The 57,230-nt window shown below is 58.2% G+C and carries 53 protein-coding genes (1 of these 53 only partly in view); 29 read left to right on the top strand and 24 right to left on the bottom strand.

The genetic code is table 11. From position 1 onward, the window contains the following. The 5 genes in view from ACKF11_RS12390 to adk are tightly spaced (at most 41 nt apart) and all read left to right on the top strand, a layout consistent with a single transcriptional unit that may run on beyond the window. Positions 1-796 carry the 3' portion of an LPS-assembly protein LptD gene (locus tag ACKF11_RS12390; protein WP_407997286.1) on the top strand. Its footprint begins 1,616 nt before the window's first position, so only the last 796 of its 2,412 coding nucleotides appear in the window; its start codon lies off the left edge, out of view; its stop codon occupies positions 794-796. Positions 797-803: 7 nt separating this feature from the next. Beyond that, complete coding sequence (locus ACKF11_RS12385) at positions 804-2,117, top strand: peptidylprolyl isomerase (protein WP_407992993.1); 1,314 nt, start codon at positions 804-806, stop codon at positions 2,115-2,117. A 6-nt stretch (positions 2,118-2,123) separates the two neighbouring features. After that, a complete protein-coding gene (gene pdxA, locus ACKF11_RS12380) occupies positions 2,124-3,125 on the top strand; it encodes a 4-hydroxythreonine-4-phosphate dehydrogenase PdxA (protein WP_407997328.1) in 1,002 nt (333 codons plus the stop codon). Further along, positions 3,122-3,889, top strand: a complete 768-nt coding sequence (gene rsmA / locus ACKF11_RS12375; RefSeq protein ID WP_407997285.1) for a 16S rRNA (adenine(1518)-N(6)/adenine(1519)-N(6))-dimethyltransferase RsmA — start codon at positions 3,122-3,124, stop codon at positions 3,887-3,889. Before pdxA ends, rsmA begins: the two co-directional genes overlap by 4 nt. A 41-nt stretch (positions 3,890-3,930) precedes the next feature. Then, complete coding sequence (adk, locus tag ACKF11_RS12370) at positions 3,931-4,587, top strand: adenylate kinase (RefSeq protein WP_407997284.1); 657 nt, start codon at positions 3,931-3,933, stop codon at positions 4,585-4,587. A gap of 90 nt (positions 4,588-4,677) precedes the next feature. Here the strand turns inward: adk and ACKF11_RS12365 are convergent, their stop codons facing one another. Continuing rightward, complete coding sequence (locus tag ACKF11_RS12365; RefSeq protein ID WP_407997283.1) at positions 4,678-6,390, bottom strand: methyl-accepting chemotaxis protein; 1,713 nt, start codon at positions 6,388-6,390, stop codon at positions 4,678-4,680. Between the two features lie 117 nt (positions 6,391-6,507). After that, a complete protein-coding gene (locus ACKF11_RS12360) occupies positions 6,508-6,660 on the bottom strand; it encodes a hypothetical protein (RefSeq protein WP_407997282.1) in 153 nt (50 codons plus the stop codon). Positions 6,661-6,741: 81 nt separating this feature from the next. Between ACKF11_RS12360 and leuS the strand changes: the two genes are divergently transcribed. Genes leuS through nadD form a run of 5 tightly spaced genes read left to right on the top strand, consistent with a single transcriptional unit; the run spans position 6,742 to position 12,723 of the window. Beyond that, positions 6,742-9,195, top strand: coding sequence for a leucine--tRNA ligase (gene leuS, locus ACKF11_RS12355; protein ID WP_407997281.1), 2,454 nt, complete (start codon positions 6,742-6,744; stop codon positions 9,193-9,195). A gap of 3 nt (positions 9,196-9,198) precedes the next feature. Further along, positions 9,199-9,738 (top strand): LPS-assembly lipoprotein LptE, encoded by a 540-nt coding sequence (locus ACKF11_RS12350; RefSeq protein WP_309566337.1) that lies wholly within the window; start codon positions 9,199-9,201, stop codon positions 9,736-9,738. Continuing rightward, complete coding sequence (gene holA / locus ACKF11_RS12345) at positions 9,735-10,751, top strand: DNA polymerase III subunit delta (RefSeq protein WP_407997280.1); 1,017 nt, start codon at positions 9,735-9,737, stop codon at positions 10,749-10,751. The genes ACKF11_RS12350 and holA overlap by 4 nt, the downstream gene beginning before the upstream one ends. A gap of 8 nt (positions 10,752-10,759) precedes the next feature. Then, positions 10,760-12,019 (top strand): glutamate-5-semialdehyde dehydrogenase, encoded by a 1,260-nt coding sequence (locus ACKF11_RS12340; protein ID WP_407997279.1) that lies wholly within the window; start codon positions 10,760-10,762, stop codon positions 12,017-12,019. Beyond that, entirely contained in the window at positions 12,019-12,723 is a 705-nt protein-coding gene (gene nadD / locus ACKF11_RS12335) for a nicotinate-nucleotide adenylyltransferase (protein WP_407997278.1), read from the top strand. Before ACKF11_RS12340 ends, nadD begins: the two co-directional genes overlap by 1 nt. A 69-nt stretch (positions 12,724-12,792) precedes the next feature. Here the strand turns inward: nadD and bioD are convergent, their stop codons facing one another. From bioD to ACKF11_RS12305, 6 genes are read right to left on the bottom strand one after another with little or no spacing between them, the layout of a single operon-like run. Then, positions 12,793-13,476, bottom strand: coding sequence for a dethiobiotin synthase (gene bioD / locus ACKF11_RS12330; RefSeq protein ID WP_407997277.1), 684 nt, complete (start codon positions 13,474-13,476; stop codon positions 12,793-12,795). Next, positions 13,473-14,339, bottom strand: coding sequence for a malonyl-ACP O-methyltransferase BioC (gene bioC, locus ACKF11_RS12325; protein ID WP_407997327.1), 867 nt, complete (start codon positions 14,337-14,339; stop codon positions 13,473-13,475). Before bioC ends, bioD begins: the two co-directional genes overlap by 4 nt. After that, on the bottom strand, positions 14,339-15,136 hold the full coding sequence (bioH, locus tag ACKF11_RS12320) for a pimeloyl-ACP methyl ester esterase BioH (RefSeq protein ID WP_407997276.1): 798 nt from the start codon (positions 15,134-15,136) through the stop codon (positions 14,339-14,341). Before bioH ends, bioC begins: the two co-directional genes overlap by 1 nt. Then, a complete protein-coding gene (gene bioF, locus ACKF11_RS12315) occupies positions 15,133-16,332 on the bottom strand; it encodes an 8-amino-7-oxononanoate synthase (protein WP_407997275.1) in 1,200 nt (399 codons plus the stop codon). The genes bioH and bioF overlap by 4 nt, the downstream gene beginning before the upstream one ends. A 7-nt stretch (positions 16,333-16,339) precedes the next feature. Then, on the bottom strand, positions 16,340-17,347 hold the full coding sequence (bioB, locus tag ACKF11_RS12310; protein ID WP_309566330.1) for a biotin synthase BioB: 1,008 nt from the start codon (positions 17,345-17,347) through the stop codon (positions 16,340-16,342). Between the two features lie 10 nt (positions 17,348-17,357). Next, complete coding sequence (locus ACKF11_RS12305) at positions 17,358-17,747, bottom strand: hypothetical protein (protein WP_309566329.1); 390 nt, start codon at positions 17,745-17,747, stop codon at positions 17,358-17,360. Between the two features lie 333 nt (positions 17,748-18,080). On the opposite strand from ACKF11_RS12305, the gene ACKF11_RS12300 reads away from it, so the two are divergent. Beyond that, on the top strand, positions 18,081-18,476 hold the full coding sequence (locus ACKF11_RS12300) for a hypothetical protein (RefSeq protein WP_309566328.1): 396 nt from the start codon (positions 18,081-18,083) through the stop codon (positions 18,474-18,476). 152 nt (positions 18,477-18,628) lie between these two features. Next, positions 18,629-19,519, top strand: a complete 891-nt coding sequence (locus tag ACKF11_RS12295) for an aldo/keto reductase (protein ID WP_407997326.1) — start codon at positions 18,629-18,631, stop codon at positions 19,517-19,519. Positions 19,520-19,548: 29 nt separating this feature from the next. Here ACKF11_RS12295 and ACKF11_RS12290 read toward each other — a convergent pair whose 3' ends face one another. Beyond that, on the bottom strand, positions 19,549-20,583 hold the full coding sequence (locus ACKF11_RS12290; protein ID WP_309566326.1) for a helix-turn-helix transcriptional regulator: 1,035 nt from the start codon (positions 20,581-20,583) through the stop codon (positions 19,549-19,551). 111 nt (positions 20,584-20,694) lie between these two features. On the opposite strand from ACKF11_RS12290, the gene ACKF11_RS12285 reads away from it, so the two are divergent. From ACKF11_RS12285 to ACKF11_RS12275, 3 genes are read left to right on the top strand one after another with little or no spacing between them, the layout of a single operon-like run. Then, positions 20,695-20,892 carry a hypothetical protein gene (locus tag ACKF11_RS12285; RefSeq protein ID WP_309566325.1) on the top strand — a complete coding sequence of 66 codons (198 nt, stop codon included), beginning with the start codon at positions 20,695-20,697 and terminating at the stop codon, positions 20,890-20,892. Further along, entirely contained in the window at positions 20,889-22,394 is a 1,506-nt protein-coding gene (locus ACKF11_RS12280; protein ID WP_407997274.1) for a sodium:solute symporter family protein, read from the top strand. The genes ACKF11_RS12285 and ACKF11_RS12280 overlap by 4 nt, the downstream gene beginning before the upstream one ends. Then, positions 22,378-23,451, top strand: coding sequence for a phenylacetaldoxime dehydratase family protein (locus ACKF11_RS12275; protein ID WP_407997273.1), 1,074 nt, complete (start codon positions 22,378-22,380; stop codon positions 23,449-23,451). Before ACKF11_RS12280 ends, ACKF11_RS12275 begins: the two co-directional genes overlap by 17 nt. Positions 23,452-23,600: 149 nt before the next feature. Here the strand turns inward: ACKF11_RS12275 and ACKF11_RS12270 are convergent, their stop codons facing one another. Beyond that, positions 23,601-23,894 carry a hypothetical protein gene (locus ACKF11_RS12270; RefSeq protein ID WP_407997272.1) on the bottom strand — a complete coding sequence of 98 codons (294 nt, stop codon included), beginning with the start codon at positions 23,892-23,894 and terminating at the stop codon, positions 23,601-23,603. Between the two features lie 105 nt (positions 23,895-23,999). Here ACKF11_RS12270 and ACKF11_RS12265 point away from each other — a divergent pair, with 105 nt between their 5' ends. From ACKF11_RS12265 to trmL, 3 genes are all read left to right on the top strand, one after another. Then, a complete protein-coding gene (locus tag ACKF11_RS12265) occupies positions 24,000-24,278 on the top strand; it encodes a hypothetical protein (protein WP_407997271.1) in 279 nt (92 codons plus the stop codon). A 232-nt stretch (positions 24,279-24,510) separates the two neighbouring features. Further along, on the top strand, positions 24,511-25,182 hold the full coding sequence (locus ACKF11_RS12260; RefSeq protein WP_407997270.1) for a ComFC family protein: 672 nt from the start codon (positions 24,511-24,513) through the stop codon (positions 25,180-25,182). Between the two features lie 3 nt (positions 25,183-25,185). Further along, positions 25,186-25,650: a tRNA (uridine(34)/cytosine(34)/5-carboxymethylaminomethyluridine(34)-2'-O)-methyltransferase TrmL gene (gene trmL, locus ACKF11_RS12255; protein WP_309566321.1), complete on the top strand. Its 465-nt coding sequence runs from the start codon at positions 25,186-25,188 to the stop codon at positions 25,648-25,650. Between the two features lie 136 nt (positions 25,651-25,786). Here trmL and ACKF11_RS12250 read toward each other — a convergent pair whose 3' ends face one another. From ACKF11_RS12250 to ACKF11_RS12230, 5 genes are all read right to left on the bottom strand, one after another. Continuing rightward, positions 25,787-26,776 carry an NAD(P)H-dependent glycerol-3-phosphate dehydrogenase gene (locus ACKF11_RS12250; protein ID WP_309566320.1) on the bottom strand — a complete coding sequence of 330 codons (990 nt, stop codon included), beginning with the start codon at positions 26,774-26,776 and terminating at the stop codon, positions 25,787-25,789. A 34-nt stretch (positions 26,777-26,810) separates the two neighbouring features. Next, positions 26,811-27,203 carry an SH3 domain-containing protein gene (locus ACKF11_RS12245; protein ID WP_407997269.1) on the bottom strand — a complete coding sequence of 131 codons (393 nt, stop codon included), beginning with the start codon at positions 27,201-27,203 and terminating at the stop codon, positions 26,811-26,813. Positions 27,204-27,240: 37 nt separating this feature from the next. Beyond that, positions 27,241-27,714, bottom strand: coding sequence for a protein-export chaperone SecB (secB, locus tag ACKF11_RS12240; protein ID WP_309566318.1), 474 nt, complete (start codon positions 27,712-27,714; stop codon positions 27,241-27,243). Between the two features lie 135 nt (positions 27,715-27,849). Next, positions 27,850-28,107: a glutaredoxin 3 gene (gene grxC / locus ACKF11_RS12235; RefSeq protein WP_407993020.1), complete on the bottom strand. Its 258-nt coding sequence runs from the start codon at positions 28,105-28,107 to the stop codon at positions 27,850-27,852. 3 nt (positions 28,108-28,110) lie between these two features. Next, positions 28,111-28,518, bottom strand: coding sequence for a rhodanese-like domain-containing protein (locus ACKF11_RS12230; RefSeq protein ID WP_407997268.1), 408 nt, complete (start codon positions 28,516-28,518; stop codon positions 28,111-28,113). Between the two features lie 229 nt (positions 28,519-28,747). Here ACKF11_RS12230 and gpmI point away from each other — a divergent pair, with 229 nt between their 5' ends. Together gpmI and ACKF11_RS12220 are read left to right on the top strand one after the other, a co-directional pair. Next, positions 28,748-30,301, top strand: a complete 1,554-nt coding sequence (gene gpmI / locus ACKF11_RS12225; protein WP_407997267.1) for a 2,3-bisphosphoglycerate-independent phosphoglycerate mutase — start codon at positions 28,748-28,750, stop codon at positions 30,299-30,301. Between the two features lie 3 nt (positions 30,302-30,304). Continuing rightward, positions 30,305-31,585 (top strand): murein hydrolase activator EnvC family protein, encoded by a 1,281-nt coding sequence (locus ACKF11_RS12220; protein WP_407997266.1) that lies wholly within the window; start codon positions 30,305-30,307, stop codon positions 31,583-31,585. Positions 31,586-31,671: 86 nt separating this feature from the next. Here ACKF11_RS12220 and ACKF11_RS12215 read toward each other — a convergent pair whose 3' ends face one another. Further along, the gene (locus ACKF11_RS12215) at positions 31,672-32,091 is read right to left on the bottom strand and encodes a secondary thiamine-phosphate synthase enzyme YjbQ (RefSeq protein ID WP_309566312.1); all 420 of its coding nucleotides are present in this window, start codon (positions 32,089-32,091) and stop codon (positions 31,672-31,674) included. 198 nt (positions 32,092-32,289) lie between these two features. Between ACKF11_RS12215 and ACKF11_RS12210 the strand changes: the two genes are divergently transcribed. Continuing rightward, positions 32,290-33,099, top strand: coding sequence for a PEP-CTERM sorting domain-containing protein (locus tag ACKF11_RS12210; RefSeq protein ID WP_407997265.1), 810 nt, complete (start codon positions 32,290-32,292; stop codon positions 33,097-33,099). Positions 33,100-33,248: 149 nt separating this feature from the next. Next, positions 33,249-34,832: an AI-2E family transporter gene (locus ACKF11_RS12205; RefSeq protein WP_309566310.1), complete on the top strand. Its 1,584-nt coding sequence runs from the start codon at positions 33,249-33,251 to the stop codon at positions 34,830-34,832. Between the two features lie 60 nt (positions 34,833-34,892). On the opposite strand, the gene ACKF11_RS12200 is transcribed toward ACKF11_RS12205, so the two are convergent. The 3 genes from ACKF11_RS12200 to ACKF11_RS12190 all read right to left on the bottom strand — a co-directional run bounded on the left by ACKF11_RS12200 (position 34,893) and on the right by ACKF11_RS12190 (position 38,813). Then, positions 34,893-35,387 (bottom strand): hypothetical protein, encoded by a 495-nt coding sequence (locus tag ACKF11_RS12200; RefSeq protein WP_407997264.1) that lies wholly within the window; start codon positions 35,385-35,387, stop codon positions 34,893-34,895. Between the two features lie 175 nt (positions 35,388-35,562). Beyond that, positions 35,563-38,145, bottom strand: a complete 2,583-nt coding sequence (gene clpB, locus ACKF11_RS12195; RefSeq protein ID WP_407997263.1) for an ATP-dependent chaperone ClpB — start codon at positions 38,143-38,145, stop codon at positions 35,563-35,565. Between the two features lie 95 nt (positions 38,146-38,240). Next, the gene (locus tag ACKF11_RS12190) at positions 38,241-38,813 is read right to left on the bottom strand and encodes a hypothetical protein (RefSeq protein WP_407997262.1); all 573 of its coding nucleotides are present in this window, start codon (positions 38,811-38,813) and stop codon (positions 38,241-38,243) included. Positions 38,814-39,152: 339 nt separating this feature from the next. Here ACKF11_RS12190 and ACKF11_RS12185 point away from each other — a divergent pair, with 339 nt between their 5' ends. The 6 genes from ACKF11_RS12185 to ACKF11_RS12160 all read left to right on the top strand — a co-directional run bounded on the left by ACKF11_RS12185 (position 39,153) and on the right by ACKF11_RS12160 (position 47,469). Continuing rightward, positions 39,153-41,204 (top strand): TonB-dependent receptor, encoded by a 2,052-nt coding sequence (locus ACKF11_RS12185; protein WP_407997261.1) that lies wholly within the window; start codon positions 39,153-39,155, stop codon positions 41,202-41,204. Between the two features lie 280 nt (positions 41,205-41,484). Further along, positions 41,485-42,789, top strand: coding sequence for an ATP-binding protein (locus ACKF11_RS12180; RefSeq protein WP_407997260.1), 1,305 nt, complete (start codon positions 41,485-41,487; stop codon positions 42,787-42,789). Beyond that, positions 42,786-43,337: a response regulator transcription factor gene (locus ACKF11_RS12175; protein WP_407997259.1), complete on the top strand. Its 552-nt coding sequence runs from the start codon at positions 42,786-42,788 to the stop codon at positions 43,335-43,337. Before ACKF11_RS12180 ends, ACKF11_RS12175 begins: the two co-directional genes overlap by 4 nt. A gap of 289 nt (positions 43,338-43,626) precedes the next feature. After that, the gene (gene ppsA / locus ACKF11_RS12170; RefSeq protein WP_407997258.1) at positions 43,627-45,996 is read left to right on the top strand and encodes a phosphoenolpyruvate synthase; all 2,370 of its coding nucleotides are present in this window, start codon (positions 43,627-43,629) and stop codon (positions 45,994-45,996) included. A gap of 27 nt (positions 45,997-46,023) precedes the next feature. Next, positions 46,024-46,836 carry a posphoenolpyruvate synthetase regulatory kinase/phosphorylase PpsR gene (gene ppsR, locus ACKF11_RS12165; protein WP_407997257.1) on the top strand — a complete coding sequence of 271 codons (813 nt, stop codon included), beginning with the start codon at positions 46,024-46,026 and terminating at the stop codon, positions 46,834-46,836. 258 nt (positions 46,837-47,094) lie between these two features. Then, positions 47,095-47,469 carry a DoxX family protein gene (locus ACKF11_RS12160; protein WP_407997256.1) on the top strand — a complete coding sequence of 125 codons (375 nt, stop codon included), beginning with the start codon at positions 47,095-47,097 and terminating at the stop codon, positions 47,467-47,469. 111 nt (positions 47,470-47,580) lie between these two features. On the opposite strand, the gene ACKF11_RS12155 is transcribed toward ACKF11_RS12160, so the two are convergent. Continuing rightward, a complete protein-coding gene (locus ACKF11_RS12155) occupies positions 47,581-49,836 on the bottom strand; it encodes a TonB-dependent receptor (RefSeq protein ID WP_407997255.1) in 2,256 nt (751 codons plus the stop codon). A 349-nt stretch (positions 49,837-50,185) separates the two neighbouring features. Between ACKF11_RS12155 and ACKF11_RS12150 the strand changes: the two genes are divergently transcribed. Next, positions 50,186-51,244, top strand: coding sequence for an NAD(P)-dependent alcohol dehydrogenase (locus ACKF11_RS12150; RefSeq protein ID WP_407997254.1), 1,059 nt, complete (start codon positions 50,186-50,188; stop codon positions 51,242-51,244). 153 nt (positions 51,245-51,397) lie between these two features. Here ACKF11_RS12150 and lspA read toward each other — a convergent pair whose 3' ends face one another. Genes lspA through murJ form a run of 4 tightly spaced genes read right to left on the bottom strand, consistent with a single transcriptional unit; the run spans position 51,398 to position 57,189 of the window. Then, positions 51,398-51,874, bottom strand: coding sequence for a signal peptidase II (gene lspA / locus ACKF11_RS12145; protein WP_407997253.1), 477 nt, complete (start codon positions 51,872-51,874; stop codon positions 51,398-51,400). Continuing rightward, positions 51,867-54,671, bottom strand: coding sequence for an isoleucine--tRNA ligase (gene ileS / locus ACKF11_RS12140; protein WP_407997252.1), 2,805 nt, complete (start codon positions 54,669-54,671; stop codon positions 51,867-51,869). Before ileS ends, lspA begins: the two co-directional genes overlap by 8 nt. Before the next feature lie 42 nt (positions 54,672-54,713). Beyond that, a complete protein-coding gene (locus ACKF11_RS12135; protein WP_407997251.1) occupies positions 54,714-55,634 on the bottom strand; it encodes a bifunctional riboflavin kinase/FAD synthetase in 921 nt (306 codons plus the stop codon). Positions 55,635-55,647: 13 nt separating this feature from the next. Beyond that, on the bottom strand, positions 55,648-57,189 hold the full coding sequence (gene murJ, locus ACKF11_RS12130; protein ID WP_309566293.1) for a murein biosynthesis integral membrane protein MurJ: 1,542 nt from the start codon (positions 57,187-57,189) through the stop codon (positions 55,648-55,650). Positions 57,190-57,230 lie beyond the last annotated feature (41 nt).

Raw genomic sequence — 57,230 nt, 5'->3', positions numbered from 1 at the left:
TGTCAAGAACCGCTACACGCAGACCCTGGAACCGCGCCTGTACTATGTTTACGTGCCGTATCGCGACCAGTCGCTGATACCTGTTTATGATTCCAGCATCTCGGACTTGAACATGGGCTCCTTATTCCTGGAGAACCAGTTCACGGGCCAGGACCGTATCAATAATGCCAATCAGCTGACCCTGGCATTCACGAGCCGCATGATCAGCAAGAAGACCGGCGAACAGCGCTTGGCCGTGACGGTAGGCCAACGCTATTACTTTGCCGACGAAAAAGTCTATCTGCCCGGCGTCAACCCGCGCTCCGGCGACACTTCCGACATCATCGGCGAGATTACCGCCCGCCTGCTCAACAACTGGAACATCGACATCTTCGGCCAGTACAACACGGACCGCAGCGTTTACGTGCGCAACAACATCAGCGCGCGCTACAACCCGGAACCCGGCAAGACGCTCAATATCGGCTACCGCTATACCGAAGACCGTCTCGAGCAGATCAACCTTTCCGGCCAGTGGCCGCTGGGCAAGGGCTGGTACGGACTCGGGCGCTGGAATTATTCCTTGCGCGAGAACCAGCCGATCGAAGGCATTGCCGGCCTGGAATACGATGCTGGCTGCTGGCAGGCCAGGACCGTCATGCAGCGCGTGTCCACCGCGACGGCGGATGCCAACTATGCACTTTATTTCCAGCTCGAGCTGGGCGGCCTGGCGTCCATCGGCCAGAACCCGCTCAAACTTCTTAACCGCGCCATTCCCGGCTATACTAGCTCCAGCCTGATCCCGGACTCCTACCAGTAACTATCTTATGCACAATCACGTTTTCAAGACTATCGCCAGGCATGGCCTGATCGCTCTATTTTTTCTCTTCAGCATCCCCGTCATGGCGGCAGAGATCGCCAAGATGGACCGCATTGTCGCCATCGTCGACCAAGGCGTGATCACTGAAAAGGAACTGGCCGACCGCATCCAGACCGTCACCGCCCAACTGGAAAAACAAGGCACTCAGCTTCCCCCGCGGGAAGTGTTGCAAAAACAGATCCTGGAGCGCCTCATTAATGACAGGCTGCAACTGCAATATGCAGCGCAGACCGGTTTGCGCGTGGACGATGCGCAACTCGACAAGACCATAGAGCGCATTGCGGAACAGAACAAGCTCAGCACCGGTGAGTTCCGCAAGGCGCTGGAGTCCGAAGGCATTCCCTACCGCAAATTCAGGGAAGATATCCGCAACGAAATCATCCTCGCCCGCCTGCGTGAGCGCGAAGTCGACAACCGCGTAAACGTCACGGAGTCGGAAATCGACAACTTCCTGACCACCCAATCCTCGCGCACCGATATACAGGACGAGTTCGAGGTTGCTCATATCCTGGTCCGCGCGCCCGAGGAAGGCACGCCCGAAGAATTGCAGAAACTCAAGGCCAAGGCCGAAACCGCCTTGAAGGAGCTGCAGGACGGCGCGGACTTTGGCCAGGTGTCCGCAGGATACTCCGACGCGCCCAATGCGCTGGAAGGCGGGATGCTTGGCTGGAAGACCTCGTCCCAGCTGCCTTCATTGTTCGCAGACGCTTTGCAAGCCCTGCAGCCTGGCCAGCTGTCTCCTGTGCTGCGCAGCCCCAATGGCTACCACATCCTCAAGCTGCTCAACCGCCGAGGCGGCAGTTCCCCGCTCGTGGTGGACCAGACCCATGTGCGCCATATCCTCATCAAACTCAGCGAAGTGGTGTCAGAGCTAGAGGCGGAGCAGAAAATCAACTCCATCAAGGAGCGCCTGGATCATGGCGCCGACTTTGCCGAACTGGCGCGCCAGTATTCGGAAGATGCCTCCGCCAACAATGGCGGCGACCTTGGCTGGACCAACCCGGGCGACACCGTTCCTCCGTTCGAGCAAGCCATGAACGCACTGGAAATCAACCAGATCAGCGCCCCGGTGCGCACCCCGTTCGGCTGGCACATCCTGCAAGTGCTCGAGCGGCGCAAACAGGATATGACGCAGGAATCCGCACGGCTCAAGGCACGGCAGGAAATCCGCGCCCGCAAGGCCGACGACGCTTTCCAGGACTGGCTCGGCGAATTGCGCGACCGCGCCTATGTGGAATACCGCCTGGAAGACAAATACTAGGCTGGAATCTTGGAGACACTGCCCCGCATTGCCGTCACCGCTGGCGAGCCCGCCGGGATCGGGATTGACTTGTGCGTCATGCTGGCAGCCCGACCCCTGCCGTGCCGCCTTGCCGTGATTGCCGACCGCGACGTGCTAGCATCGCGTGCCGGCGCATTGAATCTGCCGCTGCACCTGCATACCTATGACCCGGCCCATTGGGCGCCGCATCACGGACAATCCCAGCTCACCGTATTGCATCAGTCCTGTACAACGCCCGTTACAGCCGGGCGGCTCGATCCACGCAATGGCGCCTATGTCCTGCATACGCTGAAACGCGCGATTGACGGTTGCATGCAAGGCGAATTCGACGCCATGGTCACTGCCCCCGTGCACAAGGGCGTCATCAATGATGCGGGCATTGCCTTTACCGGCCATACGGAGTTCCTGGCCGAGCGCACCCATACGCCGCAAGTCGTCATGATGCTGGTCGGCGGCGGACTACGCGTTGCGCTAGCTACCACGCACCTGCCGCTGGCCGAAGTCAGCCGGGCCATTACGCAAGAAAGCCTGGAAACCACGATCCGCATCCTGCATCATGACCTGGTTCGCAAATTCGGCATCGCAAACCCGCGCATCCTGGTCACAGGCCTGAATCCCCATGCGGGAGAAGGCGGCCACCTGGGGACGGAGGAAATCACCACCATCGGCCCGGTGCTGGAAAAGCTGCGGCAGGAGGGCATGCAATTGAAAGGCCCCTTGCCTGCCGATACTTTATTCACCCAACACAATCTGGCGCAAGGCGACTGCGTGCTCGCGATGTACCACGACCAAGGCCTGCCCGTGCTCAAGCATGCCAGCTTCGGCGCAGGCGTCAATGTCACGCTGGGGTTGCCGATGATCCGCACCTCGGTCGACCATGGCACGGCGCTAGACCTCGCAGGCAAGGGCAATATCGAGATCAGCAGCTTGCTCAGCGCCATCCAACTCGCCATCACATTGGCTGAAAACCGTACACAACCACTATGAAGCACGTCGCAAAAAAACGCTTCGGCCAGAATTTCCTCACTGACCGCGCCATTATCAACAGCCTGATCGAAGCCATTTCCCCGCAGGCGGGAGACTGCATGGTAGAGATCGGCCCGGGTCTGGGCGCCATGACGCAGCCATTGCTGCAACGCCTGCCGCACCTGCACGTGGTGGAAATCGACCGCGACATCATCGAGTGGATGCAAGGCCATTACCCGCAGGGCAAGCTCACCATCCATGCCAGCGACGCGCTCAAGTTCGACTTCGGCAGTATCAATGACCGGCTTCGTGTCGTAGGCAACCTGCCCTACAACATTTCCACCCCAATCCTGTTCCACCTGCTCGACAATGTGCCGCACATCATCGACATGCATTTCATGTTGCAGAAAGAGGTCGTGGAGCGTATGGTGGCGGCCCCTTCCAGTGCGGCATATGGCCGGCTTTCCGTGATGCTGCAGTACCGGCTGCAGATGGAATACCTGCTCACCGTGCCGCCCGAGGCCTTCGACCCGGCGCCCAAGGTGGAGTCGGCATTCGTGCGCGCGACGCCCTATGCCGTCCTGCCTCATCCGGCCAAGGACGAAGCCCTCTTCGCCAAGGTCGTCACTGCGGCATTTTCCCAGCGCCGCAAAACGTTGCGCAACACGCTCAAGGGCCTGCTCGACGATGCCGGTTTTGCAGCGCTCGGCATTGATCCGCAATTGCGGGCGGAAAATATTTCACCAGCCGAATTCGTTGCCATCGCCAACCATCTGGCGACATGAAAGACGGCTGATATAATGCCGGATTGAAAAGAGGAGACCACATGAGAGTCATACTATTAGGCGCACCTGGTGCGGGCAAGGGCACCCAGGCCACCTTCATCAAGGAAGCATTCGACATCCCGCAAATCTCCACCGGCGACATGCTGCGCGCCGCGGTGAAGGCGGGCACCCAGCTTGGCCTGGAAGCCAAGCGTTATATGGATTCCGGCGGCCTGGTCCCCGATGACGTCATCATCGGCCTCGTCAAGGAACGCATCAAGGATGCCGACTGTCAGCAAGGCTTCCTGTTCGACGGTTTCCCCCGCACCATTCCCCAGGCCGAGGCCATGAAGCAGGCTGGGGTCGACATCGACTACGTGGTTGAAATTGACGTGCCCGATGAAGAAATCATCAAGCGCATGAGCGGGCGCCGAACCCACCTGCCATCGGGCCGGACCTACCATGTAGTCTTCAATCCGCCCAAAGTCCCCGGCAAGGACGACGTCACGGGCGAAGACCTGGTTCAACGCGACGACGACAAGGAAGAAACCGTCGCCAAGCGCCTGGAGGTTTACCACAGCCAGACTAAGCCCCTGGTGGACTACTATTCCAGCTGGGCCGCGGACGGCACGGCCAATGCCCCGAAATATGTGCGCATTTCAGGCTTGGGCGAGGTCGGCAAAATTCGTGAACAAGTCCTGCAGGCACTGGGTAAGTAACCAAACCAGGCAACCGCTTCTGATATCCTGGTTGCAGCGATAAAAAAAGCCGAACATTTATTGTTCGGCTTTTTTTATCGTTTGCGCCTGCTAGAATTCCGCCCACTCATCTGCAATACCTGCCGCCGCAGGCATCACAGGGATCAATGCCTTGGCTCTCGCAACAGGCTTGGGAGCCGTCGCTACCCTGGCTTGGGCTGCAGCCACTGGCTTGGGCTTGCTGGCACTACGCGCAGCTACCGCCCTGGCTTGCACGCCGCTCACCTTGAATACGCCAACAACTTCGGCAAGACTCGCTGCCTGGTCCTGCAATGACTGCGAAGCTGCTGCCGCCTCCTCGACCAGGGCCGCATTCTGCTGGGTGACTTCATCCATCTGGCCGATAGCCTGGTTCACCTGCTCAATCCCCGTGCTCTGCTCATGGCTGGCCGCGCTGATCTCACTGACGATATCGGTCACGCGCTGCACGCTCTGCACCACGTCCTTCATCGTCGCGCCCGCCTGCTCCACCAGCCGGCTGCCGGCATCGACGCTTTCCACCGAGTCGGTAATCAACTCCTTGATCTCCTTGGCCGCATTGGCTGAGCGTTGTGCCAGGCTGCGCACTTCGCTCGCCACCACGGCGAACCCACGTCCCTGCTCACCTGCACGCGCTGCCTCCACCGCTGCATTCAAGGCCAGGATGTTGGTCTGGAAAGCAATGCCATCGATCACGCCGATGATGTCCGCAATACGCTTGGAAGATTCGCTGATGGACTGCATGGTCGCAATCACCTGTGCTACGACATCGCCACCCTGCACGGCAATCCCCGAGGCAGAAGCCGCCAATTGGTTGGCCTGCCGTGCATTGTCCGCATTCTGCTTCACGGTGGAGGTCAACTCCTCCATGGCGGAGGCAGTCTCCTCCAATGAACTCGCCTGCTCCTCGGTACGCGATGACAAATCCAGGTTGCCCGATGCGATTTGCGAGGAAGCGGTTGCAATCGTCTCCGTTCCGCCCCGCACTTCGCCGACAATCTTGGCCAGGTTGTCGTTCATGGATTTAAGCGCATTCAACAGCTGCCCTATTTCATCCTTTGAATCGACGACTAGCGTGCTGGTCAAGTCTCCTGCCGCCACCGTTTCAGCCAGTTGCACAGCCTTGGCAAGCGGCTGGGTAATACCAAGCGATAGCCTCCAGGCAAAAAAGGCCCCCAGCACCACGGCAATCACGCCGATTACCAGCAATAATATGCTGCTGGAGTTTTTCACCTGCTGGATATCTGTACCGGCCTCATCGATTACCTGCCGCTCGAACTGAAGCAAATCATTCATACTGTCAAAATAAGCCCTGCGCGCCGGCAAGAACAGCTCCTGCACCTCCTTATCAATAAGCGATGCCTCAGATCCCTCCTTCCTCAACTGCAGCAACCGATCCCGAATCGCTCCATAGGCAGCGGCCTTATCCTTGGCATCGACGAACCTGGCCTTGCCTTCAGGCTTGACCAGCAACGCTTCAAGCTGTTGCCTTAAACCATCATTGGCCTCGGCAACTTCAGCGATCTGCTTCGAATACATTTCATACATTGCCGAATCCGGGGTTTTGATCGCAGCCAGTGTTCGCAATCCGTTCTGGGTGGCATTCGCAACCCACTCAGCCGTGAGCCTTTCCTTCTTGAGCTCTGTCTCCACCACTCGCTTGGCAGTCTCCCCGACACTTCCAAGCTGGGCCAGGCCAAAGGCCACCATGATCACCATCAACAGCAAGATCGCGGCAAACCCGGCGCCCAGGCGTGTCCCGATCCTGATATCTGAAAACTTCATATTACCGACCCCTTCATTCACTCTTCATGCGCAACCTGCTGAACGACTGTTCCGCATACTCTCTATACCCTTTACAAGGATTGATACACCTTCCTACGGCTCGGAAGGTGTAATTCTTTAAAGCATTGCCTTGACCAAGTCGTTAACTGCCTCAATAAACAAGGAATAATAAAATTTCCAATTGATACCTGATTCATTTCCCGGCATTGAAAAACAATGTCCACCATGCGTATCGGCACAAGAAGCCATCCATGCGGCAAACAGCATCATTGAATGCCTAACTTCAGGAAAAGGACGCGGCTTCAGGTATAATTTTGCTTTCCGAACTCTTAATCCAGACGCCCAGCCATCATGCAGCAGCAGTATCCATTCCGTGACATCGAGCAACAAGCACAACAGTATTGGGAATCCAACGCCACATTCACCGCCACCGAACAATCGGACAAGCCAAAGTATTACTGCCTGTCCATGTTCCCCTACCCGTCCGGCAAGCTGCATATGGGACACGTGCGCAACTACACCATCGGCGATGTGCTGAGCCGTTTCCACCGCATGCGCGGCTACAACGTCATGCAGCCGATGGGCTGGGACGCTTTCGGCCTGCCCGCCGAGAATGCCGCGATCAAGAACAACGTCGCGCCCGCGGGCTGGACCTACAGCAACATCGAACACATGAAGGGCCAGCTCAAGAGCCTGGGCCTGGCCGTGGACTGGCAACGCGAAATCGCCACCTGCAAGCCGGACTATTACCGTTGGGAACAGTGGCTGTTCACCGAGCTCTACAAAAAGGGCCTGATCTATAAAAAGACCGCCACCGTCAACTGGGATCCTGTCGACCAGACCGTGCTTGCCAACGAGCAAGTGATCGACGGGCGCGGCTGGCGCTCCGGCGCGCTGGTCGAGAAGCGCGACATCCCGCAATACTTCATGAAGATCACCGCCTATGCGGAAGAGCTGCTGGCCGACCTCGACCAGCTAGAAGGCTGGCCCGAGCAGGTCAAGACCATGCAGCGCAACTGGATCGGCAAGAGCTACGGCTGCGAAGTGGAATTTCCGCTAGCCAACGGCAACGACACGCTCAAGGTGTACACCACCCGTCCCGATACGCTCATGGGCGCCACCTATGTGGCGATTGCCGCCGAACATGCGTTGGCAACGCAAGCGGCCAAGGACAACCCGGCCCTGCAAGACTTCATCGACGAATGCAAGCGCGGCAGCGTCGCGGAAGCCGACCTTGCCACCGCCGAGAAAAAAGGCATGGATTCCGGCCTGTTCGTGCAGCACCCCATCACTGGCGAGAAATTGCCGGTCTGGGTCGCCAACTACGTATTGATCAGCTACGGCGAAGGCGCCGTCATGGCAGTGCCCGCGCACGACGAACGCGATTTCGAGTTCGCCGGCAAGTACAAGCTACCGATCAAGGCCGTCATCAAGCCTGCGCACAGCGAACTGGAACTGCCCTTGCAGGCTGCCTATACCGAGCATGGCATCCTGTTCGACTCGGGCGATTTCAACGGGCTGGATTTCAACCAGGCCAGCGACGCGATCGCCACGGCATTGGCCGCCAAGGATCTGGGCAAGAAACGCACGCAATACCGCCTGCGCGACTGGGGCATCTCGCGCCAGCGCTACTGGGGCTGCCCCATCCCCATCGTGCATTGCCCGAGTTGCGGCGAAGTGCCGGTGCCTGCCGAGCAATTGCCCGTCGTGCTGCCGGAAGACGTGGTCATGGATGGCGTGGGTTCGCCGATCAAGAAAGACCCGGCCTTTTACGAAACCACCTGCCCAAGCTGCGGCGAGAAGGCCACGCGCGAGACCGACACCATGGACACCTTCGTCGAGTCGTCCTGGTATTTCGCGCGCTACGCCAGTTTCGATGCCAACGACAGCATGGTGGACGAACGCGCCAACTATTGGCTGCCGGTAGACCAATACATCGGCGGCATCGAGCACGCCATCCTGCATCTGCTGTATGCGCGCTTCTTCAACAAGCTCATGCGCGATGTCGGCCTGATCCGGCATGACGAACCTTTCACCAAGCTGCTCACCCAGGGCATGGTGTTGAAGGACGGCAGCAAGATGTCCAAGTCCAAGGGCAATACGGTCGATCCGCAGGAGCTCATCGATAACTATGGCGCGGACACCGCCCGCCTGTTCATGATGTTCGCGGCACCGCCCGAGCAAAGCCTGGAATGGTCCGATGCGGGAGTGGAAGGCGCACACCGCTTCCTCAAGCGCGTGTGGACTGCCGTGGCCAACCATGTCGAATCCGGCATCGTGGCAGCATTTACCACTGGCGAGCTCTCGGCCGATCTCAAGGCGTTCCGCCGCCAATTGCACCAGACCATCGACAAGGTCAGCGACGACTACGGCCGCCGCCATGCGTTCAACACCGCCATAGCCGCGGTGATGGAGCTCATGAACGCCTATGCGAAGCTCGAAGGCAGTGACGCCACGACGCGCGCGATCCGCCAGGAAGCGCTGGAAAACGTCGTGCTGCTGCTCTCGCCCATCGTCCCGCACATCAGCCATGCGCTCTGGCAGGAACTGCGTCCGGGCACCCAGCTCATTGAGACCCGCTGGCCGGTTGCCAACAAGGCCGCCATGGTGCAGGATGAGATCGAGCTGATGCTGCAGGTCAACGGCAAGCTGCGCGGCAGCATGACCGTCGCCCGCACGCTGGACAAAGCCGCGATCGAGGCCCTGGCCGTGCAGCAGGAAAGCATCCAGAAATACCTGGCCGAGGGCAGCGTGCGCAAGATCATCGTCGTGCCCAACAAACTCGTCAACATCGTCGTAGGATAAACCATGTATATGCGCGCCGTCCGCTGGATTCTGCTTGCCATGCTACTGGCCCTCACGGCCTGCGGCTTCAAGATGCGCGGCGTGGCGGATCTCAAGTTCCATTCATTGTTCATCCAGGGCCCGACCATCTCCATATCCAAGCCGTTCAAGCGCTCGCTGGCGGTGAACGGCGTCAAGATCGTCAGTTCGGCAGACCAGGCCGACCTGTTGCTTGAAATCATGAGCGAAGCACAGGAACAACGCATCCTGTCCTTGAGCGGCCGCGGCCTGGTGCGTGAATTCGAACTGTTCTATACCGTGAATTTCCGCGTGCGTGACCCATCCAGCGAGACATGGGGCGAGGTGCAAACGATCCAGGGAAGACGTGAAATCACATACGATGACTCACAATTGCTGGCGAAGCAACTCGAACAGGAGCGCCTCTACAACGATATGAAGGACGACGCCGTGCGTGAACTGCTGCGCCGCCTCATGGTGGTCAGGCCAGCCAAGGACAAACCGCGCGCGCCCGACTTACGCTCCCTGGACGAAACCGTGGAATGAGGCTCAAGCCGCAGGAGCTGGAGCGGCACCTGGCCCAGGGCCTGGCGCCGCTTTATGTCCTCATGGGCGATGAGCCGCTCGCCCAGCGTGAAAGCCTGGATGCCATCCGCGCGGCAGCACGTGCCGCAGGCCACGATGAACGCACCCGGCTCACCGTGGAGCGCAATTTCAATTGGCAGCAGGTTGCGGCTTTCGGCCAATCCATCTCTCTGTTCGCCAGCCGCCGCATCCTCGAGATTGCCATTCCCTCGGGCAAACCAGGCGTAGACGGCGGCAAGGCCCTGCTTGCGCTGGCGGAACAAGCCATTCCAGATACCGTGACCATCGTCATCCTGCCCAAGCTTGAGCGCGACGCCAAGAACAGCGCCTGGTTTGCCGCATTGGAAAACCACGGCGTCTCGCTCGCCTTGCATGAAGTCGCGCCATCGGCGCTGCCGCAATGGATCGCCGCCCGCCTTGCCAGCCAAGGCCAGAATACCGACCAGGAAACACTTGAGTTTCTCGCCCACCAGGTGGAAGGCAACTTGCTCGCCGCACACCAGGAAATCCAGAAACTCGGGCTGCTGTACCCTGAAGGCACGCTGGATGGCGGCAGCGTGCGGGAAGCGGTATTGAACGTTTCGCGCTATGATGCCTTCCAACTGGGCGATGCCGTGCTGAGCGGCAATAGCGAGCATGCGGTGCGCATACTGCACGGCCTGCGAGAGGAAGGCGCGCAACCGGTTGCCATCATGAGCGCCCTGGCCTGGGTGTTGCGCGGGCTGGTCAAAGTAAAATATGCTGAAAGCCGCGGCGGCAATCTCAACAGCGCCATGCAGCAAGCCCGGATTTACGGCGACCGGCAAAACCTGGTAAAACGGGCGCTTTCCCGGATGAGCATGCGCCAGCTCGAGGCGGCGCTGCAAAAACTGGCTGAAATTGACAAGGCCGCCAAAGGCCTGTTGAACCAGGACCCATGGCTGGAAATCTCGCGCCTGTGCTTTGGCCTGGCGCGTATTGGCAGCAGGAAATAGAGGCAGGAATGGAAGACATCAAACACTACATGCGACAGCTCGGTAGCGAAGCGCGTGCCGCTTCACGCGCCATGGCGCGCGCCGACACCGAAACCAAGAACAAGGCCTTGCGCGCCATCGCCACCGCCATCCGCCGCGAGCGCGACACATTGCTCGGCGCCAACGCAGCCGACCTGGAAGCCGCGCGCCGCAACGGCCTGGAACCCGCCATGCTGGACCGCCTCGTGCTCAGCGAAAAAGGCATCGCCACCATGGCGGAAGGCCTGGAGCAGATTGCCGGCCTGCCCGACCCCATCGGCGAAATGTCGGATTTCAAGTACCGCCCTTCCGGCATCCAGATCGGCAAGATGCGCGTGCCATTGGGCGTCATCGGCATCATCTACGAAGCCCGGCCCAATGTCACCATCGATGCCGCCGGCCTCTGCATCAAGTCAGGCAATGCCGCCATCCTGCGCGGCGGCTCCGAAGCCATTCACTGCAACCGCGCCCTGGCCGCCATCGTGCACGAAGGCTTGGCCGCCGCAGGCCTGCCAGCCAGCGCCGTGCAAGTGGTGGCGACAACCGACCGCGCCGCCGTCGGCGAACTGATCACCATGAAAGACTATGTCGACGTCATCGTGCCGCGCGGCGGCAAGGGCCTGATCGAGCGCATCTCCAACGAAGCGCGCATCCCCGTCATCAAGCACCTCGACGGCAATTGCCATGTCTACGTCGACGAGAGCGCCGACCTCGACAAGGCATTGCGCATCCTGGAGAACTCAAAGACCCAGCGCCTCGGCACCTGCAATACCGCGGAATCGCTATTGGTAGCACGCAGCATTGCGCAAGCAGCGTTGCCGCCGCTGGCTGCGATGTTGACCAGCAAGGGCGTGGAAATACGCGGCTGCAACGAAACCCGCGCGCTGGTGCCGCAGGCCAAGCCTGCCACGGACGAGGACTACTACACGGAATACCTCGCCGCGATCATCTCGGTGAAAGTGGTTGCGGATGTGGACGAGGCCATCGCCCATATCAACCAATACTCCTCCCAACATACCGAGGCCATCGTCACCGAGAACTACACCCGTGCGCGCCAATTCCTGCGCGAAGTGGATTCCAGCAGCGTCATCGTCAATGCCTCCACCCGCTTTGCCGATGGCTTTGAATACGGCCTGGGCGCCGAGATCGGCATTTCCACCGACAAGCTGCACGCACGCGGCCCGGTCGGCCTCGAGGGCCTGACCAGCCTCAAGTACATCGTACTGGGCGATGGAGAAGTCAGGGCCTGATGCCCTCGCACCTGCACTTCACCAACATGACGCTGGGCGCCAAATCCCCAGCCCAGCCTGTACCGCTTATCGGCATTATGGGCGGCACCTTCGACCCCATCCACTTCGGCCACCTGCGCATGGCGCAGGAACTGGCCGAGGCCCTGGATTTGGCGGAAGTCCGCTTCATTCCCTCAGCCACCCCGCCGCACCGCGATCAACCCATGACTTCAGCCGCGCAACGCGCGGAAATGGTTGCCCTCGCGATTGCCGGCAACCCCTTATTCAGGCTGGACACGCGCGAACTGGAACGGGAAGGCTATTCCTACACCATAGACACCCTGCGATCCCTGCATGAAGAACTGCAAGGCAAGGCAAGGCTCTGCCTGCTCATGGGCATGGATGCGTTTACAGGAATCACCAGTTGGCATCGCTGGCAGGATTTGTTGGGGTTTGCACACATCATCGTGGCAACACGGCCAAGCGCAGTATTGCCCTCAGGCAACTCGGCACTGGATGGATTTGTGCAGTCCCATGTGAGGGCGAGCACGCGACAATTAGCGGCTCAACCGGAGAATGGGATATGGATGCAGGAAATTACCGCGTTGGATATTTCAGCGACTAAGATTCGAGAACGTCTTGTACATGGCGGGACACCACGCTATTTATTACCGGGCGGGGTATTGGAGTTTATTTGCCAGCATTCTTTATACAGGTTGGTATAGGATACCCACAATACAATCAAGCTGCTTATCGTCCATCGCGACCAGCGCGTATTGAAATCAACATCCTCATTACAACAATGCCCTGACAATATCAGTGCCCCCAGGCATATCGGTTTGCTCCTGCCATGGCACCAATCCCAGACATGTTGCTGGCATTCTTTGCTTCAACGTCTGTAGATTTTCCTCTAGCATCGCCATCCTTGGATCCGCCTGATTCGCCACCCAGCCAGCCAACGTCAGACCGCGTTGCCTGATCGCCTCGGCGGTCAGCAATGCATGATTGATGCATCCCAGCCGCATGCCGACTACGAGAATCACGGGCAGGCCAAGCTTGGCAGCCAGGTCTGCAATATCGTGCCGGTCATCCAACGGCACATAGAAACCGCCCGCTCCCTCGACGATCACGACATCCGCCTGGGACTGCAAGCGCTCGAACGCGGCCAAGATATGATCCAGGTCGATCTGCACTCCTGCCTGTTTGGCCGCGATATGCGGCGCAATGGCGGGCTCGAAGGCATAAGGGTTGATGTCGGACAATGATAGCTCGACATTGCTGGCGGCCAATAGCTGCGTGACGTCTTCGGAAATCAATTGCTCATTCTGGCGTTCGCAGCCGGAAGCGACGGGCTTCATGCCTACGCTGCGCAGGCCACGCGCTGCAAACTGGCGCACCAGCATGCTGCTGACCATGGTCTTGCCGACGCCGGTATCGGTACCTGTCACGAACCAAGCCTGTTGACGCTCACTGCTCAACGCGGCCTCCTCGGGTGCACAGTCACCGTGGCAAGCCCCGCCTGTTTGGGCTGGGGTTTCCAGGCGTGGCCGTAGACCACTTCATAGGTCGCGGGCAGTTTGCCTTCATGGCGGAATTGTTCGTACGCTTCCGTCAAGTGGTTGAGGAAGCCGCGTCCCAGCAAACCGCGGGCGCGGCCTGCCGCGGCATTGTGCGCCCCGATGGCCTTGAGGTCGCGCATGACGGATAGCACGTCGTCATAGGTGAGAACGAAACGCTCCACGTCGAGCACGGGGTCGGAAAACCCGGCGCGCACCAGGGCGTCGCCGATATCGTGCATGTCGATGAAGCGGCTGACATGGACATGGTCGCCCCCTGACGCTGCGCGCAGTTCCTTCAAGGTATCCGGCCCGAAGGTGCTGAACATGAGCAGGCCTTCGGGGCGCAACACGCGCGCCATGCCGGCGAAAGCGCTATCGAGGTCGTTGCACCACTGGATCGCCACATTGGACCAGATCAGGTCCAAGCTGGCGTCCTTGAGCGGGAGCTGTTCGATATCAGCGCACAGCGCACTAGGACGTTTTTGCCCTAATAGGCGCTTGGTCCAGGGATAATGCGCCAGGGTCTGCTGCAACATGCCCATGGCGATATCCAGCGAGATCACTTGGCTATCGCGATACCGCTTGCCCAATGCCACGCTGGCGTGACCAGTGCCGCAGCCCGCATCCAGGATGACGCCGGGCGTGATTTTCACCAGCTCCAGGCGTTGCAACATGCGCTCGCGCACTTCGCGCTGCAGGATCGCGGCAGCGTCATAGCTGCCTGCCGCGCGGTCGAACGACGCACGCACCCTGGCTTTGTCTATCAGGTATTCGTCACGCATCACACAGTCTCTGCATGGGATTGGAGAAAGCCACGCACGCTGTCGATGAATTGCGCCGTATGCGAGAGGAAAGGCGCATGGCCTGCGCCCGCGATCACCCGCAGGCTGGCATGCGGCAAATGCCGGGCCAGCCAGTGGGCGGCCTGTACTGGAGCGAGGCTGTCACGGTCGCCATGGATCAGCAGCACAGATTGCTGCAAGGCGGCCAGTTCGGGACGAAGGTCGTTCTGCAACAGCACGTCAAGCGCGGCTTCGAGCGCCAGCGGCGATGGCACAGGGCGCTCGGCCAGCGCCCGGCGCAACTCCTTGATGGTGGCGCGCGCGTCGCTGGCCCCCATGCATTGCAAAGTCAGGAACTTGATCAGGGTGGCGGCATAATCCTCGTTTACTTGTTGTGCGAACCTCTGGAACACGGTGGCTGCCATACCGTATTCCCAGGGCTGAGAATGCCCCGGCCCGGTATTGATGAAGCACGGCGTGCTCCCCACCAGCACCAGGCGCTGCACCCGCTCCGGGTGGACCAAGGCCAGCCGCATGGCTACCAGGCCGCCCAATGACCAGCCGGCGATATCGGCACGAACAGGCAGGACAGGCAGCAGCGACGCCACCATTTCATCGAGATTGCTCGCGATCACGCCCTGGCTCAAGCCCATGCCGGGCAAGTCCACGATATGCAGTTCAAACGACTGGGAGAGCTTTTTCACCAAAGGCTGCCAGACGCCGCCATGCATCCCCCAGCCGTGAATCAGCACCAAGGGCTGGCCCTTGCCGGTGATGTCGACATGAATACCGCTCATGCAGCCTCCAATGTATGCAATGTTGCCAGCAGCAGCCGGACATCCTCATGCGTATGCGCGGCGGATAGCGATATCCGCAATCTGGCCGTGCCTTTTGGCACGGTCGGAGGACGGATGGCCGGCACCAGGATGCCCGATTCAAGCAAGCGCTTGCTTACCTGCAATACCTCTTCGTTGCTACCGATGACCACGGGCTGTATCGCAGTTTCGGATGCCATCAGCTGCCAGCGCTGCAATCGGCATGACGTTCTGAAATCCGCGATCAAGGCATGCAGATGGGCACGGCGCGCATGGTCTTGCTCGATCAATTGCACGCCGGCCATTGCGGCAGCCGCCACTGGCGCCGGGCTTGCCGTGGTGTAGATATAAGGACGGGCGGTCTGCATCAGGTAATCAGTGAGGATTTTCGGGCCTGCCACGAATGCGCCTGCCGCCCCTGCGGCCTTGCCCAGGGTTGCCATATAAATGATACGGGGCGAATCCAGCGCAAAATGCTCCAGCACGCCGCGGCCATTCGCACCCAGCACGCCAAAGCCATGAGCGTCGTCCAACATCAGGTAGGCATCATAGCGCTCGCATAGGGCGAGCAATTCCGGGACAGGCGCCAGGTCGCCATCCATGCTGAATACCGCATCGGCCACCACCAGCTTGCGCCTGGCCTGGCTTTGCGCCAGCAACCGCTCGAGGCTTGCCAGGTCATTGTGAGCGTAGCGCTTGAGTTCGGCCCGCGAGAGCAATGCGGCATCATTGAGCGAGGCATGGTTGAGCTTGTCGGCAAAGATGACATCCTCGCGTCCGCACAGCGATGTGATGATACCCAGGTTCGCCATATAGCCGGTGGTGAACAGCAGGACGCCGGGCAATCCCATGAAACCCTGCAATGCATGCTCAAGCGCTTCATGCGCCTGTTGGTGCCCGGTGACGAGATGGGATGCGCCAGCGCCAGCACCGACCGTGGCAGCGCAATCGCGCATCGCGGAGATCAGGGACGGATGGGCAGCCAAACCCAGATAATCGTTGCTGCAGAACGAGAGCAAACGCTTACCGTCAACCTCGACATGCACGCCCTGCATGCCTTGAAGCACGCGGCGCTGGCGCAGCAAACCCAGGTCCGCACGTTCGGCGAGCTCGGTTTGCAATGCGTCCAGCAATGGGGTGGCTGCTTCTGCCGGGTGGGATTCCAGCATGGAAGGCATCTGTGATTTAAAGCGGATGGATGCCGAGCTTGTCGAACAGCTTGCGGTCGGCTTCAGCTTCGGGATTGCCCGTGGTCAGCAGCTTCTCGCCATAGAAAATCGAGTTGGCGCCGGCCAGGAAGCACAAGGCCTGGATGCCTTCGTGCATGCTTTGGCGGCCGGCGGACAAACGCACGAAGCTCTGGGGCATGGTGATGCGGGCCGCCGCAATCGTGCGCACGAATTCGAACGGGTCAAGCTCGTCCATGCCATACATCGGCGTGCCTTCCACCTGGGTCAACAAGTTGATGGGTACGCTTTCGGGCGGACGCTCCATATTGGCAAGCTGCGCCAGCAGGCCGGCACGCTGAGCGCGGGTTTCGCCCATGCCGATAATGCCGCCGCAACAGACATTGATGTCCTGCTCGCGCACGCGGTCCAGCGTATCCAGGCGGTCCTGGTAGGTACGCGTCGTGATCACGTCGCCGTAATATTCCGGCGCAGTATCCAGGTTATGGTTGTAATAGTCGAGGCCGGCATCCTTCAATTGCTCGGCCTGGCCGTCTTTCAGCATCCCCAGCGTGGCGCAGGTTTCCAAACCCATCGCCTTCACTTCGCGGATCATGGCCAGCACCGGCTCCAGGTCGCGCTGCTTGGGGCTGCGCCATGCAGCCCCCATGCAGAAGCGGCTGGCGCCATTTTCCTTGGCGGCCCGCGCAGCAGCCAGCACTTCGTCCAACTGCATCAAATCCTGCTTTTCCACATCGGTATGGTAACGTGCGGCTTGCGGACAATAGCCGCAATCTTCGGAACAGCCGCCGGTCTTGATCGACAGCAGCGTGCTCACCTGGACGCCATTGGGGTCGAAATTCTCGCGATGCACCGACTGGGCACGGTGCATCAGGTCTGAAAACGGCAATTCGAACAGCGCGACGATCTCATCGACAGCCCAGCGCTTGGGCGCTTCTGCGCGCGTCTGGGTCTTGGCGCGCTCCACGCGGTCAAGGCCGCGTATATCAATCACTGAATCTCGCATGTGTTTCCTTTTATTCTGTTGTCTCGACGGTATATTCCTGCCATGGCTCCTTGCGCGCGCGCAAGATATCGCGCACTCCCAGCGGGACTATTACCAGAACGCTGACCGCCCATATGATCAGGGCCAGATTCAACCCTCCCCCTACCCAGCCTGCCATGTTGGAACTGAAGTTGAGCAGTACCACCCAGGCGCCGAGCAGGCCATAAAAACGATAACCTGCAGGCACAAGGTAATCGCAGACGCGGGTACAGGGATGGTTTGCCATCGAGGCATAGGTAAAAATCGAGGCCGCAATCCAGAAAGGGATCAATACCGGTATCACCACGGCAAGGCTGGAGAAAAAGGGAAAGCTCTGTGCTGCCCGCATCTGCTGCTTGGCAGTGATGATTTTGGTAGCCATGACATCAAAATGGAATTGAAAACCGGATTATAGCTTGTCAACATTCAAGACAACAATAAATTTACAACTGATTAAATATTAATCATAACTGTTTAGTCATTATGCTTCTTGGGACGGAAACGGTATTCCTGGTTTCCATATTGCAGATGCCGTGCCAGCCAGCCCACACTGCGCTCCTGACTTAAGAGGCTTGTTCATAAGCCCAGCCTTCTTACATCTTTCCAGACTTCTAGCGCTGAATCTATTCCCTTGCAAATTGCAAATCTTGGTATATGATTCGCATATATACAGATCTGTATATATTTATTTACAAAATCACTGGAGGAGAAGTAAATGATCGCTTTACTGATAGGAGCCGTAGCCTGTGTCACCGCTTTAATTTTATCTGCTTGGCTGATGACTTTTGCCAAATGGTTCCCGATCAAGGGTGTTGATGAATTCCTGATCGACTACAAGACCATGATCCGGGCGCACATCGACTACGCCCTGATGGCGTTATTCGGATTAAGCTTTTACGGCTTGGGAATCCCGCTTCCGACAGCAGCTTGTGTCTGCCTGGCAATAGGCGGATTCACCAATCCCACCATCTTCACGATTGCAGCTTTCGATACGGATTTCTGGTCCAAGAAAAAGTGGAAGGTATTCACCGCATTGAGCTTTGTGGTGTCGACGATCGGCTTCATGTGGATTTCGTTCACAATCCTGACGTATGTGATCAATACGCTATAACACCATACAAATTGGTATACTCAATGCTTGACCTAACACGCACAGGTCATCCTCCCTCTTGGCACAAGAGGTGGCTGGCGAAAAGCATAAGCCGTTACTTCAGGCTTTACATTTCGCTGTTTGAACATTAAGCCGCCCGTTCCAGGAGGGATATTGCTTGGCGCTATAGACTGTTATCCCTACAACTTGAAAGGCCTATCAGGCAAAACCAATATTTCAAGCTTGGCGAGTACAAGCTGCATCGCTTAGGGTTCGGGGCAATGCGCATTACCGGGAAAGGCGTTTGGGGAGAGCCCGCAGACCTGGCGGAAAGTATCGCCACCTTGAAACGGGTCCCGGAACTGGGGATCAATTTCATTGATACCGCCGACAGCTATGGACCCGATGTGAGTGAAGTGCTGATCCGCAAGGCCTTGCATCCGTACAATGACCTGCTCATCGCCACCAAGGGCGGCTTGACACGCCATGGACCTGATATATGGGCGCCTGTCGGCAGGCCGGAATATCTCCGGCAATGCGTACTGATGAGCTGGCGACGGCTGGGGATTGAGCAGATCGGTTTATGGCAACTGCACAGGATAGATCCCAAAGTCCCGCGCGAAGAACAATTCGAGGCCATAGCAGAGTTCCAGAAAGAAGGCCTGATTGAGCACATCGGCTTGAGCGAAGCTACGGTGGACGACATCAAGGCCGCCCAGCGCCACTTCGAAGTGGTGACGGTCCAGAACCAGTACAACATGGCCTTCCGGCAACATGAAGATGTCCTTGATTATTGCACCCGGCACAATATCGGGTTTATCCCTTGGTTTCCCCTGGCGACCGGCAACCTGCCGGTTGAAAAAACCGCGCTTGGGGAAATCGCCAGGAAATACGGCGCAACGCCATTCCAGATTGCCCTGGCTTGGCTGTTGCAAAGAAGCCCGGTGATGTTGCCTATTCCCGGCACCAGCAAGGTCAAGCACCTGGAGGAAAACGCGAAAGCTGCAGACATTACGCTTGAGCCCAGCGACTTTGAAAAACTGTCCAGTATTCAATCGGCATAATACTGGCAAGGCCGCATCACGGCGCCAAGCTACATGCCGGATACAAGAGGCAGCGCCGCCTGGCTGGCTGCCTCCTTCCACCTCATCATCTCGACTGACCTCGAGTAGGCATCCGAGAATCGCACCAGCTCGGATTTATCGTTGATATCCAACTTGGTATAAATCACTTGCAGGTAATGCCTCACGGTAGTGGGAGACAACGCCAGACCAGCGGCAATTTCCTTGTAAGACTTCCCGTCCGCATATTCAAGCGCGATCTGTTTTTCACGTTTCGTCAGCTTGCTGAAAAGTGGCTGGCGGCTGATATCTATCCTTTCCAGCCCGCCGGCGCATAGCCTTTTCACCTGGAGCAAGCCGGAAGGGCATATCCAGCCTTCGTCCAGCATACCTAGCGGAACCCTGCCCTTTTCTTTCCAATGCGGCCATAACTCGTTCACAAAGCCGTTGAAGGCGGCATCGGAGCAGAGGATGCTCCCCTCGCTGTCCAAAAAGGCAGTCGAGGCATGCAACAGCTGGTTGGGGATGCGCATTCTCTCAATTTCCGCTTGCAGGTTGGATTTCCAACTGGCATACAAGTGCGGGGTGATTTTCTGCTTGATTGCGACATCCCGTTGGCTAAAAGCCTTTGCATATTTTCCCGAGCGAAAAAGCGAGATGAAGAGAAAAGACTGATTGTCAGGAAAGAAGATGGAGGTACACAAGGCCTGGCGGATATGCTGCTCGCCATTCAACGACTTGAGACCCGGGGTGGAATACAAATCCGCGTGTCGGTAGTGAATGGTCGTTCTTGGCTTCAGCTGTACGTTCAAGGCCAGCGTGTCATCGCCGCTCACCGACCGCCAATGTTCTTCAAACGCCAGTGGCAGCTCGTGCCTGAACGAACTGCGCAACTGGAAGCCAACCTTGGCCGGGGACATGATGCCCCACCAGGCCTGGTCGAAGCCAATCAATTTGTCCAGCTGGCGAAGCGCGGACTGCTGAAACGAATCAGGCGGCTCCAGCAGCGCGGATTGATAGAGATCGCCCAGCAATACCTCGTCAAACGCAAAATCTAACGCAGCCATTCTTCCCCCTGCATTTGCATGATGGGCATGCCTGCCGCCCATACTCATAATAATGCGCTCATCCTAACAAAATAATAATCCCGGAGGGGCGATACGATGATATTAAACAGGATGTTGCTGATCAAACTATGGTTCATCGCGGATGCGGTATTGGCGCTGCTTCCGCCATTGTATTGGTGGGTGAACGGCCAGCCGGCCATGCTGGGGCTTCCGGCGACGCTGGTCTATTTCCTGCTGGTATCGATATGCATCACGGCCAGCGTGGTGACGGCTTATTTTCTGGATTCCGATAGGAGCGCAGCCCGATGACCATTACCTTTGGCTTGCTCATCGGCTTCTTCGTCATGGTCGTGACCATCCTGCAGCTGACCAAACGCAAGGACAGATCCTTTACCGATTATGCCGTGGGCGGACGATCTTTTGACGCCAGGTTCCAGGCGATGTCCTTCCTCAACACCTGGTATCCGGGGGCGATGTTCACCGCGTTTGGCGGGCTGGCTGCCGCAAGCGGCGTAATCTCATTCTATGTTTTGGTGTACAGCCTGCTGACTGTGGTACTGATGTATGTCATGGCGCAGGCGGTATGGACGTGGGGAAAGCATTTTGACCTGAAGACCCAGCCGGACCTTTTTGCCCTGCGCTACAACTCGCGCCATATACGCACTATTGCCGCCGTGATCGGCATCATTTCCGGGATACCCTGGTTGGTTCTGGGCATGCAGGCGCTGGGCGGATTGTTCCAATACATGTCCCTCGGCAAGCTCGGCTTCACCAGTGCGGTAATCCTGGGCGTGGCAGTCATTGCGCTTCGGCAAGTATGGACAGTCCGCATGGGCATGCGCGGCGTGGTGATCTCGGATATGGCGCAGGGTATCGTGGCCTATATCATCGGAACCGCGGTCTTGATCGGCCTGATCATATGGCTGGTCAACTCCAAGGGAATACAACTGGCGTCGCTTCCCGCTTCCATGTTCACTCTCCCCGGCCTTGGCAGCAAAGAGGGGCCTTTGTACGTATTCAGCCTCATATTGACCGGCACCGTAGGCGGCTGGTGCTGGCCGTATATCTTTGTCAGGCTGTTTACTGCCGATAGCGTGCATAGCCTGAAAAAATCCGCAGCGCTCGCCATGCCGCTTTCGTTGTTGTTCGGCGCTGCACTGCTGATTTTCGGCATGCTGGCCTCCGGCCTGCCCGCCGTAGCGGACCAGCCCAACGATGTCTGGTTCCTGGCCAGCCAGGAAGCCGGTGGCGTATGGTTGCTGGGCATCGCCGGCATGATATTGCTGGCAGCCTCCATGGGGCACATTGACGGCAACATCCAGGCCACGGGCGCACAGATAGCCAACGACCTGTTCGGCAACTACCGTACCCTGACGCATCCCCAGCTGATTTTCATTGCCAAGTTCGGCATGGTGCTGCTCACGGCTCTGTCGGCGTGGCTGGCCTGCCTGACATTGCCAGCCCTGTTCTCGCTGGCGGTGTTGGCCTACCAAGGCATCATCCAGCTTGCCGTCCCGCAGTTCCTGGGCATCTTCTGGAAAAAAGGCAATGCCGCGGGCGCGATTGCGGGCATGGTGCTGGGATTCCTGACCGCTGTCCTGCTTGAGGCAGCCTTTCCCGAACTGCTGGGCCATACCTACGGCTTGAGTTCGGGGCTGATCGGCTTGGCGGTCAACCTGACGGTTTATGTCGCGCTGGCTTACCTGAGGCCCAACTCGGCGGACGAGCAGCTAAGAATTGATGCGCTATTCCAGATAGCCAAAAAACCTGCCAATACCGAGCAAAGGTTTGATCATGTCCAAGCAAGCTGAATTGGAATCGGCCATCCCGCAGCATTTGAGGCAACCGGGCAATTGCCCGTTCCGCGGCAGGACCAAAGCGCTGCCATACCCGACCTATGTCGCAAGGTTTCCCGCTACGGTCTCACAGGTCGTTATCTGCTATCTCGGCATACAGACTTTAGGGCAAGAGAATATGCCAGCTTTCCAGACTGCAAATCATGCCGTGGTTTCGCTGCTGGGATTGCCGGATGGTCCGCAGTATTGGGACCAGTCCACGTTCACCGACAGGGCGGGCTTTACCAATCATTTGTTTGCCTTGTACTGGCGCAACCCTGCGCGTTATGACCGATGGACCGAGTGCGGCAATGTGGCAGATTGGTGGGAATCCCGGGATAGGGAAACTGATGGAATCGGGTATTTCAAGGAGGTCTTCACTCCCCGGAGCAGTCATCTTGAAACCCATTATGCCACCCAGGAACCCAAGGCATTGGGCAACCTGGGCGACAGAATGAGTGGGGAAATCATCGAGCATGCTTATTGGGGCGCCATGCGGGACAGGATTCCCGCCTCCCAGGCCGGCACCTTGTCGCCAGTGGGCGGGCCTCTCATCACCAACAAACCTGGCAATGAAAAGCGGCGAGTCATCATTCCCCATGAGAACCTGTGCATTATCCGCTCCGGCCAGGATTGGGAAAATGCCGACCCGCAGGAAATTGACTTGTACAAAGAGGTCATCCTGCCGCAATTGTCGCAAGGCATGCGTTTTCTTGACGAAAATGGACTGGACATCGGATGCCTGAGCAACCGCTTCGTCAATATCGTTGATTCAAACGGCGCTACAAGGAAGCAAAGTTATGGCCTGAGTTACTGGACCGGTCTCGATGCCCTGGAAAAATGGGCTGCTACCCATGAAACCCACCTGCGCATTTTCGGAGCGGCGCAAGCGTATATGGGAAAATTAGGAAGTGCCGCAAAACTCACGACTTACCATGAAGTCGCCGTCATGACGGCAAGAGAGCAAAGTTTCGAATACGTCAATTGCCATGCCTACACCGGCATGTTGAACCTCGGGCACCGGTCGCCATGAAACACTCTCCTATTGAGGAATATTCGCCGTCTCAGAACACTTATCGACAAAGCAAAATGGCTTATGCCAATATAGTTGGCATAAGCCATTTTTAACTTGCGCCAGCAAAGGCTGGAATCAAGAGAGCCTACAGCAAAACACCTTACTTACTACCTTTGCTTTTGGTTAACGTCGGTGCCGCCTTGCTCAGGCTCATTCTTGAAACGCTGGCTCTTTTCTTTGGCATTGGTCGGAACAGCACCGTCCTTCAGGCTTTCACTACTGCTTCCCTCTGTCGTGCCTTGCTGTTGAGGCTCAAGGTAATTCCCGCTTGCAGGGGAATCAGGCACTGTATTCTTCTGCTTGTGGGCAGGCGGGGCATCGCCAGTGGGATCAGCCGCATAAGCATGGGGCATTAGAATTACCAGAAAGGCTGACATGAGCACGCTATAAAAACCCTTCATTACGTTCTCCTTCCAATTGGTCATCGATACGAAACACCATGCTAAGGGATTTTTTCATGGAGTCATGTAGGCCCAGGCTTGATCTGGCTGTCAGTCCAGGCTGTGATGGCTGTAGGAGATCGCTTCGGCAACATTCAAGAACATGTCCTGCATCTCTCTCTGGGTTTTACCTCGTATTTAGCCGAGTGCGGCTCGCCAGAGAGATTATTTAATTTAGAAATTTTTCATAATGCAAAAAAAGCGCGCCCAGATATTCAATATAGGTTCCATCATTGCAATCACTGCAATGCCGGATACCGTTTCTATGGGATATCCGGCTGCCTGCTTGCATCCATGATATTTGCCAGCGTCTTGATTCCCATGGTGGGCAATGCCTTGCACTGATACTGATACTCTGGGCGATTGCATTTCTCGTTGTCGTGCCCGCAGGTCTGTCCTCTTTAATGAAGGCGCCATGAATCATGACAGGACAGAATAGACATGTCTTGAACACTCATACACGTCCGCACTGCTTGCCTGCTTTGCACTTTCGGACGAAAATCGGGAATAAGGCATTACAATCCCTTGCCTGTTTATCCACGCCCATAAGAGCAACACTATCCGTATGGCAGGATTCATGGAAACGCTGTTCCCCCAGTCGTGCCTGCTTTGCTCAAGCTGGCAGGCAGGCCCGTTGGGCATATGCGTCGGTTGCCTGGACGACATGCCGTGGCACATGGACAACGCCTGCCCTCAATGCGCGCTGCCAAGCAGCGACAACATGCTGTGCGGGCAATGCCTGAAAACCCCGCCTGCGTTCGATGCCACCCGCAGTTTGTTTCAATATCGGTTTCCCCTATCGGCAGTGCTGCAGCAATACAAATACGGGCAATTGCTTACCATTGCCCGCACCATGGGGCTGCTGGTTGCCGAACATATAGGCAGGCAATCGGCCGCCGACTGCATTATCCCGATGCCATTGCATCGCCGGCGCCTGCAGGAGCGCAGCTTCAACCAGTCTGCGGAGATTGCCAAGGTGGTCAGCGAGCAACTGCATATTCCCCTCGCCTTGCAGGCATGCGCGCGTATCAAGCCGACGCCGCCGCAGGCGAGCCTGCCTTACAAGCAGCGCATCAGGAACATGCAAGGCGCCTTCGAATGCCGGGCGGCATTGAAAGATATGCGCGTGATATTGCTGGATGACGTCATGACAACCGGCGCCAGCCTCGACGCGCTGGCAAAAACAGTGAAGGATGCGGGCGCCAGCCATGTAGAATGCTGGGTGATCGCCCGTACCATTGCAGAATGAACCATGTTTGAAATCGTGTTATACCAGCCCGAAATCCCGCCCAACACCGGCAACATCATACGCCTGTGCGCCAACAGCAATACCCGCCTGCACCTGGTCAGGCCGCTGGGGTTCGAACTGGAGGACAAACAGCTCAAGCGCGCGGGGCTGGATTACCACGAATATGCCAGCCTGGTCGTGCACGAGAGCTGGGAAGCCTGCAAACAGGCGCTGGCTGGACGCAGGATGTTCGCGCTCACCACCAAGGGCAGCACCCGCCATAGCGACATTCGCTTCCTGCCCGGCGATGTGTTTGTATTCGGCCCGGAAACACGCGGCCTGCCAGAAGATATCCGCGCCGAGTTCAGCCCGCAGCACAGGGTCAGGCTGCCGATGATGCCGGAAAGCCGCAGCCTCAACCTGTCGAACTCGGCCGCCATCCTGCTGTACGAGGCCTGGCGCCAGCATGATTTCGCCGGCGCGGTCTAGCGCGCGGTATCTGATGCTGAGTCAATCGGCCCAGGCATGCGGCTCGAGATAAAATCAACACACCCCACATCACAACCCATATAACAAAAAAGCACCAGCGCTGGTGCTTTTGAACATTGCGGTTTTGACGCCAACGCTATAGCGATTCGGACTTCTGCTCCCGGCTGAGCAGGTTCTCCATCGCCTGCCGCGGCGAGCGCCCATGCGAAAGCACTTGGTCGACCTCCTGCGTAATCGGCATCTCGACGCCCAGCAGGCTCGCGCGCTTGACCACTTCGCGCGCGGTATGCACGCCTTCAGCCACGTGACCCAGGGTCTTGAGGATTTCCTGCAGGGTCTGGCCGTTGGCAAGGCGCAGGCCCACCTCACGGTTACGGGAGTATTGCCCGGTACAGGTCAGGATCAAGTCGCCTGCGCCGGTCAAGCCCATGAAGGTTTCCTTGGCGCCGCCCAAGGCTACGCCGAAGCGCGTCATTTCGGCCATGCCACGCGTAATCAATGCGGCGCGGGCGTTGTTGCCGCACTGCATGCCGTCGCTGATGCCTGCGGCAATCGCCAATACGTTCTTGAGCGCGCCGCCGACCGATACCCCGATGACATCGGTGCTGGTATAGACGCGGAAGTTGCCGCCATGCAGCATCGCGCCGGCCTTGGCGGCAAAATCCGCATCATTCGCGGCGAGGGTTACGGCCGTGGGTAGCCCACGCACCAGCTCCGCCGCGAAACTCGGCCCGGACAAAACGCCCCAGTGGCGGCTGTCGCCCAGCTCATCCTGCGCGACCTCGTGCGGCAACTTGGCAGTGGCGGCCTCCAACCCCTTGGAAGCCCAGACCACGGGCGCATCGGAACCCAGCCGCTTGATGTCCTTCAACGTATTGCGGAAACCGTTGGTCGGCACCACGGAGACGATCAGGTCGGCGCCATCCAGCGCGCGGCCAAGGTCGCCTTCCACCGTGAGCTGGTCGCCAAACGCGAAGTCGCCGAGGTATTGCAGGTTGGCGCGCGTCACCTGCATATCCATGATATGCGCCTGGTTGCGCGTCCAGAGCGATACCTGGTGCTGGCGGCTGATTTGCAGGGCCAGTGCCGTACCCCAAGCGCCAGCGCCTAAAACTGAAATTTTCATAGTGGATTAATAGTGGACTATTTAACCAGCCGCATCAAAAGCCCCACAGGGAGGAGGCCGATATATAGCCCGTGATGCCGTCCCTGTGCTTGACCTTGACCCAGCCATTGACCGGAGACTCCAGCATGTCGAGCACGACATCCTTGTCGGCCTTGCCCAGCAGCGCTGAGGCTGCATCCGCAGCCTGGCGTATGTCGGCCTGGCCGCCCTTGACCAGCACGGTACGCTTGTTCGCAAGCTGCTTGGCCTCTATCCAGTTGAGGCCGCCCTGCGCGTCACGCACTTTCAGCCATTCCCCCAGGTTCACGATCACCTCGACGGGATAGCCTTGGTCAAGAATATATGTTTTCTTGCCCTGTGCGGAAGGAGCGTCGTACACCACCGCCTTGGGCACGGACACGGAACGGAATTCGACTGCCGATGCCATGACCGGCATCAGCAGGATTGCGACAGCTAAAGACAGCTTAGTGTGTGGTTGCGCCATTCGCCTTGGCCTGCTCTTGTTTTTGCTGTGCGTACAGCGCTTCAAAGTTGACAGGGTTGAGCAATACAGGTGGGAAACCTGCGCGCGTCACGATATCGGAGATGGTTTCGCGTGCGTATGGGAAAATGATGTTCGGGCAAGTCACGCCGAGGATGATGTCGATATTGTCCTGAGGCACGTTGCGGATCTGGAAAATACCGGCCTGGGCCACTTCCACCAGGAACACTGTCTTGTCGCCGAGCTTGGAAGTCACGGTCACGGTAACCACCACTTCGTAAATGCCGTCTTCCAGTTGAGCGGTGGCATTGCTCAACTCGATGGAAACCTGGGGCGCTTCGCGCTGAATGAAAATTTGCGGTGCATGCGGGATTTCCAGCGAGAGATCCTTGACGTAGACCTTCTCGATACCGAATGCCGGTTGTTGCTCTTGTGCTGCTGCCTGTTCTTCTGCCATGTCTCTTCCCTTGACTTCGGGTTGCGCCAAGCGCGCCCCTACATATTAATAAAATTAAAAACCAAAAAGCGTCTAAAACTCAAGCCTGCCATTTTATCCGCTTCAGCCCAGGTTTTGTACTACAAAACCGTGACACTATTTCGCCAGCAATGGGTCCAGCTTGCCGGCCATATCGAGCGCACGCAGGTCATCGAACCCGCCCACATGCACATCGTCGATATAGATTTGTGGAACAGTGCGCCGGCCGGTCTGTTCCATCATTTTCAGCCTGAGCTCGGGCTCGAGGTCGACGCGCACCTTGTTGATTTGCTGCACGCCCTTGCTCAGCAGCAAGCGCTCGGCATTGATGCAGTAAGGGCAAGTGCCGGTGGTATACATAAGGATATTCGCCACGGCCTACCCTTTCACCAGCGGCAGCTTGGCGTCCTGCCAAGCCTTGACGCCGCCCTGCAATTGCTTAACCTGCTTGAATTCGTTTTTTGCCAGGATAGCCGCCGCCTTGCCGGCACGCGCGCCGCTTTCGCAATACACCAGCACCGGCTTGTTCTTGAACTTGCTCAACTCCTTGAGGCGCTCGGGCAGCTGCGCCAATGGGATATGCTTGGCATCGGCAATATGGCCGGCCGCGAATTCGGCGTCGTCACGCACATCCAGCACCACGGCATGGGAACGGTTGATCAAGATCACCGCATCGCTGGCGCTGACGGCAGCCCCGGCCCCGCGCCTGATTGTCGGCAACAGCAACATGATGCCGGAGCCGATTGCCAGCCCGATCCATAATGCGTTCTTTGCAAAAAAATCCACAGTCACCTCAAGATATGCCCGAAAGGCATCATTGTACTAAAATTACCATCGCCTACAGGCGGCCATTTCAGACTAGATGATGCCGGCCGGGGAAAATTCAAGCCCATATTGCAAAAAACTGAACAAAAACCATTCCTGGCGGATCAAATCAGCGATTAAACATGCGTGATCAACAAAAACTCTCTAAAATACAGGGCTATTTCTTGAGCTCACCGGAATCCTGACCGCAATGACTGTAACGCCTGCATTACTCGTTATCCTTGATGGCTTCGGCTACCGTGAAGATAGCCACGACAATGCCATCGCCCTGGCCAATACGCCCAACATCGACCGCTTCTGGGCACAGTACCCGCATACCCTGATCAACGCTTCCGAGACTTTTGTCGGACTACCCAGCGGACAGATGGGCAACTCCGAGGTCGGCCACCTGAACATCGGCGCCGGACGTGTCGTGTTCCAGGATTTCGAGCGCATCAACCGCTCCATCGCATCGAGGGAGTTCTTCAGCAATCCCGTCCTGGTCGAGGCTGCCGACAAGGCCAAGGCCGCGCACAAGGCGGTACATATCCTCGGCCTGGTATCCGACGGCGGCGTGCACAGCCACCAGGACCATATCCACGCCACCATTGAAATGGCGGTGAAAGCCGGCGTGGAAAAAGTGTATGTGCATGCCTTCCTCGACGGGCGCGACACGCCGCCGATCAGCGCCAGGCCTTACCTGGAAAAGCTCGAGCAAGCCTGCGCCCGCATCGGCGGCGGCAAGATCGCCTCGATTTGCGGCCGTTTCTATGCCATGGACAGGGATAAGCGCTGGCCCCGCGTCGAGGCCGCCTACAACCTCATTACCGACGGCCAGGGCGAGTTTGCCGCGGCCACCGCCCTGCAAGGCCTGGAAGCCGCCTATGCGCGCGACGAGAAGGACGAGTTCGTCAAGGCCACAGCGATTGCGGCCGCCGGGGAGCAGCCCGTGACCATGGAAGACGGCGACGTGGTGATCTTCGTCAACTTCCGCTCAGACCGCGCGCGCCAGCTCACGCACGCCTTGCTCGACCCCGACTTCGAAGGCTTCAACCGCCGCCGCCAGCCCAAGCTGGCAGGCTTTTACACCCTGACCCTCTACGACAAGGCGGAAACACGGGCCAAGCCGATTTTCGCCCCGGTGGAAATCCGCAACACCTTCGGCGAATATGTCGCCCAGCACGGCTTGACGCAATTGCGCATTGCCGAGACGGAGAAATACCCGCACGTCACCTTCTTCTTCAATGGCGGCGAGGAGCAAGTCTTCAACGGCGAAGATCGCATCCTGGTCCCCTCCCCCAAGGTGGCTACCTACGACCTGCAACCCGAGATGAGCGCTTACGAAATGACCGACAAGCTGGAAGCCGCCATCCTGAGCAGGAAATACGACGCCATCATCTGCAACTATGCCAATTGCGACATGGTGGGCCACTCCGGCGACCTCAACGCCTCGATCAAGGCCGTGGAAACCATAGACACCTGCATTGCGCGCATCGTCAAGGCGATGGAAAGCATTGGCGGGCAAATGATCATCACGGCCGACCACGGCAATGTCGAGCAGATGCGCGACTACGAGAACAACCAGCCCCATACCCAGCACACCACCAACCAGGTGCCGCTGTTCTTCATCGGCAAACCTGCCACGCTGGCCGCCCCCGGCACCGGCTCGCTGTGCGACTTGGCGCCGACGCTGCTGGCCATGATGGGGCTTAAGCAGCCGCCTGAAATGACCGGCAAATCCCTGGTCACCTTCCAGGCGGCGTAGCGTATGCACGTGCGCTGGCTCAGCATGCTGCTTGCGAGCAGCCTTTCTGCCGCGCCAGCCGCATGGGCCGCCAAGAACGACCCGGAAAAGCCGAAAGCCGCGCTGGATGAAATTCACCAGCGGCTAGAATCGCTAAAGAAAGAACTGGACAGCTCCAAGGAGGCGCATGCCGAGGCCGCAGATGCGCTCAAGAAAAGCGAAAAGGCCATCAGCGACGCCAACCGCAAGCTGGTTGACCTCAAGCAGCAGCAGCAGGAGAGCAGCCAGGCCTTGCAATCCCTGCAAAAACAGAAAGCCGCGCATGAGGCTGAACTCAAGCAGCAGCAGGCGCTGCTGAACCAGCAGTTCTACCAGCAATACCTGCATGGCAAGCCCAACCAGGCGCAGGTGCTGTTGCAGCAGCAAGACCCCAACGCCGCGGCACGCCAATTGCACTACTTCGGCTATGTGTCCCAGGCGCGCAAGGAATTGATGGACGCAGCCTCCGCCAACCTTGCCAAGGTAGAGGCCCTCAATGCGGAAACCAGCAGAACCCTGGCGCAACTGGATGCGCTCCAGGAGCAGCAGGAAAAAGAGCGCACGGAACTGCAACAACAGAAGAAGCAGCGCGACAAACTGGTCAAGCAGCTCTCCAGCAAGATCAGCGCGCAACGCAACGAGATCGACAAGCTCAAGCGCGACGAACAGCGCCTGACGCAATTGATGGAAAAGCTCGCCAAGGCTGCGCGCGAACAAGCCGCGCGTGAAAAGGCTGCCCGGGAGAAAGCCCAACGCGAGGCCGCGCGCGACAAATCAAAGCAAGCCGCAAGCGCCGGCAACAAATCCCCGGGCGGCAAGATCGTCGGCCGCAATGATACTTTGCCCAGCAACGCGTTTGACGGCACCAACTTCGCCTCGCTCAAGGGCAAGCTCAACCTGCCGGTGCGCGGCGAAATCACCAACCGCTTCGGCAGCAGCCGCGCCGACACCGGCATTTCCTGGAAAGGCCTGTTCATCCGGGCCAACGAAGGCAGCGAGGTCAAATCCGTCGCCAGCGGCCAGGTCGTGTTCGCCGACTGGTTGCGCGGTTTTGGCAACCTCATCATCGTCGACCACGGCAGCGGCTACATGAGCCTGTACGGCAACAATCAGGCAGTGTTGAAGCAAGTCGGGGACAACGTCAAGGGTGGGGATACCATCGCCTCGGTCGGCAACAGCGGCGGCAATGAACAGCACGGCGTTTACTTTGAGCTACGCCACCAGAGCAAGCCTTTCGACCCGCTGAGCTGGAGCGTGGTGAAGTAAAAGCGCCCGCAGGCGCGGCTCAAACAAAGCTTATAAAACAGTATAACGAAACCATCCCACAGAACAGCGAGACTTCCTGCCGCTGCTTATTCGCCTATCAAGTGCAGCAACACCTTGCGCGTATGCGACATGCGCCGGTGCTCGTAGAGGAATATCCCCTGCCAAGTGCCCAGCGCCGCCTTGCCGTCCACGACCGGGATGGAGATGCTGGTCTGCGTCAATGCGGATCGCACATGCGCCGGCATGTCATCCGGCCCCTCGGCGGTATGGATGAACAGCGGGTCGCCGTCAGGCACCAGGCGCTCGAAGAAGCTTTCCATATCCACCAGCACGTCGGAATCGTAATTCTCGTTGATGAGGATGCTGGCCGAAGTATGCTGGATGTACAGCGTCAACAAGCCCTGGCGGATGCCGGCCGCGCCCACCCACCGCGTCACGGCAGGTGTAATGTCATACAAACGGCGCCCGTTGGTATGTTGAACGATCTGGTGATGTTGCTGCTGCATGCAATGACTCCTGAGGCTTAGCCTGATGTCCGAAGTATAACGGCCGAGTGCGGCACCGAAAAATAAAGAACCGTCCAGCCCCAAATTTCTGCAATGAAAACGCCCGCCCAATAGTCCATTCGGACCATTCACAAGGTATATCAATATACCTTTACCACGCCCATAATCATAGCCTCCATCATCCCTGGGAGAATCAAAATGAAAATGCGTTACTTGAGTGCCGTCGTCATGCTCGCAACCGCTATTCCCGCTTTGGCTGCCCCCACCACCATCAACTCCAGTGCCGTCGATATCACCTACGATCCGGATACGTTCCAGCTCGAAGTCGAGGATGCATATTACGGATGGCAAACGCTGGATAACAGTATTGCTTCAATATCCGGTGTTACCAATGGGGTTTCAATCAACTTTAATGGCGCTCTGTATGTCAGTGCGGACGGCGGGCGTTATTTTAGTTACGAAAGCTTTTCCGGCACCTTTTCCCTTCCGTTGTCCTTTACTGTACATCCCGGCCAGGTCATCGAAAGTTACTCCATCACCTATTCCGGCACTTATGACGCGTCAAACGGTAGCCTGGGTGCCGCTGGTGTGAGCGTTAACGGTTCAGGAGCATCATTTTACGGTTATGACGGGTATGGCTCCAGCTTCAGCGCAACAGGCATCATTTCCGGTGACATTCCACCCACGATCGCTGGCTCTTTCGAAGCTTGGGCGGATTATACTTGGACGTCTGTTTATATGGGTCAGGTGTGGATTGACACCGGCTATTACGTACCAGGGCCATGTGACGAATATGGATTCTGCGAGCCCGATCAATGGGTAGAGGATGGCTATTGGGAAGATGTATATGAAGACCAAGGCGTCATAGGCACTGCGTCGCTCAACCTGCAATCCATCCAGGTGGTAGCCAATATTGCCGCCGTGCCGGAAGCAAGTTCCTATGCGATGCTGCTGGCAGGATTAGGTGTATTGGGCCTGGCTGCACGTCGTCGTCGCCCACGCAATTGATCTCCTGCAGTCTGGCTCGTTGCCGTCCCGGCGCGGGCCTGACTGCTTGTTTGCGGCAGCGCAACTCCTGCTTGCTTCGCCGCTTGCCCTCTTGTGATCCGGCCGCCTCGGGATAGAATAGTCGGCAATACAAGCCCAGAGCCTTTCCCATGTTACTCAGCCGTTTCCGCCACCCCGCCGTATCCCACCACCAGATTGTATTGCGCGAGGTGCCTTTGCTGGCCGGGCTCAGCAACCACGAGCTGGACACCCTGAACAACCTGCTGCACCAGCGCACTTATGTGCGGGATGAAATCATCTTCGACCCGCATGAGGAAGGTCAGGCCATTTACTTCATCCTCTCGGGGAAGGTGCGGGTATCGCTGGACGGGCAGATCATCGGCACCCTGGAGGCGGGGCAGTTTTTCGGGGAGCGGGCCTTGCTGGAGAACGTGCGCCGCAAAACCCAGATCCGCGCCTTGGAAGACTGCGTGCTTGCGGTACTGTTCCGGGACGACTTCCTGCATTTGCTGCATACGCATCCGCAGATCGCGGATACCATTTCCGAGCATTGCAGCCTGAGGCGCGTTCAATTTCCCGAAATTGAACGCGAAACCATCGACCAGCCCTTATTGGCGAACGAGCAGCACGGGCCCGGTCCGTTGGCCTGGGCGGGGATCATTGCCACCACCTGCCTGCTGTTGCTGATCTTCAAGAAAATCCTTTGGCTGGTGGTGCCTTTCCTGCTGGCGTTGATCCTCTATTACCTGCTTGCCCCGCTGGAGAAAAAGATGGTGGCCGCAGGCACGGGACGCGGGCTTGCTGCGGTGGCATTGAGCGGCGCGTTCCTGGTGGTGACCGTGGTCGGGCTGCTGTTGGTCTATCCCATGGTGGTTGCCAACGCGGCATCATGGCAGACGGGCTTCGCCCATTACTCCGCCGGGGGAGCGGCCTTGGCAGAACAGGCGCTGCAAGGCGTGCAGGAGAAGTTTAGCTTCCTGCAGACCGCCCATTTCGGCGACAACATCTCGAAGCAGATTACGGACGTCTCAGAGCACTTTTCCGACAAATACCTGGGCAAGATACTGAGCGGGCTCGCCACCTGGCTGCCTTCCCTGCTGCTCACGCCGATCATTACCTTCTTCATGCTCAAGGATGGCGCCAATTTCAGGAAAATGCTCGGCGCCGCCGTGCCTAACGCCTTCTTCGAGAAAACCCTTTACCTCATCCATGCGGTAGACCAGACCGCCAGGCTCTATTTTGTCGGCCTCATGAAGATGACGGTGATCGATACCATCCTGACGACATTGGGCTTGTGGGCGCTCGGCATATCTTCCCCCTTGATGCTGGGCATGATTGTGGCCGTCCTGTGCTGGATACCATACCTGGGCCCCTTGCTGGGGTTTGCCATCGTGGCGCTGGTCGCTTCCACCGACATGCCGGGCAACATCGGCGTGATCTACAGCCTGGCAGCATTGTTCATCATGATCCGCATGCTGGACGATTTCTTCTTCCTACCCGCCATTGTCGGGCGCAGCCTGCGCATTCATCCGCTGCTCACCATCATGATGTTCCTGATCGGCGAGGCGATTGCAGGCGTGGCGGGCTTAATGCTGGTGATTCCCATCCTTGGCGTCGTCCGCATCCTGGGCGAGACCCTGGAGATCATCCTAAAGGACACCCGCCTGCAGGCCCGGCACCGCTATTCGGAGAAATTGCGCTGGCGCGCCGCCACGCGCGATATGGATCGCTGAATATATTTTTACTGGCAATAAAAAAGGGCTGGAAAACCAGCCCCAAGCTTGCGCTACTGTCTACCACCAGCCCCAGCGCGGGCCATAGTAGCCGCGCCAGTATGGGCCGTAACCAGGTCCCCAGAAGGGGTCATAGAATCCGCGGTTGCGCCATTGGTATTCACGGCGCAGCTTTTCCTGCTCTATCACTTTTTCCTTCTCGCGCTTGTTCAGCTCTTCAGCAAAACCGTCCCGCAACGCCTGCTCGCGGCTGCTGTAAATATAATCGAGCACCTTGGGGTCCACGCCCTGCTTGCTCAGCTCCAACGCCTTGGAGGGGGTCAGGTCGTAGCGCGAATTGCTTTCCTTGATCTTGGCAATGATCTCGTCAGGGCTGGTACCGGCCTTGGACAGGCGCACCAGCTCGTCATAGGTAATGAACGGCGCAGGCTGCGGCAGTAGCTTCTCCAGTTCTTCAGCGGAAATACGCTGGATCTGCGGTTCCTTCTGCTGCTGGGTAGACGCGCACCCCGCCAGTACCAAACTGCCCATCACGACAGCAACGATCAATCTCATCTCATCCTCCTGGCGCCTGCCAGATCACTCCAAACCTGCTTCAAAGGCCATGACAGGCCAAACTGCCTGTATGACCATGAAGCGGCCGCCAAATTCCCAACCGTTCATATTCTAGTGCAAAATTTTTCACTCTGATCATAAGAAACGGGGCAGGAATATTCCTGCCCCGTTATGGTCAAGCCTTGCTGAACACCATGCGCCCGCCCTTGAAGTCCACATGCACCGTATCCTTAGCGGCAAATGTGCCATTGAGGATTTCCTTGGCCAGCGGGTTCTCGATCTCGGACTGGATCGCACGCTTGAGCGGACGTGCGCCATACACAGGATCGAAACCGGCGTTGGCAATCTCGGCCAGCGCAGCATCGCTGACGTCTAGCTGCATGTCCATCGCCGCCAGGCGCTTGGCCAAACTCTGCAACTGGATGCCGGCAATCGACTTCACGTGCGACTCGCCCAGCGCGTGGAACACCACTACCTCGTCGATGCGGTTGACGAACTCGGGCCTGAAATTGGCTTTCACCTCGGCCATCACGGCGAGCTTGACGACTTGGTAGTCGTCGCCGCTCATGTTCTGGATCATCTGCGATCCGAGGTTGGAGGTCATGATGATCACCGTATTCTTGAAGTCCACGGTACGGCCCTGGCCATCGGTCAAACGCCCGTCGTCCAGCACCTGCAGCAGCACGTTGAACACGTCCGGGTGCGCTTTCTCGACCTCGTCCAGCAGGATCACCGAGTAAGGCTTGCGGCGCACGGCCTCGGTCAGGTAGCCGCCCTCTTCGTAGCCGACGTAGCCCGGCGGCGCGCCGATCAGGCGCGCCACGGAATGCTTTTCCATGAACTCGCTCATGTCGATGCGGATCAGGTGGTCTTCCGAATCGAACAGGAAACCCGCCAACGCCTTGGTGAGCTCGGTCTTGCCCACGCCGGTAGGGCCCAGGAACAGGAAGGAGCCATACGGCTTGTTGGGGTCGGACAAGCCTGAGCGCGAACGACGGATCGCGTCGCTGACCAGGCGCACCGCCTCGTCCTGCCCCACCACGCGCTCATGCAATTTGTCTTCCATATGCAGTAGCTTGTCGCGCTCGCCTTGCAGCATCTTGGAGACAGGGATGCCCGTCGCGCGCGACACCACCTCGGCGATTTCTTCCGCGCCGACCTGCGTGCGCAGCAGGCGGTGTTGCTTAGGCTCGCCTTCCTCGGCGCTAGCGGCCTGCTTGAGCTGGGTTTCCAGCTGCGGCAGCTTGCCGTATTGCAGCTCGGAGACTTTCTGCCATTCGCCCTTGCGCGTGGCTTCCTCGATCTGCAGCTTGACCTTCTCGATCTCTTCCTTCAGGTGCTTGCTGCCCTGGACCTGGGCTTTTTCCGCCTTCCAGATTTCCTCCAGATCGGCATATTCCTTCTCCAGGCGGCGAATTTCATCCTCGATCAGCGACAGGCGCTTTTGCGAAGCCTCGTCCTTCTCGCGGTGCACCGCTTCGCGCTCGATCTTGAGCTGGATCAGGCGGCGCTCGAGCTTGTCCAGCGCTTCCGGCTTGGAATCGATTTCCATCTTGATGCGCGACGCCGCCTCGTCGATCAGGTCGATGGCCTTGTCCGGCAGGAAGCGGTCGGTAATGTAGCGGTGGCTCAACTCGGCGGCGGCGACGATCGCGGGGTCGGTGATCTCGACGCCGTGGTGCACTTCGTATTTTTCCTGCAAGCCGCGCAGGATGGCGATGGTCGCCTCGACCGAGGGCTCGTCCACCAGCACCTTCTGGAAGCGGCGCTCCAGCGCGGCATCCTTCTCGATGTACTTGCGGTATTCGTCCAGCGTGGTCGCGCCTACGCAGTGCAATTCGCCGCGCGCGAGCGCCGGCTTGAGCATATTGCCGGCATCCATCGCGCCTTCCGCCTTGCCGGCGCCCACCATGGTGTGGATTTCATCGATGAAGACGATGGTCTGGCCTTCATCCTGCGCCAGCTCCTTCAATACGGCCTGCAAGCGCTCCTCGAACTCGCCCCGGTACTTGGCGCCCGCCAACAGGCCCGCCATGTCCAGCACCAGCACGCGCTTGTTCTTGAGCGTTTCCGGCACCTCGCCATTGACGATGCGCTGAGCAAGGCCTTCCACAATCGCGGTCTTGCCCACGCCGGGCTCGCCGATCAATACCGGGTTGTTCTTGGTGCGGCGCTGCAATACCTGGATCGCGCGCCGGATTTCATCGTCGCGCCCGATCACGGGATCGAGCTTGCCGGAGCGCGCTCGCTCGGTCAGGTCGACCGTGAACTTCTTCAGGGCCTCGCGGTTGCCTTCCGCCTCCTGGCTATTGACGGTATCGCTGCCGCGCACGGCGTTGACCGCCTGCTCCAGCGCCTGCTTGGTCAAGCCGTGGGTCTTCAGCAAGCGGCCGGTCTCGCCCTTGTCGTCGGCCAGCGCGAGCAGGAACATCTCGCTCGCGATATAGGCGTCGTTGCGTTTCTGGGCGTTCCTGTCGGTGACGTTGAGGAGGTTGTTGAGCTCGCGCGAAATCGAGACATCGCCGCTATTGCCCTGTACTTTCGGCAGGTTGTCGATCGCGGTCTGCAACCCGGCCCTAAGCGGGGCCAGGTTCGCCCCGGCGCGCGCGAGCAGCGATGCGGTGCCGCCGTCGTCCTGGTTGAGCAGGGCCAGCAGCAGGTGCGAGGCTTCGATGTTGGGATTGTCGTTGCCGACCGCGATGCTTTGCGCGTCAGCCAGGGCTTGCTGGAATTTTGTAGTCAATTTGTCGAAACGCATGCTTGCCTTCCTTCAATGTATGTTTGGTTGACTACTACATGGCGACCATCCAGGATGAATTCAAGCGCCAGGCATTAACAAAATCCTACATTGCGCTAACGCTTGTCCCAGGTGCGGCCATCATCCTCGGAAACCAGCTGGTGCAGCGCCGAGGTGCCATCGCTGCGGATCTCCAGCCAGTTCAGGTTCACTTGGTTGTTGAGCGAGATCAATTCGATATGGCTGACATCGTCGGTGGACATCCGCTTGGGAGGGGAAGACACCCACGCCGAGCCGTCCATGCGCGCGTAGTACACACCCTTGTTCATGCGCATCCACACCAGGTGCCAGCCCCAATTGCCGCCCCGCACGATGGCGAGCAAGGGGAAATGACAACCCAGGCTGCGGCTGCCGTCATAGGTGACGCGCCGGATACCTTGCAGCCGCCCCTCGAGCGACGTGGCCATGACCAGGTCGCGCGTGCCGTCGGTGAAGGTGTGCTGCCAGAAAAACACGGGCTGCCCGTTCGCATCGCGCGTGCCCGCCACACGGCAATTGCTCGGAATACGTTCCGCCAACTGGCGCAGCTTGGCGTCCTCCTCATGGTTGACGACCTCCAGCCCGATCTCTGCCGCGGCAGCCGAGCAAGCAATCAAAACCCCGATAATTCCAATAATCTTTTGTTTCATATTTCATTGACTCATGGAGAGCATGACGCAAATGATACGAGTGCGACAATCTGTCGCACTTCAGGGACAGCGTTTGTTGTTATTATCCGTGCATGATTCCTTTTAGGCAAAAGCACGGGCCGATTGCCCATGGGGCCTACATCGCAGCACTACTCAACAGGCTTGCCGCGGCCCTGGCCTCATGTTCGATTCATGAGGCATGGCCTGCCGTATTCGCTGTCCCGGGCAGCAAGTATATGCCTTTGTCACGCAAAACGGCAGACCCCGGATCATTACCTTAATAGACCAATGACGGTCGGATAGACCCATTCCGACGACACCCCACCCAGGAGCATTTTCATGCAGTACCGTTACCGTCTTGTTGCACTGTCCGTGATGGCGGCATGCCACCATCAGGCATTCGCAGACCATGTCACGACGCAGCCCGGCAGCAACGACTCCACGATCACCATCGGCGGCATCGTCGTGACGGGCAACCGCGCTTCCGCCCTGCCCGCCCGCAGCATCCTCTCCTCTGTCGACGTCATCGGCAAAGAGGCGATCGAAACCCAATCGGTGCAGAACAGCTGGCAATTGTTTTCCCGCGCTCCCGGCGTGCAACTGACCGAATACCGCATGGGCACCACGACAGGCAAATTCTCGTTCCGCGGCTTCAACGGCGAAGGGGAAGTCAATGCCGTCAAGTTGCTCATCGACGGCATCCCCAGCAACAGCAACGACGGCAACATGCCTTATCTGGATATGCTGATGCCGCTCGATATCGAGGCGATCGAAGTCGTACGCGGCACCAACGACCCGCGGTACGGCCTGCACAATATTGCGGGCAATGCCAACGTCGTCACCAGGATAGGCGGCAACTACGCAACGGCGCGGGCCAGCTACGGCAGCTTCAACACGCGTGAACTGCAAACCGCCGTCGGCATCGAGAAAGACGGCTTCAGCCAGAATTACTTTGCGGCAGTGCAGGAATATCACGGTTACCGCGACCATTCCGATTCCCGCAAGCATTCGGTGGCAGGTAAATGGTTTTACGATTCCGAGGACGGCCGCTTCCGAACCGGCCTGATCGCACGCCATTACCGGCAGGACGCCCAGGAAGCCGGCTACCTGACCTATGCGCAATCGCGCGCCCACCCCCGGCAATCCCTGCCGCACAATGCCACTGACGGCGGAGAGCGTGAGCTCAACCAGCTCAGCCTGCATTTCGACTGGACCATCAACGATCACTGGTTCTGGTCCAACAAGGCCTACCTCAACACCATGGACGACCAGCGCTGGGTGAGGTTTTCCGTCATGAACGCCAACCAGCAGGAACGCCTGCTCAGGGAGAACCATACCGGGGTGCTGTCCACCTTGACCTGGCGGCCGGACGTGGACCATCTCGGCCTGCACAGCCTTGCCGTCGAGGGCGGCTTCAGCGCCGAATGGCAGAACAACGAAAACTACCGCTACACGACCAACGCCCGCAGCCGGCTGGGTGCAACGCGCAACCAGCATTACGAGTTCGACACCTACGGCGTCTACCTGCAGGCGGTGATCCGCCCCACCGCCAAGCTCAAGATCGTGCCGGCCTATCGCGTGGACCGCGTGGACGGCGATTTCAAGAACTTGCTCGATGGCAGCAATGCCGATGCGCAGGACTACGGCGCCATCCGCCAGCCCAAGATCAGCGCGGTATATAGCCTGTCAGAGCATTACAGCGTCTACGGCAACTGGGGGCGCAGCTTCCAGGTCGGCATCGGCGCAGCCACCTATAAAACTAACCCGCTCGCGCCCGACCTCAAGCCCTCCATCAACGACGGCTGGGAGGTCGGCTTGAAATTCCAGCCTACGGACTGGATCGACGGGCGTATCGCGGCCTGGGAGCAGAAAGCCAGCAACGAGGCGCGCCGCATCCTGGGCAGCGCCAGCAATGATTCCGAGAACATCGGCCAGACCTTGCGCCAGGGCATCGATTTCCAGGCCAACCTACGCCCAACGGAAAAGCTGGATATCTGGGCCAACCTGTCGATACAGCGCTCGGAAATCACCAAGCCGGGCAACACCGAACTGGGCAACAAGGGCCACGAGATCGACCATGTACCAAGGCAGATTTACGGCCTGGGCGCCGATTACCGCATCCTGCCCACGCTCAAGCTTTCCGCCTGGGGCAACGGGCAAGGCGATTACTACCTGGAACGCTCCAACACCTGGGGCAAATACGGCGGCTATTTCCTCGTCAATTTGGGCGCCGCATGGCAAGTGCGGAAAAACGTCAGCCTGGAACTGCAAGTGCGCAACCTGGCGGACCGTTACTACGAATATGTCTATTACGACCCTGACTATACGCAAACCTTGCACTCGCCTGGCGAGGGCCGCGGCGTCTACGCCTCTGTCCGGCTGGATATCTAGCCTGCCCGCACGGGCCAGGCATGCCATCCGGCTTGGAGCCAACTGCGGAGTACGGATAAAGAAAAAGGCTGGGCACCAGCAAGTACCCAGCCTCTGTGAAAAGGCCATCGGCCTTTAGACGAGGTATCCTCAATTGGATAAGGGAATATTAAATGCAGCGCCAGTGCCTGGGAATGCGACATGTTGTCGCAGCCTCTCTCACGCCAGGCAAGGCGTATTTGCGCGGATGCGGCATTCTGCCGCATGCATTGCCAAGCCCTGCCTAGGGTAGAATCGCCCCATGTCCTCACTCGCCTTTGCCACGAACCTGCGCCGCCTGCTGTGGCTGCGCGTCGTCATGATGGCCGCCCTGGCATTGGCCAGCGTAGTCGCTACCCGGGCATTCGACATCGCGCTGCCCATGTTCGAGGTCGCCAGCGCCATCGGCCTCATGCTGGCCGTCAACCTACTCAGCTGGCTGCGCCTGTGGCGCCAGGCACGCATCCATGAACTCGAGCTGCTGACACAGCTATTGCTCGACATTGCCCTGCTCACCTGGCTGTTCTATGTCACGGGAGGCTACAGCAACCCTTTCGTCTGGATGTACCTGCTGCCGCTATCGGTGGCCGCCGTCGCGCTGCCCTGGCGCTATACATGGCTGATCGCGGCGTTGGTCATTGCCGCCTACAGCCTGCTGATGTTCTGGTACGAGCCGTTGACCATTCATAGCGCAGTGCATCACGGCGCTTCCTACCACGAGCATGACGAAGGCTTCAGCCTGCATTTGCTCGGCATGTGGGGCGGTTTCGTCGTCAGCGCGGTCGTCATTGCATTTTTCGTGGAGCGCATGGGACGCAACCTGCGCGAATATGACAAGCTGCTGGCCGAATCGCGGGAAAAAGTGCTCGCGAGCGAACGCATGCTGGCAATCGGCACTCTGGCGACAGGCGCGGCGCACGAGCTCGGCACCCCGCTCTCCACCATGGCGGTCATTGCCCAGGAGCTGGTGCAGGAGCATCGGCACGATCCTGAGCTGTCCGGCGCGCTCACCCTGCTGCGCAGGCAAATCGACCGTTGCAAGGAAATCCTCTCCTCCATCACCGCATCGGCGGGCATGATGCGCTCCGAAGCCGCTTCCTCCATGCCTGCGGATGCCTTTATCAGGCAAGTGGCGGAGCGCTGGAAGGAGATGCGCCCGGCCACGCAGATCAAGCTGGACATCCAGCTGACACAACCGAGCCCGGTGATTGTGGCCGACCTTGCCTTGGGCCAGGCCCTCACCAACCTGATCAACAACGCTGCCGACGCCTCGCCCGACGGCATTAGCCTGGCTGCCCAGGTGGATCAGGATATCCTGGTCGTCGACATCCATGACCAAGGTAGCTTTCCCAGCGCGGACCGGCTCGCGTTGATGGGCAGGCCATTCCATAGCACCAAGCAGGACGCCGGCGGCTTGGGCCTGGGCATATTCCTGGCCAAGTCGGTGTTGGAAAAATTCGATGGCGAAGTCGCGTTCACGCCCAGGGAACCCCAAGGTACGTTAACCCGGGTGCGCATTCCGTTGAAAAACCTCCAATTGCAGTCCACGCCGAAACACACGCCATGACACAAGAACCGCTTCAAGACCAACCGACAATGCTGCTGGTGGATGATGACGAGATCTTCACGCAAGTTCTGGAAAAAGCCATGCAGAAACGGGGATTCCTGGTGCAGGTCGCCCACAATGTGGCCGATGCCATGTCCATGTATGTGGACGAAAGCCCGGAATATGCCGTCATCGACCTGCGCATGCCCGGAGATTCCGGACTGGCGTTGGTCAGGCATCTTCACCAGCTCGACAACCAGACCCGCATCGTAGTGCTCACGGGCTATGCCAGCATCGCCACCGCCGTGGAGGCGGTCAAGCTGGGCGCAACGCACTACCTTGCCAAGCCTGCGGACGCGGACCAGGTGCTTGCCGCATTCGAGCGAACGGAAGGCGATATCAACGCCCCCGTCCCCGAAAATGCGCTTTCCGTCAACCGCATGGAATGGGAGCACATCCAACGCGTACTGCAGGAAAACGACGGCAACATCTCCGCCACTGCCCGCAGCCTCAATATGCACAGGCGCACCCTGCAGCGCAAGCTGAACAAGCATCCGGCCAGAAAATAACTTAAGAACTCCTAGCCCGTTTGGACTAGTCCCTATCCCCAAGCTCTTGCACAGCGTTTACAATTACCCGGATTATTGCGTTTGCAAGGGGATTTTTTGCTGTCCGCATGCGGTGACGCGTGACACCAAAGCCCAGAATAAGGCAAAATATTGGTTTTCTTATCTACATCCCCTTAAAATCTTTAGCTTTTTAGTATTACGCTCCCCGATAGCTCACTGCTTAATGGAAAGCCATACTGAAACAAAAACTTACGTGCGCCCAGCGCCATGTAATTGATGGAGAGTAAACATGTTGGATTACGTAATCGCCTTTGACAAGCTGCGCATCTCTGATGTGCCTGCAGTTGGCGGCAAGAATGCCTCTTTGGGCGAAATGATCAGCCAACTCACTGCCAAGGGCGTACGAGTGCCAGGTGGTTTTGCCACGACAGCTCACGCCTACCGCCAATTCCTGGCACAAGACGGCTTGGACAAGCGCATCAATGCGGAACTCGACAAGCTCGATGTCGACGATGTCGATGCATTGGCCGCCACCGGCGAAAAGATCCGCCAATGGATTGTCGACACCTCCTTCCCCAAGGAGCTGCAAGACGCCATCGCCGAGCATTACAAGGCACTGACCGCCGACTCCGGCGACGACATGACATTTGCCGTGCGCTCATCCGCGACGGCCGAAGACTTGCCTGACGCCTCTTTTGCAGGCCAGCAGGAAAGCTTCCTCAACATTCATGGCCTGGACAACATCCTGCACGCAATCAAGGAAGTGTTCGCATCCCTCTACAATGACCGCGCCATCTCCTACCGCGTGCACAAGGGCTTCATCCACGCTGACGTCGCCCTGTCTGCCGGCGTGCAGCGCATGGTGCGCAGCAACCTCGGCAGCTCCGGCGTCATGTTCACCATGGATACCGAATCCGGTTTCCGCGACGTGGTCTTCATCACCTCCTCCTACGGCCTCGGCGAGACCGTGGTGCAAGGCGCGGTGAACCCGGATGAGTTCTATGTCCACAAGCCATTGCTGGCCAAGGGCTTCCCTGCCATCGTGCGCCGCACGCTGGGCTCCAAGCTGATCAAGATGGTGTTCAGCGACAGCAACGTCGCCGGCAAAAGCACCCATACCGTGGAGAACAGCAAGGAAGAAAGCGCGCGCTACTCCATCGCCGACGAGGAAATCCTCGAGCTTGCCCGTTTTGCCGTACTGATCGAGGAGCATTACAAGTGCCCGATGGACGTCGAATGGGGCCGCGACGGCGTGGACGGCAAGCTGTATATCCTGCAAGCCCGCCCGGAAACCGTGAAATCCCAAAGCGGCAACGTGGTCGAGAAATTCCAGATCAACAGCAGCGGCAACACCGCGATCATCACCGGCCGCGCCGTAACGCAGAAAGTCGGCTCCGGCCCGGTGCGCGTGGTCAAGCACGCTTCCGAGATGAACACCGTGCAACCTGGCGACGTCCTGGTGGCCGACATGACCGATCCGAACTGGGAGCCCGTCATGAAGCGCGCATCCGCGCTGGTGACCAACCGCGGCGGCCGTACCTGCCATGCTGCCATCATTGCGCGTGAGCTGGGCATCCCTGCGATCGTCGGCAGCGTCAACGCCACCGACCTGCTGGAAGACGGCAAGGTCGTCACCGTCTCCTGTGCCGAAGGCGAAACCGGCTACGTCTATGCCGGCGCAGTGCCTTTCACCGTCACCCAGGAAGAAGAAGCCAAGCTGCCTCCGGCGCCTGTCAAGGTCATGATGAACGTCGGCAACCCCGACATGGCGTTCAGCTTCGCGCAAATCCCGAACGACGGCGTCGGCCTGGCCCGCCTGGAATTCGTGATCAACAACATGATCGGCATCCACCCCAAGGCCATCCTCAACCTCGACAGCGTGCCTGCCGACCTGCAAGAGGAAATCAAGCGCCGCGCCAAGGGCTACGAAAGCCCTCGCCAGTTTTACATCGACAAGCTGGCCGAGGGTGTGGCCACCATCGGTGCGGCATTCTGGCCCAAGCCTGTCATCGCGCGCATGTCCGACTTCAAGTCCAACGAATACCGCAAGCTGATTGGCGGCGAGATTTATGAGCCGGAAGAAGAAAACCCGATGCTGGGCTTCCGCGGCGCAACGCGCTACATTTCGCCCGATTTCGAGGACTGCTTCGAGCTCGAGTGCATTGCGATGCGCAAGGTGCGCGAGCAGCTCGGCCTCACCAACGTCGAACTCATGATCCCGTTCGTGCGCACACTGGACGAAGCACGCAAGGTCGTCGAAATCCTGGCCAAGCACGGCCTCAAGCGCGGCGAAAACGGCTTGCGCCTGATCATGATGTGCGAGATTCCATCCAACGCCTTGCTGGCTGAACAGTTCCTGGAATATTTCGACGGTTTCTCCATCGGTTCCAACGACCTGACGCAGCTCTCCCTCGGTATGGACCGCGACTCAGGCCTGGTGGCTGCCGGCTTCGACGAGCGCGACCCTGCGGTCAAGGTGTTGCTGGAAATGGCGATCAGCACCGCGAACCGCCTGGACAAGTATGTCGGCATCTGCGGTCAGGGGCCTTCCGACCATCCCGACTTCGCGGAATGGCTGGTGGAAAAGGGCATCAAGTCCGTATCCCTCAACCCTGATACCGTGATCAACACCTGGCAACGTATCAGCAAGAGCAAGTAACTCACTTAGGCCAAGGGATAGCGCGCCATGCAGAAACGCAGTGTATTTTTCATTTCCGACGGTACCGGGATTACCGCCGAGTCCGTCGGGCACCTGCTGGCGCACTTTCCCACAGTGAGCTTCAAGCATATCCGGCTGCCTTTCACCAATTCGGAGCAGAAGGTGGAAGAAGCGCTGGTCAAGATCGCCGACACGGAGAAAGCTGACGGGGCACGGCCTATCGTCGTCATGACCCTGGTCAACACCGACCTGCGCGACATGCTCAAGCAAAGCAACGCCGTGCATCTGGATGTATTCGGCTCGTTTGTCGACCCGCTGGCCGAGGAGTTGCAGGAACAGCCCTCGCGCACCTCGGGCATCGCCCATAGCGTGCTGGGCAACAGCTACTATGAGCGCATCGATGCGATCAATTTCACACTCAACCACGACGACGGCATGACCGACTTCGGCCTCAGCGAAGCGCAAGTAATCTTGGTCGGGGTATCCCGTTGCGGCAAGACGCCGACCAGCCTGTACTTAGCAATGCAGTTCGGCATCAAGGCCGCGAACTATCCGCTGATTCCTGAAGACCTCGAGCGCGGCACCTTGCCTGAGGCATTGAAGAAGCACCCCGAAAAGCTCTACGGCCTGTCGATCAATCCCGAACGCCTGCATAGCGTGCGCAGCGAACGCCGCCCCGACAGCCACTATGCGTCCTTGGACAATTGCCGCCATGAAATCCGCCTGGCGGAAGACCTAATGCAGCGTGAAGGCATCAGTTGGATTGACTCCACAAGCCGTTCGATTGAAGAATTGTCCACTATCATCTTGCAGAAAATCCGCTTGAACTCGAATCACTGAATATCCACGCTATCGCACAAGGGGCTTTCAAGCCCCTTTTTTATTGCCGCCTGCTCCAGCAACTTGTCAAGCACGCATCCCAGGCATGACTTGCCTGATATTGACCATGAGGAGATAAGATACGAGGCCGTGCCCGGACTGGATCAATATGCCGGCATGGCATCCTCATCCATTTTGCTTTATGGTGGAGCTTGGCAGCGAATGAGTTTTAATCGCTGCCTGCCAATTATTCCAATACTAAACGCAGAGGAGATATGAATGAATCAATATGCACACCTAGTTGGTCGTATCCTGATCGCCATCATTTTCATCGTTGCGGGCGCAGGAAAGATTGCGGACCAGACCGGCACGGTAGCCTACATGGAGTCTGCCAGGGTGCCAGGCATACTACTATGGCCCACGATAGCGCTTGAGCTCCTGGGTGGGATCGCGATTGTAGTCGGTTTCCAGACACGCCTGGTTTCCTGGCTACTCGCCATTTTCTGCATTGCGGCTGCCTTCCTCTTCCATTTCGACCTGAAGGACTCGCTGCAATCCATCCTGTTCCTCAAGGATCTGGCCATTGCGGGCGGCTTCCTGTTGCTGGCCAGTACCGGCACCTTGGGGCTATCCGTGGACAAGCCCGGCCGCTAAACAGTCATGAAAAACAAAGCCCCGCAAATCCAGGATTTGCGGGGCTTTTTGTTACTCCATCGCTTTCATCCTTGGTTAGTTCGAGGATGAAAGCCGATTCGGATAATACAATCAATAATTGAATATCAGAGACAACATTGCAGACCTGCCAGCAGCCACATTGGCGAAGTGCGTGGTGAATGTCTTGTCAAAGTATCTCTTGTCGGTCAGGTTCAATACATTGAGCTGCAAGGTCAGGTTCTTGTCGATCTTGTAGCTGGTCATGGCATCGAATCTGGTCCATGAAGGAATAATGATATTGTTGGCGGTATCGGCATAGACACGATCCATGTAGTTTGCACCACCACCTATCGTCCATTTCTCCGTCACATTGTAAGTAGTCCAAATATTAGCGCTGTTCTTGGCAATACCAGGAAACTCATTGCCGTTGTTAGCGATATCGGTTGCGCGCGGACCATTGTCGACCAACTCACTGTCAAGGTAGGTATAACCGCCAAAGACCTGCCAAGAGGGAGTAATAGCCCCCGCAACGCCAAATTCAAAGCCCTTGACCTTTTGCTCGCCATCCAAAGCCATGTTAGTACCATCAGCCAAGGTCACGCGTGCATTGTTCTTCTTTGTATAGAAAATCGCGGATGTCAAAGAAAGATTAGTCAAAACATCCCACTTGGCGCCGATTTCATAACTCTTGGTACGCTCCGGTGCCAAGTTCATATTGCCTGCAGCAAGATTTTCAGTACCGTCACCATTGGAAGTACCACTCGGCGTCGAAGAGGTACCATGAGAAATATAGATATTGGCATTGGGCTGAATTTTATACACCAGACCGGCTTGGTAATTCCAGAATGCAGAATCATTATCACGTTTGAAAGGTACTGGCGTAGTCGAACCTCTAGGAGTTTCCATGCCTTGAGAGTCTGTAGAGTAAATATCCCTACGAATACCTAAATTCAATATCCAGTCATTGGCAATCTCAGCACTATCAAAAACATAGAGTGATTTGGTCTGACTTCTAGTATCTGAGTGATTAGCACTCTTGGTCACAGTACCCAACCATGGGTCGGATGGATTCGGATCGTAGAGGCTGGTACAGGTATACGAACTCAGCATGCCTGCGTTAGTACAGTTATTACCAGAAACAGCATTACTCACCGCATAGGGCCGATTGGTAGTATCTTCATAGCTATATTCAAAACCAGCGCTGAGGTTATGCTTAATCTCAGCAGTATTGAACTTGAAGTTGAATTCACTCAAGTTACCAAAAGACTCTGTCTTGGAGTTGCGGTTCTTGGATGAGCGATAGACATAGCCTCTTGGAATGTTGCCAGCGGAGTCATCCGGATTGGTCACGATGTAGTCATTCCTGGAAACCGCATAGCGGGTCACGTTGCGGAAGCTGACATCGTCATTGAAGGCATGCTTGATGGTCGCCGTACCGGCATCGATTTCCGTCTTGCGGAAATCACGGTCTTTCAAGCCATAGAAGTTATCTTTGCTGATGCCACTGACAGGTTTACGAATTGTTCCTTGGCTGGCCGATGTCAACGGCAGGCCGTAATCCGGCATATCGTCCGTCTTCAGCTTGTAGTAGCTCAAGGTCATGGATGTAGGCGAGTTCAAGCCGAAGGTGATAGAAGGCGCAAAGCCCCAGCGCTTCATATCCACGTCGTCACGGCCTGGAACATCGGCATCATGCGCCATGGCATTGACGCGGACTGCGATATCCTCGCTCAACAGGTAATTGACATCCAGAGTGCCGCGCTTGTACTGGTCAGTACCCAGACCGACGCTGCCGCGGACGAAATTCTCGGCCTTGGGGGTCTTGCTCACGATGTTGATGCTGCCGCCGCCGGAACCGCGGCCATCGAATGCACCGCTTGGCCCTTTGAGCACTTCAATGGTTTCGATATTGAAGATTTCGCGGGATTGCGAACCCAGGTCACGCAGGCCATCGACAAACGTGGAAGAACTGGAGTCGTAACCACGGATGAATGGCCGGTCGTTCATCGGCGTGCCGCCTTCACCGGCGCCGAATGTGATGCCAGGTACGGTGCGCAGTGCCTGTTCGAAAGTGGTGGCACCCTGGTCTCGGATCAGCGCCTCGGTCAAGACCGTGACTGATTTTGGCGTATCCAGCAATGGTGCGGTAAATTTGGTCGAAGATGCACGGTCAACCTTGTAACCGTCATTATTGTTCCCATCCTTGGCAGTAGTGACTTTGACTTCCGGCAAGGTATTGGATTCCTGCGCTTGTGCGCCTGTTATCTGATCTGCAGCATGGACGCTCCCAGTCGCAGAAAATGCAATCGCAAGGACTGAGACTGTAGGCTTAATAAGAAACGATGAAGGTTGAATGGCTGTTGCCATAAGTGAATGCCCCTTTAAAGTGAATGCCAACTTAACCAATTAAGGTGTTAAGTAATGTAAAGAACGGGGCGAATTATAATAGGAATGATTCATGTTACAAGTTTATTTCACTCCCCTCGAAATTGTTAAGAAATGATAAGAAATTAATTGTTTAGCTCTTTCTCAGATAAAAAAACAGACTATTCCCAAGTGCTGTCTTGGATGTTAGTTTCTATCCAAGCAACTGAATAATTCCTGAATATGGAATTGTGAAGTTTCTATATCTTCATTCCTTGACCTTATTTGACACGGCATAATATCTGCACCACTTCTCAAGCTAGAATCAACAATTCCCAATCAGGAGCTTTCCATGACTAAAGCCATCAGTTATGCCGCGCATGATCCCAAACAGCCTTTATCGCCCTTCTCTTTCGAGCGACGCAATGTAGGCACAAATGATGTGGAAATCGAAATCCTATACTGTGGCGTTTGCCACTCGGACCTGCACCAGGCACGTGATGAATGGGGCAACTCCACATTTCCGCTGGTGCCCGGCCATGAAATAGTGGGACGCGTGACCCAGGTCGGTAACAATGTCAAAAAGTTCAAGATCGGCGATTTGGCAGGCGTAGGCTGCATGGTGGATTCGTGCGGCACCTGCCCCGATTGCGCGGAAGGCCTGGAACAATACTGCAACCATTCGGTATTCACCTATAACAGCCCGGACAAGAACATGCCCGGCCAGGCAACCTATGGCGGCTATTCCAACCTGATCGTGGTGGATGAGCGCTTCACGCTCAAGATTTCCGACAAGCTCGACCTGGCAGCGACAGCGCCGTTGCTCTGCGCCGGCATCACGACCTACTCCCCGCTGCGCCACTGGAATGTCGGCCCCGGCCAGAAAGTCGGCATCGTAGGCCTGGGCGGCCTGGGCCATATGGGCGTCAAGTTCGCCAAGGCTTTCGGCGCGCATACGGTGTTGTTCACCACCTCCCCCAGCAAAGTGGAGGACGCAAAACGCCTGGGCGCCGATGAAGTCATCATATCCAAGGACCCCGAGCAAATGCAGCAGCACCTGCAAAGCTTCGACTTCATCCTCAACACCGTCGCCGCGCCGCACGACCTTGACCAGTTCATGGCCTTGCTCAAGCGCGACGGCTCGATGTGCCTGGTGGGCGTGCCCGACAGCCCGCATCCCTCGCCCAGCGTCGCCAACCTGATCTTCAAGCGCCGCAAGCTGGCCGGCTCCTTGATCGGCGGCATCAAGGAAACCCAGGAGATGCTGGATTTCTGCGCCGAGCACAACATCATCTCCGACATCGAGCTGATCCCGATCCAGGAGATCAACAATGCGTTCGAGCGCATGCTGAAGAGCGACGTGAAATACCGCTTCGTGATCGATATCGCCAGCCTCAAGCAAGCTGCTTAAAAAAATTCTTCTGGCCTGCCTTGCCGTACTAGTTGTACTGTCTACGGCAGGGCGCCTGGCCAGAATCGTTTCGCTGGATTGTTGTTAACGCTTCCACAAGCCGACCATGACATGAAATAAAAAAGCACACCAAGGTGTGCTTTTTTTGTTTATTCACGTCTCCGTGTCCAGCGACTCGGCTTTCTTCCTGAAGCTGTCCAGTATCAGCAACACAACACCGACGCAAATCGCCGAATCCGCCACGTTGAACGCCGGCCAGTAGTATTCCTTGTAATGGAAAAACAGAAAGTCCACTACATAGCCCAAGGTCACGCGGTCATAGAGGTTGCCTAGCGCGCCGCCCAGCACCAGGGCCAACCCAAGGCAGAACAGGCGCTGCTGCGGATGTTTGCGCAACAGGCGGATGATGATGACGGAAGCCACCACGGCAATCGCGCTGAAAAAGATGCGCTGCCAGCCGCCCGCGCCCGCGAGAAAGCTGAATGCCGCGCCCTCGTTATGGTAGCGCACCAGGTCAAAAAAGGAAGTCAGCTGCACATGCTCGCCATATTCGAACGCCTTGAGCACCAGGTGCTTGGTGTAAAGGTCCAGCGCAATGACGATGCCGCTAAGGCCCAGCCATTTAAGCATAATGGCGCGACTCGCCCTGGCCGAACAGGTTGCTGACGCAACGCCCGCAGATAGTGGGATGCGCGGCATCGCTGCCGACATCGGCGCGGTAGTGCCAGCAGCGCTCGCACTTGGCATGCGCGCTGGCGCTTACCTTCACCTCCAGCTCGCCTTCGCGCGCATGCAGGGTGGCGCGCGACGCCATGAGCACGAAGCGCAGGTCGTCTTGCAGACGCGCCAATGCGGCATGAATATCGCCGCTGGCATAGATATCCAGCTCGGCTTGCAGAGAGGCGCCGATCTTGCCTTGCGCACGCTCGTTCTCGATCGCCTTGTTGGAGACGTTGCGCACTTCCAGCACCGTACCCCATGCCTGCAATGCGGCCTGATCCAGGCCGTGCTCGGGCAAGGCATACCAGGTTTCCTCGAACACGGTAGCCTGGGCATCCAGGCCCAGGGTGTTCCAGATTTCATCCGCAGTGAAGCTGAGGATAGGCGCCATCAGGCGCATCAGGGCATGGGTGATGTGGTGCAGCGCGCTCTGCGCGGAACGGCGCGCGTGCGACTTGTCGCCAGAAGTGTAGAGCCTGTCCTTGAGGATATCCAGATAGAAGCCGCCCAACTCCTCGGAGCAGAAACCCACCAGTTTTTGCACCGCAAGGTGAAACTCATAGCGGTCGAAATCGGCAATCACCTGCTCCTGCAATTTCTGCGTCAGGGCAAGACCGAAGCGGTCCAGCTCCAGCCACTGCCCGACCGGCAGCGAATCCTGCCGCGTATCGAAATCGGCCAGGTTGGCGAGCAGGAAGCGCAGGGTGTTGCGGATGCGGCGGTAGCTGTCGGTCACGCGCTTGAGGATTTCCTCGGACAGCGACATTTCGCCGGAATAGTCTGTGGACGCAATCCACAGGCGCAGCATGTCCGCGCCGAGGCGGTTGCAGATATCCTGCGGCTCGATGCCGTTGCCGCGCGATTTCGACATCTTGTAGCCCTTCTCGTCCACGGTGAAGCCGTGGGTGAGCAAGGCGTCGTAAGGCGCGCGGCCGTTGATGGCGCAGCCGGTGAGCAAGGAGGACTGGAACCAGCCGCGGTGCTGGTCCGAACCTTCCAGGTACAAGTCGGCTGGGCTTTGCAGTTCAGGACGGCGCTTCAATACTGCCGCATGCGTGGCGCCGGAATCGAACCAGACATCAAGAGTGTCCGTCACTTTTGTATACTGATCTGCGTTATCCGGCGCATGCTGGGCCAGGAACGCCGCGCCGTCGAGCGAGAACCAGGCTTCGATGCCTTGCTGTTCCACCTGCAAGGCGACGGTCTCGAGCAGCTTCGCAGTTTGCGGATGTGGTTCGCCGGTCTCCTTGTGCACGAAGAACGGCATCGGCACGCCCCAGTTGCGCTGGCGCGAGACGCACCAGTCGGGACGGTTCTTGATCATCGCCTCAAGGCGCGCGCGGCCCCAGGCAGGATAGAACGCCGTATCGTCCACCGCCTTGTTCGCCAGTTCGCGCAACGATTTGCCATTGCTGCCGACCTGGTTCATGCCGATGAACCATTGGTGAGTCGCCAGCTGCATCAATGGCGTCTTGTGGCGCCAGCAATGCGGAAAACTATGGTTCAGACGCGCGCTGGCGAACAATGCGCCTTTCTCCTGCAACACGGTGAGGATCACCTTGTTGGCCTCTTGCCGGTTCAAGCCGCGGATTGCCGCCAGCTCGACCAGCTCGCTGTTGAAGAACTTGCCGTCGCCGCCAATCAGCACGCGCGGCTTTTCCTCGGGATAATGGGCGCGCATCACCAGCCAGTCGTCGTTGCCGTGGGCAGCGGCGGTATGCACCAGGCCGGTACCGGCATCGGTCGTGACATGATCGCCAGTGATCACGGGAACGGTGCGTTGGTCGAAAGGATGCTGCAACAGCAATCCCTTGAGCGCCGCGCCCTTGGCAGAGCCGAGCACTTGCGCCTCTTCCTCGCCATAGCGCTTGAGCGTCGCTTCGGCCAGGTCGCGCGCCAGCACTAGCAAGCCGCGCGAGGTCTGCAGCAGGTCGTAATCGAGTTCGGGATGCACGCTTACCGCCTGGTTGGCAGGCAAGGTCCAGGGCGTAGTGGTCCAGATCACCGCGTAGGCATCGCCATTGACGGCGGTATTGAACGCCGCGCCGAGCGCAGCGTTATCGACGAACTTGAAGCCGACGTCGATCGCGGGCGAGTTGACGTCCTCGTACTCGACTTCGGCTTCGGCCAGTGCCGAACCGCAGTCCACGCACCAGTGCACGGGCTTGGAGCCTTGGTAGAGGTAGCCGTTCTCGTAGATGTCGCCGAGCGCGCGGATGATGTCGGCCTCGGTCTGGAAATCCATGGTGAGGTAGGGATGGTCCCAGTCGCCCAGCACGCCCAGGCGGATGAAGTCCTGCTTCTGCCTCGCCACCTGTTCGGCGGCATAGGCACGGCACAGCTCGCGGAACTTGGCCGGCGGGATATCCTTGCCGTGCTGCTTCTCGACCGCCAGCTCGATCGGCAGGCCGTGGCAATCCCAGCCCGGCACGTAAGGCGCATCGAAACCGGACAGGGTTTTGGACTTGACGATGATGTCCTTCAATATCTTGTTGACCGCATGCCCGAGATGGATCGCGCCGTTGGCATACGGCGGGCCGTCGTGCAAGATGAATTTCTTCGCGCCCTTGCGCGCATTGCGTATGCGCTGGTACACCTGTTTTTCCTGCCAGCTTTTCAGCCATGCGGGTTCACGCTTCGCCAGGTCTCCGCGCATGGGGAAACTGGTTTCGGGCAGGTTCAACTTGTATTTGGTGTTTTCGCTCATCAGTCTAGTTTCAATCAATCTTCAAAAATCAGGCTTCGTCGCTCACGGGTTGGCGCGAAAATACTCGCGCGCCATCTCGGCATCCTTGGCAATCCAGTATTTCAAGGTATCCAGGCTGTCGAATTTCATTTCATCGCGTATCTTGTGCATGAATTTCACGCGCACATGCCGGCCATAGATATCGTCGTTGAAATTGAACAGGTGCGCCTCCAGCGTCGGCTTGCCATCCTGCTTCACCGTGGGGCGCACGCCGAGGCTGGCTACGCCGGGCCAATCGCCGCCCTCGGCCAAACCCTCTAATTTTACCGCATAGATGCCGAAAAGCGGCGGCCTATCGTGCAGCATGTGAATATTCGCCGTGGGATAGCCAAGCTCGCGCGCGAGCTTGTCGCCATGCACCACCTTGCCGCTGATGCTGTAAGGCCGCCCCAGCAGGCGCGCAGCTTCAACCAGCAGGCCTTGCGCCAGCGCCTCGCGGATTGCAGTGCTGGAAACGCGCTTGCCGTCCAGGTTGATCTGCGGCTGGCTTTGCAGGTTAAAGCCGCCGAGGGCAAAGTCTTGCATGCTGCCCTGCCGCCCGGCGCCAAAACGGAAATCCTCGCCGACCAGAATGGCCCGCGCATCCAAGGCGTTGCGCAGGATATCCTGCATGAAGGCTTCGACGGTAATGACGGCGAAACGGCGGTTGAAATGGCAGACATAGACGTAATCCACGCCGGCCTCGGCGAACAGCTCCAGCTTCTCGCGCAACGAAGTCAGCCGCGTCGGCGCCTTGTCAGGGGCAAAAAACTCCCTGGGATGCGGCTCGAATGTCATCACTGCCGACTTCAGGCCCTGTGCGGCAGCCACCTCGATCAAGCGCCGCAGCAAGGCCTGGTGGCCCAGGTGCACGCCGTCGAAATTACCGATCGCAACCGCAAGCGGATGGTGAGCTGCCTGGTGGAAATGACGAAATATCTGCATGGCGCTCCGTTCCTCAGCTCACACTACGCTTGATGAAGTCGCGGATACGCAAGCCCATCAGCCACAAGGCGGCAAAATAGACCGCCACACCGAGGCCCACGAGCCCCAGCAAATACATCAGCTTGTTCCACAAACTGGCATGCAGCCAGTATCCGCTATCGCCCGCCCCCAGCCAGAGCGCAACCCCCATCGCCAGCAAGGCCACGACGACGCGCGCAATAAAACCCAGCCAGCCAGGCTGCGGCCGGTAAATACCGCTCTTGCGCAAGTTATAATAGAGTAGGCCGGCGTTGATGCAGGCGCCCAGTCCAATCGCCAATGCCAGGCCTGCATGCCGGAAAATGCCGACAAAAGCCAGGTTCATCAATTGCGTGGCAAACAAGGTCACCACCGCGATCTTGACCGGCGTCTTGACGTTCTGGCGCGCATAAAAGCCGGGCGCGAGCACCTTGACCAGGATCAAGCCCAGCAATCCCAAGCTATAGGCAATCAGCGCCTGGCGCGTCATCCAGACGTCGTGCTCGGTGAAGGCCCCGTAGTGGAACAAGGACGTCACCAGCGGCACCGACAGCACGGCCAGCGCCACCGCCGCCGGCAAGGCCAGGATCAATGTCAGGCGCAATCCCCAGTCCAGCAACGCCGAATACTCGTGTTCCGCCTTGTCCGCGACGCTTTTCGACAAGCTGGGCAGCAGGATGGTCCCCAGCGCGACGCCCAGCAAGCCGGTAGGAAACTCCATAAGGCGGTCGGCATAATAAAGCCAGGACACGCTGCCGCTTTCGAGGAAAGAGGCAAAAATCGTGTTGATGAGCAATGACAGCTGGGCAATCGAGACGCCGAACACTGCCGGCCCCATCAAGCGCAAGATGCGCCAGACGCCCTCATCCCTGAAATCGAACCGCAATCTCGGCAGCATGCCGATCTTGCGCAGGAAGGGCAATTGGAAGGCCAGTTGCAGCACGCCGCCTGCGAACACTGCCCAGGCCAGCACCATGATAGGCGGGTCGAAATAAGGGGCAAAGAACAATGCGGCGATGATAAATGCGATATTGAGCCAGACCGGCGTAAACGCCGGCACGGAAAACCTGCCATAGGTATTGAGCACGCCGCCAGCCAGGGAAACCAGGGAGATCAGCAGGATATAGGGGAAAATGATGCGCAGCATGTCGATGGTCAGCGCGAAGGTCTCAGGTTCGCTATGCGCCCAGCCCGGCGCGCTGACGTAGGCGACTACCGGAGCCGCCAGCATGCCTACCAGGGTCACTCCCATCAGCACCAGGCCGAGCAGGGTCGCCACCTTGCTGATCAGGTCATAGGTTTCGTCGTGGCCTCGGCGGTTCTTGTATTCGGCCAGGACCGGCACAAAAGCCTGGGAAAAAGCGCCCTCGGCAAACAGGCGGCGCAACAGGTTGGGAATCTTGAAGGCTACAAAGAAGGCGTCCGTGTAGATCCCTGCACCGAACACCCGTGCAATTAACGTATCCCTGACGAACCCTAATACCCGGGAAACAAAGGTCATGCTCCCGACAGCAGCTAACGCTTTTAACAGATTCATTGCACACGCATCACGAGTAATCGAGCCCAAGGGATAGACCA

It is taken from the genome of Methylobacillus draconifructus, assembly GCF_045984385.1.
In the GTDB taxonomy this organism is placed as follows: Bacteria; Pseudomonadota; Gammaproteobacteria; order Burkholderiales; family Methylophilaceae; genus Methylobacillus; species Methylobacillus flagellatus_A.
This window is presented reverse-complemented; position numbering and strand designations above follow the sequence as displayed.

Bases quoted from the DNA above. Each gene is read 5' to 3' on its own strand.
- ACKF11_RS12385 (WP_407992993.1), top strand. From the start codon at position 804: ATGCACAATCACGTTTTCAAGACTATCGCCAGGCATGGCCTGATCGCT.
- rsmA (WP_407997285.1), top strand. From the start codon at position 3,122: ATGAAGCACGTCGCAAAAAAACGCTTCGGCCAGAATTTCCTCACTGAC.
- adk (WP_407997284.1), top strand. From the start codon at position 3,931: ATGAGAGTCATACTATTAGGCGCACCTGGTGCGGGCAAGGGCACCCAG.
- ACKF11_RS12365 (WP_407997283.1), bottom strand. From the start codon at position 6,390: ATGAAGTTTTCAGATATCAGGATCGGGACACGCCTGGGCGCCGGGTTT.
- ACKF11_RS12360 (WP_407997282.1), bottom strand. From the start codon at position 6,660: ATGATGCTGTTTGCCGCATGGATGGCTTCTTGTGCCGATACGCATGGT.
- leuS (WP_407997281.1), top strand. From the start codon at position 6,742: ATGCAGCAGCAGTATCCATTCCGTGACATCGAGCAACAAGCACAACAG.
- ACKF11_RS12350 (WP_309566337.1), top strand. From the start codon at position 9,199: ATGTATATGCGCGCCGTCCGCTGGATTCTGCTTGCCATGCTACTGGCC.
- holA (WP_407997280.1), top strand. From the start codon at position 9,735: ATGAGGCTCAAGCCGCAGGAGCTGGAGCGGCACCTGGCCCAGGGCCTG.
- ACKF11_RS12340 (WP_407997279.1), top strand. From the start codon at position 10,760: ATGGAAGACATCAAACACTACATGCGACAGCTCGGTAGCGAAGCGCGT.
- nadD (WP_407997278.1), top strand. From the start codon at position 12,019: ATGCCCTCGCACCTGCACTTCACCAACATGACGCTGGGCGCCAAATCC.
- bioC (WP_407997327.1), bottom strand. From the start codon at position 14,339: ATGCGTGACGAATACCTGATAGACAAAGCCAGGGTGCGTGCGTCGTTC.
- bioH (WP_407997276.1), bottom strand. From the start codon at position 15,136: ATGAGCGGTATTCATGTCGACATCACCGGCAAGGGCCAGCCCTTGGTG.
- bioF (WP_407997275.1), bottom strand. From the start codon at position 16,332: ATGCCTTCCATGCTGGAATCCCACCCGGCAGAAGCAGCCACCCCATTG.
- bioB (WP_309566330.1), bottom strand. From the start codon at position 17,347: ATGCGAGATTCAGTGATTGATATACGCGGCCTTGACCGCGTGGAGCGC.
- ACKF11_RS12305 (WP_309566329.1), bottom strand. From the start codon at position 17,747: ATGGCTACCAAAATCATCACTGCCAAGCAGCAGATGCGGGCAGCACAG.
- ACKF11_RS12300 (WP_309566328.1), top strand. From the start codon at position 18,081: ATGATCGCTTTACTGATAGGAGCCGTAGCCTGTGTCACCGCTTTAATT.
- ACKF11_RS12290 (WP_309566326.1), bottom strand. From the start codon at position 20,583: ATGGCTGCGTTAGATTTTGCGTTTGACGAGGTATTGCTGGGCGATCTC.
- ACKF11_RS12285 (WP_309566325.1), top strand. From the start codon at position 20,695: ATGTTGCTGATCAAACTATGGTTCATCGCGGATGCGGTATTGGCGCTG.
- ACKF11_RS12280 (WP_407997274.1), top strand. From the start codon at position 20,889: ATGACCATTACCTTTGGCTTGCTCATCGGCTTCTTCGTCATGGTCGTG.
- ACKF11_RS12275 (WP_407997273.1), top strand. From the start codon at position 22,378: ATGTCCAAGCAAGCTGAATTGGAATCGGCCATCCCGCAGCATTTGAGG.
- ACKF11_RS12270 (WP_407997272.1), bottom strand. From the start codon at position 23,894: ATGAAGGGTTTTTATAGCGTGCTCATGTCAGCCTTTCTGGTAATTCTA.
- ACKF11_RS12265 (WP_407997271.1), top strand. From the start codon at position 24,000: ATGGCTGTAGGAGATCGCTTCGGCAACATTCAAGAACATGTCCTGCAT.
- ACKF11_RS12260 (WP_407997270.1), top strand. From the start codon at position 24,511: ATGGAAACGCTGTTCCCCCAGTCGTGCCTGCTTTGCTCAAGCTGGCAG.
- trmL (WP_309566321.1), top strand. From the start codon at position 25,186: ATGTTTGAAATCGTGTTATACCAGCCCGAAATCCCGCCCAACACCGGC.
- ACKF11_RS12250 (WP_309566320.1), bottom strand. From the start codon at position 26,776: ATGAAAATTTCAGTTTTAGGCGCTGGCGCTTGGGGTACGGCACTGGCC.
- ACKF11_RS12245 (WP_407997269.1), bottom strand. From the start codon at position 27,203: ATGGCATCGGCAGTCGAATTCCGTTCCGTGTCCGTGCCCAAGGCGGTG.
- secB (WP_309566318.1), bottom strand. From the start codon at position 27,714: ATGGCAGAAGAACAGGCAGCAGCACAAGAGCAACAACCGGCATTCGGT.
- gpmI (WP_407997267.1), top strand. From the start codon at position 28,748: ATGACTGTAACGCCTGCATTACTCGTTATCCTTGATGGCTTCGGCTAC.
- ACKF11_RS12220 (WP_407997266.1), top strand. From the start codon at position 30,305: ATGCACGTGCGCTGGCTCAGCATGCTGCTTGCGAGCAGCCTTTCTGCC.
- ACKF11_RS12215 (WP_309566312.1), bottom strand. From the start codon at position 32,091: ATGCAGCAGCAACATCACCAGATCGTTCAACATACCAACGGGCGCCGT.
- ACKF11_RS12210 (WP_407997265.1), top strand. From the start codon at position 32,290: ATGAAAATGCGTTACTTGAGTGCCGTCGTCATGCTCGCAACCGCTATT.
- ACKF11_RS12205 (WP_309566310.1), top strand. From the start codon at position 33,249: ATGTTACTCAGCCGTTTCCGCCACCCCGCCGTATCCCACCACCAGATT.
- ACKF11_RS12200 (WP_407997264.1), bottom strand. From the start codon at position 35,387: ATGAGATTGATCGTTGCTGTCGTGATGGGCAGTTTGGTACTGGCGGGG.
- clpB (WP_407997263.1), bottom strand. From the start codon at position 38,145: ATGCGTTTCGACAAATTGACTACAAAATTCCAGCAAGCCCTGGCTGAC.
- ACKF11_RS12190 (WP_407997262.1), bottom strand. From the start codon at position 38,813: ATGAAACAAAAGATTATTGGAATTATCGGGGTTTTGATTGCTTGCTCG.
- ACKF11_RS12185 (WP_407997261.1), top strand. From the start codon at position 39,153: ATGCAGTACCGTTACCGTCTTGTTGCACTGTCCGTGATGGCGGCATGC.
- ACKF11_RS12180 (WP_407997260.1), top strand. From the start codon at position 41,485: ATGTCCTCACTCGCCTTTGCCACGAACCTGCGCCGCCTGCTGTGGCTG.
- ACKF11_RS12175 (WP_407997259.1), top strand. From the start codon at position 42,786: ATGACACAAGAACCGCTTCAAGACCAACCGACAATGCTGCTGGTGGAT.
- ppsA (WP_407997258.1), top strand. From the start codon at position 43,627: ATGTTGGATTACGTAATCGCCTTTGACAAGCTGCGCATCTCTGATGTG.
- ppsR (WP_407997257.1), top strand. From the start codon at position 46,024: ATGCAGAAACGCAGTGTATTTTTCATTTCCGACGGTACCGGGATTACC.
- ACKF11_RS12160 (WP_407997256.1), top strand. From the start codon at position 47,095: ATGAATCAATATGCACACCTAGTTGGTCGTATCCTGATCGCCATCATT.
- ACKF11_RS12155 (WP_407997255.1), bottom strand. From the start codon at position 49,836: ATGGCAACAGCCATTCAACCTTCATCGTTTCTTATTAAGCCTACAGTC.
- ACKF11_RS12150 (WP_407997254.1), top strand. From the start codon at position 50,186: ATGACTAAAGCCATCAGTTATGCCGCGCATGATCCCAAACAGCCTTTA.
- lspA (WP_407997253.1), bottom strand. From the start codon at position 51,874: ATGCTTAAATGGCTGGGCCTTAGCGGCATCGTCATTGCGCTGGACCTT.
- ileS (WP_407997252.1), bottom strand. From the start codon at position 54,671: ATGAGCGAAAACACCAAATACAAGTTGAACCTGCCCGAAACCAGTTTC.
- ACKF11_RS12135 (WP_407997251.1), bottom strand. From the start codon at position 55,634: ATGCAGATATTTCGTCATTTCCACCAGGCAGCTCACCATCCGCTTGCG.
- murJ (WP_309566293.1), bottom strand. From the start codon at position 57,189: ATGAATCTGTTAAAAGCGTTAGCTGCTGTCGGGAGCATGACCTTTGTT.